Source organism: Brevibacillus brevis (assembly GCF_900637055.1).
Lineage (GTDB): Bacteria > Bacillota > Bacilli > Brevibacillales > Brevibacillaceae > Brevibacillus > Brevibacillus brevis.
In genome coordinates this window covers 3,942,355-3,987,500 of sequence record NZ_LR134338.1, presented here as the reverse complement: position 1 = coordinate 3,987,500, position 45,146 = coordinate 3,942,355, and the positions used below count along the sequence as shown (strand labels likewise).

41 protein-coding genes, 2 tRNA genes and 1 pseudogene (1 of these 44 running past the window's edge) are annotated in these 45,146 nt (G+C 47.4%); 27 read left to right on the top strand and 17 right to left on the bottom strand.

All coding sequences use genetic code 11. From position 1 onward, the window contains the following. Positions 1-324: 324 nt before the first annotated feature. From EL268_RS19030 to EL268_RS19020, 3 genes and pseudogenes are all read left to right on the top strand, one after another. A tRNA-Leu gene (locus EL268_RS19030) sits at positions 325-409 on the top strand. Between the two features lie 298 nt (positions 410-707). Continuing rightward, positions 708-1,947: pseudogene (locus EL268_RS19025) on the top strand (glycosyltransferase family 2 protein). A gap of 175 nt (positions 1,948-2,122) precedes the next feature. After that, positions 2,123-3,091: a tRNA modification radical SAM protein MnmL/YtqA gene (locus tag EL268_RS19020; RefSeq protein ID WP_047068639.1), complete on the top strand. Its 969-nt coding sequence runs from the start codon at positions 2,123-2,125 to the stop codon at positions 3,089-3,091. 46 nt (positions 3,092-3,137) lie between these two features. On the opposite strand, the gene EL268_RS19015 is transcribed toward EL268_RS19020, so the two are convergent. Both EL268_RS19015 and EL268_RS33965 read right to left on the bottom strand, forming a co-directional pair. Beyond that, on the bottom strand, positions 3,138-3,866 hold the full coding sequence (locus EL268_RS19015; RefSeq protein ID WP_106652719.1) for a glycerophosphodiester phosphodiesterase: 729 nt from the start codon (positions 3,864-3,866) through the stop codon (positions 3,138-3,140). 95 nt (positions 3,867-3,961) lie between these two features. After that, positions 3,962-4,141, bottom strand: a complete 180-nt coding sequence (locus tag EL268_RS33965) for a YjcZ family sporulation protein (protein ID WP_164724491.1) — start codon at positions 4,139-4,141, stop codon at positions 3,962-3,964. Between the two features lie 82 nt (positions 4,142-4,223). Between EL268_RS33965 and ablB the strand changes: the two genes are divergently transcribed. Continuing rightward, complete coding sequence (gene ablB / locus EL268_RS19005; protein ID WP_106652720.1) at positions 4,224-5,078, top strand: putative beta-lysine N-acetyltransferase; 855 nt, start codon at positions 4,224-4,226, stop codon at positions 5,076-5,078. Positions 5,079-5,082: 4 nt separating this feature from the next. Here ablB and EL268_RS19000 read toward each other — a convergent pair whose 3' ends face one another. Next, complete coding sequence (locus tag EL268_RS19000) at positions 5,083-6,627, bottom strand: PucR family transcriptional regulator (protein WP_106652721.1); 1,545 nt, start codon at positions 6,625-6,627, stop codon at positions 5,083-5,085. A 156-nt stretch (positions 6,628-6,783) separates the two neighbouring features. Here EL268_RS19000 and EL268_RS18995 point away from each other — a divergent pair, with 156 nt between their 5' ends. The 7 genes from EL268_RS18995 to EL268_RS18965 all read left to right on the top strand — a co-directional run bounded on the left by EL268_RS18995 (position 6,784) and on the right by EL268_RS18965 (position 14,215). After that, positions 6,784-8,136 carry an aspartate aminotransferase family protein gene (locus EL268_RS18995; protein WP_106652722.1) on the top strand — a complete coding sequence of 451 codons (1,353 nt, stop codon included), beginning with the start codon at positions 6,784-6,786 and terminating at the stop codon, positions 8,134-8,136. Positions 8,137-8,152: 16 nt separating this feature from the next. Beyond that, complete coding sequence (locus tag EL268_RS18990; protein ID WP_048032315.1) at positions 8,153-8,845, top strand: 3-oxoacid CoA-transferase subunit A; 693 nt, start codon at positions 8,153-8,155, stop codon at positions 8,843-8,845. After that, the gene (locus EL268_RS18985; RefSeq protein WP_106652723.1) at positions 8,827-9,504 is read left to right on the top strand and encodes a 3-oxoacid CoA-transferase subunit B; all 678 of its coding nucleotides are present in this window, start codon (positions 8,827-8,829) and stop codon (positions 9,502-9,504) included. Before EL268_RS18990 ends, EL268_RS18985 begins: the two co-directional genes overlap by 19 nt. Before the next feature lie 32 nt (positions 9,505-9,536). Then, complete coding sequence (locus EL268_RS18980; protein ID WP_106652724.1) at positions 9,537-10,817, top strand: peptidase; 1,281 nt, start codon at positions 9,537-9,539, stop codon at positions 10,815-10,817. A gap of 101 nt (positions 10,818-10,918) precedes the next feature. Next, complete coding sequence (locus tag EL268_RS18975) at positions 10,919-12,337, top strand: aldehyde dehydrogenase family protein (RefSeq protein WP_174769417.1); 1,419 nt, start codon at positions 10,919-10,921, stop codon at positions 12,335-12,337. Between the two features lie 66 nt (positions 12,338-12,403). Beyond that, a tRNA-Ser gene (locus EL268_RS18970) sits at positions 12,404-12,492 on the top strand. 157 nt (positions 12,493-12,649) lie between these two features. After that, on the top strand, positions 12,650-14,215 hold the full coding sequence (locus EL268_RS18965; protein ID WP_106652726.1) for an acyl-CoA synthetase: 1,566 nt from the start codon (positions 12,650-12,652) through the stop codon (positions 14,213-14,215). A 64-nt stretch (positions 14,216-14,279) separates the two neighbouring features. Here EL268_RS18965 and EL268_RS18960 read toward each other — a convergent pair whose 3' ends face one another. Further along, on the bottom strand, positions 14,280-16,319 hold the full coding sequence (locus EL268_RS18960) for an exo-beta-N-acetylmuramidase NamZ domain-containing protein (RefSeq protein ID WP_106653137.1): 2,040 nt from the start codon (positions 16,317-16,319) through the stop codon (positions 14,280-14,282). A gap of 223 nt (positions 16,320-16,542) precedes the next feature. Here EL268_RS18960 and EL268_RS18955 point away from each other — a divergent pair, with 223 nt between their 5' ends. The 7 genes from EL268_RS18955 (at position 16,543) to EL268_RS18925 (ending at position 25,189) form a co-directional block, all read left to right on the top strand. Beyond that, complete coding sequence (locus tag EL268_RS18955; RefSeq protein ID WP_106652727.1) at positions 16,543-17,370, top strand: copper amine oxidase N-terminal domain-containing protein; 828 nt, start codon at positions 16,543-16,545, stop codon at positions 17,368-17,370. Between the two features lie 75 nt (positions 17,371-17,445). Continuing rightward, positions 17,446-18,060: a YhcN/YlaJ family sporulation lipoprotein gene (locus tag EL268_RS18950; RefSeq protein ID WP_232030575.1), complete on the top strand. Its 615-nt coding sequence runs from the start codon at positions 17,446-17,448 to the stop codon at positions 18,058-18,060. Positions 18,061-18,182: 122 nt separating this feature from the next. Continuing rightward, positions 18,183-21,389 (top strand): AfsR/SARP family transcriptional regulator, encoded by a 3,207-nt coding sequence (locus tag EL268_RS18945; protein ID WP_106652729.1) that lies wholly within the window; start codon positions 18,183-18,185, stop codon positions 21,387-21,389. A gap of 129 nt (positions 21,390-21,518) precedes the next feature. Beyond that, positions 21,519-22,097, top strand: a complete 579-nt coding sequence (locus EL268_RS18940) for a TetR/AcrR family transcriptional regulator (RefSeq protein WP_048032323.1) — start codon at positions 21,519-21,521, stop codon at positions 22,095-22,097. Between the two features lie 35 nt (positions 22,098-22,132). Further along, complete coding sequence (locus tag EL268_RS18935; protein ID WP_106652730.1) at positions 22,133-23,323, top strand: HlyD family secretion protein; 1,191 nt, start codon at positions 22,133-22,135, stop codon at positions 23,321-23,323. Continuing rightward, on the top strand, positions 23,313-24,491 hold the full coding sequence (locus EL268_RS18930; RefSeq protein ID WP_106652731.1) for an ABC transporter permease: 1,179 nt from the start codon (positions 23,313-23,315) through the stop codon (positions 24,489-24,491). The genes EL268_RS18935 and EL268_RS18930 overlap by 11 nt, the downstream gene beginning before the upstream one ends. Before the next feature lie 185 nt (positions 24,492-24,676). Next, on the top strand, positions 24,677-25,189 hold the full coding sequence (locus tag EL268_RS18925) for a DUF3907 family protein (RefSeq protein WP_106652732.1): 513 nt from the start codon (positions 24,677-24,679) through the stop codon (positions 25,187-25,189). A gap of 124 nt (positions 25,190-25,313) precedes the next feature. Here the strand turns inward: EL268_RS18925 and EL268_RS18920 are convergent, their stop codons facing one another. The 5 genes from EL268_RS18920 to EL268_RS18900 all read right to left on the bottom strand — a co-directional run bounded on the left by EL268_RS18920 (position 25,314) and on the right by EL268_RS18900 (position 30,859). Continuing rightward, complete coding sequence (locus tag EL268_RS18920) at positions 25,314-26,714, bottom strand: S8 family peptidase (protein WP_106652733.1); 1,401 nt, start codon at positions 26,712-26,714, stop codon at positions 25,314-25,316. Between the two features lie 84 nt (positions 26,715-26,798). Further along, positions 26,799-27,569: a Cof-type HAD-IIB family hydrolase gene (locus tag EL268_RS18915; protein ID WP_106652734.1), complete on the bottom strand. Its 771-nt coding sequence runs from the start codon at positions 27,567-27,569 to the stop codon at positions 26,799-26,801. Positions 27,570-27,681: 112 nt separating this feature from the next. Then, complete coding sequence (locus EL268_RS18910) at positions 27,682-28,797, bottom strand: ABC transporter ATP-binding protein (RefSeq protein WP_106652735.1); 1,116 nt, start codon at positions 28,795-28,797, stop codon at positions 27,682-27,684. 112 nt (positions 28,798-28,909) lie between these two features. Continuing rightward, a complete protein-coding gene (locus EL268_RS18905; RefSeq protein WP_106652736.1) occupies positions 28,910-29,917 on the bottom strand; it encodes a PucR family transcriptional regulator in 1,008 nt (335 codons plus the stop codon). Between the two features lie 42 nt (positions 29,918-29,959). Further along, a complete protein-coding gene (locus EL268_RS18900) occupies positions 29,960-30,859 on the bottom strand; it encodes a metallophosphoesterase (RefSeq protein ID WP_106653138.1) in 900 nt (299 codons plus the stop codon). A gap of 161 nt (positions 30,860-31,020) precedes the next feature. Between EL268_RS18900 and acsA the strand changes: the two genes are divergently transcribed. Further along, on the top strand, positions 31,021-32,736 hold the full coding sequence (gene acsA / locus EL268_RS18895; RefSeq protein WP_106653139.1) for an acetate--CoA ligase: 1,716 nt from the start codon (positions 31,021-31,023) through the stop codon (positions 32,734-32,736). Positions 32,737-32,786: 50 nt separating this feature from the next. Here the strand turns inward: acsA and EL268_RS18890 are convergent, their stop codons facing one another. The 3 genes from EL268_RS18890 to EL268_RS18880 form a co-directional block, all read right to left on the bottom strand. Continuing rightward, positions 32,787-33,806 carry a cation diffusion facilitator family transporter gene (locus EL268_RS18890; protein WP_106652737.1) on the bottom strand — a complete coding sequence of 340 codons (1,020 nt, stop codon included), beginning with the start codon at positions 33,804-33,806 and terminating at the stop codon, positions 32,787-32,789. A gap of 30 nt (positions 33,807-33,836) precedes the next feature. Then, the gene (locus EL268_RS18885; protein ID WP_106652738.1) at positions 33,837-34,877 is read right to left on the bottom strand and encodes a flavin-containing monooxygenase; all 1,041 of its coding nucleotides are present in this window, start codon (positions 34,875-34,877) and stop codon (positions 33,837-33,839) included. Positions 34,878-35,020: 143 nt separating this feature from the next. Then, positions 35,021-35,434 (bottom strand): ArsR/SmtB family transcription factor, encoded by a 414-nt coding sequence (locus EL268_RS18880; RefSeq protein ID WP_106652739.1) that lies wholly within the window; start codon positions 35,432-35,434, stop codon positions 35,021-35,023. Positions 35,435-35,663: 229 nt separating this feature from the next. Between EL268_RS18880 and EL268_RS18875 the strand changes: the two genes are divergently transcribed. The 6 genes from EL268_RS18875 (at position 35,664) to EL268_RS18850 (ending at position 40,018) form a co-directional block, all read left to right on the top strand. Then, on the top strand, positions 35,664-36,590 hold the full coding sequence (locus EL268_RS18875; RefSeq protein WP_429791276.1) for a permease: 927 nt from the start codon (positions 35,664-35,666) through the stop codon (positions 36,588-36,590). A 10-nt stretch (positions 36,591-36,600) separates the two neighbouring features. Continuing rightward, on the top strand, positions 36,601-37,599 hold the full coding sequence (locus EL268_RS18870; RefSeq protein ID WP_106652741.1) for a TIGR03943 family putative permease subunit: 999 nt from the start codon (positions 36,601-36,603) through the stop codon (positions 37,597-37,599). Positions 37,600-37,617: 18 nt separating this feature from the next. Beyond that, on the top strand, positions 37,618-38,067 hold the full coding sequence (locus EL268_RS18865; protein WP_106652742.1) for a GNAT family N-acetyltransferase: 450 nt from the start codon (positions 37,618-37,620) through the stop codon (positions 38,065-38,067). Positions 38,068-38,147: 80 nt separating this feature from the next. Beyond that, a complete protein-coding gene (locus tag EL268_RS18860) occupies positions 38,148-38,588 on the top strand; it encodes an Rrf2 family transcriptional regulator (RefSeq protein ID WP_106652743.1) in 441 nt (146 codons plus the stop codon). An 81-nt stretch (positions 38,589-38,669) separates the two neighbouring features. Then, positions 38,670-39,539: an alpha/beta hydrolase gene (locus EL268_RS18855; RefSeq protein WP_106652744.1), complete on the top strand. Its 870-nt coding sequence runs from the start codon at positions 38,670-38,672 to the stop codon at positions 39,537-39,539. 299 nt (positions 39,540-39,838) lie between these two features. Further along, positions 39,839-40,018, top strand: a complete 180-nt coding sequence (locus EL268_RS18850; RefSeq protein WP_106652745.1) for a hypothetical protein — start codon at positions 39,839-39,841, stop codon at positions 40,016-40,018. A gap of 213 nt (positions 40,019-40,231) precedes the next feature. On the opposite strand, the gene EL268_RS18845 is transcribed toward EL268_RS18850, so the two are convergent. The 3 genes from EL268_RS18845 to EL268_RS18835 form a co-directional block, all read right to left on the bottom strand. After that, the gene (locus EL268_RS18845) at positions 40,232-40,636 is read right to left on the bottom strand and encodes an SET domain-containing protein (RefSeq protein ID WP_012685826.1); all 405 of its coding nucleotides are present in this window, start codon (positions 40,634-40,636) and stop codon (positions 40,232-40,234) included. A gap of 86 nt (positions 40,637-40,722) precedes the next feature. Continuing rightward, entirely contained in the window at positions 40,723-41,370 is a 648-nt protein-coding gene (locus tag EL268_RS18840) for a response regulator (RefSeq protein ID WP_106652746.1), read from the bottom strand. Then, positions 41,367-42,173: a sensor histidine kinase gene (locus tag EL268_RS18835; RefSeq protein WP_106652747.1), complete on the bottom strand. Its 807-nt coding sequence runs from the start codon at positions 42,171-42,173 to the stop codon at positions 41,367-41,369. The genes EL268_RS18840 and EL268_RS18835 overlap by 4 nt, the downstream gene beginning before the upstream one ends. A 108-nt stretch (positions 42,174-42,281) precedes the next feature. Between EL268_RS18835 and thiD the strand changes: the two genes are divergently transcribed. Further along, positions 42,282-43,076 carry a bifunctional hydroxymethylpyrimidine kinase/phosphomethylpyrimidine kinase gene (gene thiD, locus EL268_RS18830; protein WP_106652748.1) on the top strand — a complete coding sequence of 265 codons (795 nt, stop codon included), beginning with the start codon at positions 42,282-42,284 and terminating at the stop codon, positions 43,074-43,076. Positions 43,077-43,141: 65 nt separating this feature from the next. Here the strand turns inward: thiD and EL268_RS18825 are convergent, their stop codons facing one another. Both EL268_RS18825 and EL268_RS18820 read right to left on the bottom strand, forming a co-directional pair. Then, positions 43,142-44,473: a DUF4179 domain-containing protein gene (locus EL268_RS18825; RefSeq protein WP_106652749.1), complete on the bottom strand. Its 1,332-nt coding sequence runs from the start codon at positions 44,471-44,473 to the stop codon at positions 43,142-43,144. Positions 44,474-44,478: 5 nt separating this feature from the next. Further along, positions 44,479-45,024, bottom strand: coding sequence for a sigma-70 family RNA polymerase sigma factor (locus tag EL268_RS18820; protein ID WP_106652750.1), 546 nt, complete (start codon positions 45,022-45,024; stop codon positions 44,479-44,481). A gap of 108 nt (positions 45,025-45,132) precedes the next feature. Here EL268_RS18820 and EL268_RS18815 point away from each other — a divergent pair, with 108 nt between their 5' ends. Continuing rightward, positions 45,133-45,146: the beginning of a hypothetical protein gene (locus EL268_RS18815; protein ID WP_017247807.1), read on the top strand. The gene runs 214 nt beyond the window's last position; 14 of the gene's 228 nt are visible here — the first part of the coding sequence; the start codon lies at positions 45,133-45,135; its stop codon lies beyond the right edge, outside the window.

Below are 45,146 nucleotides of genomic sequence, written 5' to 3'. Positions count from 1 at the left end.
CATAACTGGAAATATTTTGTCTGATTTGTCATAAATTATGTAAAAAAATCACAGAATATGGCTCCCTTTCTATTCGGAATATGTGACGAAACGATGATATTTTTGTAGAGAGACGCTTGCTTTCTTTCAAAATTTTTGCGACATGTAACTTTCTTTTTCGACAAACGTATTTAATTAGAAGACTGAACAAAAAACGATAGTTTGACAGGGAAAATATGGACTCCATTCAGTCAAAAACGATATTGACTTGCGAAAATTGATTGTGTATACTCAAAAACGTACTTCGTGTCAACAAAAAAACACGAGTAAAATCAGCGTTTATAGGCGGTCGTGGTGGAATTGGCAGACACACCATCTTGAGGGGGTGGCGGGGCGACCCGTGCGAGTTCGAGTCTCGCCGACCGCACCAATCCCGGAAACAATCAGGAAGTAATGGAAACGAGTGTTTGTATTTTTCTAAATAAACGGAGCCTTTTTCGACAAGGGCTTTTTTTTCTGCCGACTGCCAAGCACTGTCGAATAGAAAGAGAAAAAGGTGGGAAAGGTGATAGCAGTGCCTTATTTTTTCCCACTTTTGGGTCATTGCTTATGAATCGCATTTGATGTAAACTGCCAATTGAGAGAAAAACAATAGAGAAATGTTGGAAAAACAACACTACCTAAATTCAGATCAGACCCAATCTGGTTTAGGTCGAGGAGAAGAACCCATGAGTATAATTAGAGAGATCATTGAGGGATTATTCATCGGATTTACTTCTGCGGTGGGCGTAATCGGCACATACCAAACACTGGTTTCTTGTGCAGGCCTGTTCCGCAAAAAAGAGCAAGTAACAACTGAGCCGCAAAAGACATTTGCTGTGCTCGTGGCTGCTCACAATGAGAGCGCCGTAATTGCTCCGTTAATTGAAAACCTGAAGAAACTCGACTATCCACGTGAAATGTACGACATCTTCGTCATTTGCGACAACTGTACAGATAACACGGCAGAGATTAGTCGGGCGCATGGTGCAATTGCATGTGAGCGTTTTGACACATCCAAGCGTGGGAAAGGCTACGGCATCGAGTGGATGCTGGAGAACCTCTGGGCAAGACCTAAGCAGTATGATGCTGTCGTCATGTTTGATGCTGACAACCTGGTTGAGAAAAACTTCCTGAAAGTAATGAATGACCGTCTCTGCAAAGGGGCGCGTGTGATTCAAGGTTACCTCGACTCCAAGAACCCGTTTGATTCCTGGATTACGCTGTCCTATGCGGTTACCTACTGGTTTACAAACCGTATGTGGCAACTGGCTCGTCACAAATTTGGGGCTGCCGAACACTTTGGGCGGAACTGGCTTGTGCATTGAGAGCAACCTGCTCAAAGAAATGGGCTGGGGAGCAACCAGTCTCACGGAAGACCTGGAATTTGCAACACGTTGCATTGAACGCGGTATTTACCCGACATGGGCACATGACACCAAGGTCTGGGATGAAAAACCGATTGATTTAAAATCGTCTATGCGCCAGCGTTTGCGTTGGATGCAAGGGCATTACGATGTAGCAGGACGCTACATTCGGGCAGTCTTGTTTAATGGTTTGAAGTCGAGAAAGCTGGGAATGCTTGATGCAGCCTTCTACCTCTTCCAACCGATGTATGTGCTGATGGTGACGATGATGTCGGTATTGTTCCTGGCAAGATTTTTTGATATCGGTACGCTGTCAACGGTATCCACGATCTTGCCTACATGGCTGGTATACGGTTCTACTGCCGTGTTCTACCTGTTGCCGATCTTGGCCCTCTATTTGGATAGAGTTCCGTGGAAGGGGTATTTCGGGCTCCTCTTGCTACCGTTCTTTTTCCTGACCTGGCTTCCGATTATGTTTTACGCGTTCTTTACGAAGAAAAACCAAGTGTGGAGTCATACCTCTCACACACGCGCGATTCGTATCGAGGAGATCCAGCAATAGTGACGTAAACAAGCAAAACCACAGGGGGAATATTCACCTGTGGTTTTCCTATTATCTTAAAGTAGCGAGATCGTTGCCGAATTTGGTATAATGACGTGATCAAGCAAGTAGCGTTCCCCAACGGGATTAAGGCACCAGCTTCAGACGCAGCGGTGCTAATAGGAGGAAAACAGCAATGAAGCTCGCGACAGATATTCACAACAACGACGTCCCATTGTTGTGGGGCGATAAACGATACCATACATGGAATTATCATTTAAGAGGGACTTTTCACGAAAAGATTTTCAAGGTTCCATTGGATGGCGGCTTTAGCTGTCCGAATCGGGATGGGAAAGTAGCGACAGGCGGCTGCACGTTCTGCAGCGCAAGAGGATCTGGAGATTTCGCTGGTGACCGCAGAATGGATCTGGAAAGACAATTTCATGATGTGAAAAACCGCATGCACGAGAAATGGCCGCAAGCCAAGTATTTGGGCTTCTTCCAAGCATACACGAATACGTATGCACCTGTGGAGGAGCTGCGGGAGATGTACGAAGTCATCCTCAAACAAGAAGGTGTAGTCGGACTATCCATTGCAACACGTCCTGACTGCCTGCCAGACGACGTCGTGGAGTATTTGGCTGAATTAAATGAGCGCACTTATTTGTGGGTGGAGCTCGGTCTACAGACAGTCCATGAGCACACGGCCCAGTTAATTAATCGAGCGCACGATTATCAATGCTATGTGGATGCTGTAGAAAGGTTGCGCAAGCATAACATCCGTGTTTGCTCTCATATCATCTACGGATTGCCAGGAGAGAGCCATGAAGAGATGATGCAGACGGCAGATGCTGTGGCACATCTGGATGTGCAGGGGATCAAGATACATCTGTTGCATCTGCTGCGCAAAACGCCGATGGTGAAGCAATATGAAGCAGGACTCTTGGAATTCCTGTCACAGGAAGAGTACACAAAGCTCGTTGTAGATACATTGGAGATTTTGCCTCCAGAAATGATTGTCCATCGAATCACGGGTGACGGACCACCTGATCTCTTGATTGGACCGATGTGGAGTCGCAAAAAGTGGGAAGTTCTGAATGGCATTGATGCAGAACTGAAAGCGCGGAATAGCTGGCAAGGAAAGTTTTTCGTGCCACGCACGTAAATGTCACAGCAACAAAAAGGGGGCCTTTTCAGGGCTCCCTTTCTTTTTATAGATTTCGAATCAGATTTCTCGCACGTTTCGGGTAATTGGTGATCAGACCATCTACCCCACAGTCAATAGCTCGCTGGATTTGCCGACTGCTGTTCACCGTCCAGCTCAAAACCTCAAAATGCTGCTGCTTTGCTTGTTTGACCAAATCCTCAGTCAATTGATCATAAGGGACATGCAATTGATCGGCTCGATAGCTACTGGCTACTTCCCAAGGCTTGGCGAGTGGTCCAATATATAAAAGTCCCGTTGTTTGCGTGGCATCCAATTGCTTGACTCGTAAAAGGCTGTCGAAGTTAAACGTTGAAATGATGGTTCGCTCTGTTAGCTGATAACGCCTGATTTGCTCGATGACGAGCTCCTCTAAGAGGGGTTGATCCAGGAAAAAATTTTTCATCTCGATGATGAAGCGCAGTGGTGTGTCGACAAACGCCTGAAATACCTCCTGCAAGGTTGGAATATGGGCTTTTGGTACGCGTGTAGACGAGTCTTTATCTGCACGTAGCTGACGCAGTTCGCGCAATGTGTAATGTCGCACCAATCCGGAACCATTGGTTGTACGCTCCAAGCTGTGGTCATGGATGACAACCAGCTTATTGTCACTGCTAAGCTGAACATCCAATTCGATCCCATTGGCTTTTCGTCGGACGGCTGCTTGAAACGATTCCATCGTATTTTCCGGAAACAGGCCGGAAGCGCCACGATGGGCATAGACAAGTGGGGGCACGAGGGCTTCCTCCCTTCTCGAGCGTGTAATTACCTATTACCATGATATGTAAAGGGCCCCTCGATACGACCTGACATGAGAGGCACTCCAGAAGTCTATCCGATTACGACGAGTACGATGACCAAAAGAACAAAGAGGACAAGGATCAGGGCAAAATTGTTATTGCAGCTCACCAAAAACACCCTCCTTCTCGCACATGAAGCATCTACTTTTATGGTATGAAGAACGAGTAAATATGACCCAACAGAATGCCCACCTTGCGTTTTTTTGTGCATGAGAAAGGCTTTTTTATACAGATTGGCAGATGACGGCCTTACTTGTTTTGCTACAATGAGAATAGGAGTACTGTAGGGGAGGGTGAAGACCGTGATAAATGTTGTAGGCGCACAGGACGCTGGCGACCTGATCATTGATCGACAAAATCGCCGGGTAAAGCTGCACGTGTATGAACCATCACAAATCGAGCAGTGGGATCGAGTCATGAAGGAACTGGCCGAAGAGTCAGAGGCAACAAAAGTCATTGTGTACGGGAAGAAACAAGATGTTCCGCAATGGAAATCCTTGGGTTATGAGCTGGAGGGAACCATCGATGGGTTTTTTCAAGGGGAAAACGCACAGATGCTCACCTACTATCTGACAAATGAGCGGGCTACCTCTGGCGCAGAAAAACTTGCCGAGGAAATTCTTGCGCTAAGCCTGTCGCGAGCGGGGAGTACGATAGAGAAATCGCTACCCGAGGGATACAACTTGCGCGAAGCAACCGAGGCAGATGCGAAGGAATTGGCGTGTTTGTATGGACTGGTATTCGCGACGTATCCTACACCGATGAACGATCCGTCCTACATTCGCAAAACCATGCAAGAGGGTACCATCTACTACGTCGTTGATTTTGACGGCAAGATTGCATGTGCTGCGTCAGCTGAAGTATCCGAACGATTTGGTTCAGCGGAAATGACGGATTGCGCGACCCATCCAGACCATGCGGGGAAAGGTCTCCTCCAGCCACTGTTTATCGCGTTGGAACAAAGGATGGAGGAGGCGGGGATTTACTTTTTGTACACCTTGACCCGGGCACAATCTGCAGGAATGAATGTGACGGCTGCCAAGATGGGCTATTCATACCGCGGACGGCTGATTAATAACTGTACGATTTTTTCAGGCTATGAAGACATGAATATATGGGTAAAGCCACTTCGCCCGACGAGGGAATAACAGGCTACCTGTTTGTAGGATACAACTGCTGTTGCAGACGACGGGCCATCAAGGCCAACTGAAGCTGCCAGCGTTGATGAGCATCCTCCAGGCGGTAGCCTGTTTTTTCTTCAATTTGGGTTAACCGGTACTTGAGCGTATGTCGATGGATATACAAGGCTTGCGAGGTCTGTAGACCGTTTCCATTCTGGGCCAAATAAACCTCAAGTGTTTCGAGAAGCTGTTGATTGTATTTCGTATCATAGCGGATTAATGGGTCCAGCAATGGGTTCCACAGGCGGAGCAAGCTTTCTTTTTCACGATGATACGGAAACAAAAACTGATAGCCCTGCATATCCCGGTATCGCAAAATTTGCGGGGATTCGGCCAACAGCGGATACGCTTGTAGAGCAAACATCGCTTCTTCGGAGGCACTGACGACGTTTGGCAATTGCTCACAGGGATTGCTCAGTGCGATTTGTAGGTCAAGTGAAGGGTGCAGGCCTCTCCAGCGGGATGTGAGCTGTTCCAACAAGCGTAGGCTCGTCTGATCATCCGGCAAAATAAACAAGAGGCAATGTGGCCGCTCGCGAAGCAAATAAGAGCGCTGATGACGGTCGCTAAGCCTCCGCATCAACGTAATGACACTTTGATGCATGTCTCCGAGCATCGTCTGATCGGCGACCTCTACGCGAACAGCGACACAGAGATGATGTCCAGCAAGCGGGTACCCCAGCATGCGACAACGGCTCTCCAGCTCCGTATGGGTCATCTGCTGCCCGTTCAGCAACTCCTCCACAAAATCCCCTTTTAACCGCCATTCCGTTGCAGCTACGGCCCTTTCCTTTACATATTCAAGTGCACACAAGGTAGAGGCATGCTGTAGAGCGACGTCATCGAGCTCTTTCCAGGCGTGCTCGGGCTTTGTTAAGGTCAACGTGCCAAAATGCTCGCGATTGGCGCGAATCGGCACACGATGTGCGATCTCCTGGGACTGATCATGCGACTGTGCTTCCGAACTGCCATGCTGTGTGACTTCAAAGCCTAATGCATCGATGAGCGATACGACGCCTCCCGTAAGTGCAGCGAGCTCGCCAGCGATGGCGGGAAGGCCTCCTTTGGACAGAGCAGCGTCAATCATTCGGTTATGAATCGCCGAGGAATAGGCCAGCGTCTCAAATTGCCGATTCATGATCGGCTGCAAGATGGCTTTGGTTATGGTCGAAAAGTTAATTTCCGTGGGAATTTCAATCAATGGAAGCTGATAGTGATCCGCCAAAGTCAAAAAGGTCTCGGGAATTTCTCGTAAATAAAAGCCCGTATGAATCGCCACGCCACTCAGCTTTTGCTTCGCCAACGAAGGAATAAAAGAAGCGAGCTTTTCCGTATGTTCAGCCAGCCCAAAGCCGGTTGTAATTAAAAATTCGCCTTCCTGCAAGCGACTCGTATCCTCCAGCACCTCGACAATTGTCACCCAACGAATCGGATTGTCCAGTCCGCCTGCTCCTGCGATCAGCCTGGTGTGAACCATGTCCGGCAGTTGCAGCGCTTCTCTTATCGTGATGGTCATCAGGTATCTCCTCCAAAAGCCTCGGTAAAGGTTCTCTTATACAAAATGTACAAAAGATTTTGTCTCTTTTCCATGTTTTTTTGCCAGCACGTAGGATGGCTCTTGCGTGCTGGTCAGCTAGGATAGAGGTAGAGAATAAGCGAGGTGGCGAGGAAAATGACGAAAAGCTATGTAATCAAGCCTGAATTGGGCAAAGAGTATCCAGTTATTTCTCACGGAAAAGGCATCTATCTTTACGATAAAGAGGGGAATCGTTACATCGACGGTTCCAGTGGAGCGGTGACGGCAAGCATTGGTCACGGTGTAGAAGAAGTGGCTGAGGCGATGTATGCGCAAGCCAAGGAGGTTTCCTTTGTATACCGGTCGCATTTTAGCAGCGATGCTGTGGAGAAGCTGGCTGCGAAGCTGGCTGAGTGGGCACCAGGCTCATTGAACTGGACGTTCTTTGTCAGCAGCGGCTCGGAAGCAACGGAGACTGCACAAAAAATCGCGATTCAGTACTGGCAGGAAAAAGGAAGACCAACGAAAAACCGGATTATCTCCCGCTGGATGAGCTATCACGGGATTACGATGGGTGCACTTTCGATGTCTGGACACGTCTTGCGCAGAAAGCGGTTCACTCCATTATTGGCTGACTATCCGGCAATCACAGGCCCATATCCGTATCGCAAGCCAGAAGACATGTCCCTCGAATCGTATGCGCTTGCGTGTGCAAACGAGCTGGAGACCGCGATTTTGCGCGTCGGACCAGAGCAGGTAGCGGCATTCATCGCAGAGCCTGTCATTGGCGCTTCTGGGGGAGCGGTTGTTCCGCCAGACGGTTACTTCCAACGCATTCGCGAGATTTGCGACAAGTATGAGGTTTTGTTTATCGCAGACGAAGTGATGACAGGGGTAGGCCGCACGGGGAAAGCGTTTGGAATCGACCATTGGGGCGTCGTACCTGACCTGATGGCATTGGGCAAAGGGATGAGTGCCGGTTACACGCCTATGGCTGCTACGATTGTTTCGGACGCAATTATTGAGACCATTACAAAAGGCAGCGGCTCGATTATGGCAGGACATACGTATAGCGCCAATCCACAATCTGCTGCTGTTTCTCTGGCTGTCCTCGACTATGTGGAGAAGCATCAGCTAGTCGACAAAGCAGCAAAACAAGGTGTCTATTTGCTTGCCCGCCTAAAAGAACTGGCCGACGAGCTCCCGTTGATTGGAGATGCACGTGGTCTTGGCATGCTGTGCGCGCTGGAATTTGTGAAAAACAAGCAGACAAAAGAACCGTTTGCTCTTTCTCAAGGTGTAGGCGTGAAGGTCATTGAAAAAGCATTTGAAAAAGGCTTGCTTATTTATCCGGCAATGGGCGGAATCGAAGGGATGGCAGGAGACGCTGTCATCATCTCACCTCCACTGACTATTACTATGGAGCAAATCGATGAGCTGATATCTCTGCTGAAAGAAGCGGTGATAGCTGTTCAGCAAGAGCTCCAAGACAAGGCACTGATCGGATAGAGAAGGAGGAACGAGAATGACAAACCGATTTGAAAAGGTCGTCTCCCTGTCCGAAGCGCTCACCCATTTTCGCGATGGGATGACGCTGTTGGCAGGGGGATTCGGTGGGGTAGGCAACCCGCCTACATTGATTCAGGGGATTTTGGATAGGGGCGTGCGTGATCTGACGCTGATCAGTAACGATACTGCTTTCCCGCATATTGGAATTGGCAAGCTGGTGACCGAAAAGCGCGTCAAAAAAGTGATAGCTTCCCATATTGGCTCAAATCCGAACGCAGGGGCCCAAATGACGGCTGGAGAGCTGGAAGTAGAGTTCTGCCCGCAGGGGATACTTGCAGAGCGTGTACGGGCAGGTGGAGTCGGTCTGGGAGGCATTCTATCGGATGTAGGCATCGGGACGATCGCGGAAAAAGGGAAGCAGAAGGTCGTCCTGGATGGAAAGGAATATCTATTGGAGACACCGCTCACTGCCGAAGTGGCTATCGTGCATGCGAAAAAAGCGGATCGTTTTGGCAATTTGGTGTTTGATACTAGTGCACGCAATTTCAATCCGTTAGTGGCGATGGCCGGAGACATTACGATCGTGGAAGCGGATGAGATTGTCGAGGTAGGCATGATCGACCCGGAAGAAATCGTCACCCCGGGCGTTTTCGTGAACTTTATCGTCCAAAGTGAAGGGGTGAACTGGCAATGGGCATGGGAGAAATAAAAGAAACCGAGAGCTATCGTGAACGTATTGCCCGCCGCGCAGCAATGGAAGTAGAAGACGGCATGATCATTAACCTGGGAATCGGCATTCCAACGTTGGTTGCGGATTTTATCCCAGCTGACAAACGGGTCATGTTTCACGCGGAGAACGGCATTCTCGGTACAGGACCGAGCCCTGCGAAAGGGGAGGAGAACGCCATGCTTTGCAATGCGGGTGGTTTTCCTGTCACGCTCGCCACAGGGGCATCCTTTTTTGACAGTGCGACTGCTTTTGCCATCATTCGCCGTGGACTATTGGACATGACGATTTTAGGAGTCCTGGAAGTAAGCCAAAATGGTGACATTGCCAACTGGATCGTCCCAGGCAAACGTGTCCCTGGCATGGGAGGAGCCATGGAGCTGGCACAAAAGGCTAAGAAGGTCATGGTTGTGACTACGCATCTGGATAAAAACGGACGTTCGAAAATCGTTCGGGAATGCTCGCTGCCGTTAACCGCGACAAAAGCTGCGGACTTGATTATCACCGACATGGCAGTCATGGAGGTCATGCCAGACGGTTTGTATCTACGAGAGGTCATGTATCCATACAGTGTCGCTGACGTGATTGGAGCAACGGAAGCCGAACTCAAGATGGACGGAGAGGTTGGCGTTTTCCGCTAAGCAAAGACAAAACCATGGAACGGGGGATAAACATGGCAAACTGGCAGGCGCTTATACGGGAGCAATTGGAAAAAGATCGTGAGGCTGCGGTTCAACTGCTGCAGCAATGGGTAAAAAGCCCGAGCGTACAAGGGGAAGAGCAATCCATCCAGCAAAGTATTGCGGAGCTTTTGGGGCAGATGGGGCTGGACGTTGACTTGTGGGTCATGGAAGGCGAAGAGTTGGTGTCACATCCGTATTTTGTCTCCCCGCGTACGACGTTTGAAGGCAGCCCGAATGTCGTCGGTGTGTGGAAGGGGCAAGGAGATGGGCGTTCCATCATTCTAAACGGACATGTGGATGTAGTGCCCGCAGGCGATCTGGCACAGTGGAGCGATGATCCGTTTAGCGGGAAGGTTGAAGACGGCAAGCTTTACGGACGTGGAGCAACGGACATGAAGGGTGGAAACTTATCTTCGCTGTTGGCAATCCAGGTTCTACAGAAGTTGGGTGTGCAACTGAAAGGCGACGTCATTTTTCAGAGCGTTGTAGAAGAAGAAAGCGGTGGTGCAGGAACATTGGCGACGATCATTCGCGGTTACAAGGCGGATGCTGCCCTGATTCCAGAGCCGACCAACATGAAAATTTTCCCGAAGCAGCAAGGCTCCATGTGGTTTAGATTGACCGTCAAAGGGCGTTCTGCTCACGGAGGGACCCGCTACGAGGGAGTCAGTGCCATCGAAAAAAGCATGCTCGTCGTTCAAGCCATTGGCCAATTGGAAAAAGAGCGTAACGATCGACTCGACGATCCGCTCTACGCCAAGCTGCCCATTCCAATCCCGATTAATCTCGGGGTGATTGAGGGGGGCAAGTGGCCATCGTCTGTAGCTGATCTCGTCAAGCTGGAAGGAAGGATGGGGGTTGCCCCAGGAGAGCAGATGGACGATGCCAAAGCGGAAATGGCAGCAGCACTCAAAAAGCTGGCAGAGGTCGACCCGTGGTTTGCTGAACAGCCTGTCGAGCTGGAGTGGTTCGGCGCTCGCTGGGTTCCGGGAGCAGTGGAGCTCGATCATCCGTTGATGGACATTCTGCAAGCGCAGTTTGAAGCTGTGACGGGAGATCGAGCCATTGTGGAAGCATCGCCTTGGGGAACAGATGGCGGTTTGTTGACTGCTTTGGCCAATACGCCAGCGATTGTTGTCGGACCTGGAGTCACACAGGTTGCACACTACCCGAATGAATACATCGTTTTGGATGAGGTATTCCGTTGTGCTGAGATCTTTGCGCTTACGTTACTGGAATGGTGCGGTGTGGCTGAAAGTGTGAAAGAGTAAAGAGATATCCAAATATTTCAAAATCAAGACAGGAAGGTACGCGTAGGAGGGAGAATGATTGGAAGGTGAACGCCAATCATTGAGAGAGTGGGGATATGCCGATGAAAAAAACGTGCTTTATCGGGGGAGAATGGGTGCCAGCCACTGCTCATGCACCGCTACTCTCTCCATGTACGGGTCTAGAAATTGCACAAATTTCGCAAGCAGACTCATCATTGGTTGAAAAAGCAATTGATGCGGCCCACGAAGCGACAGCCGTCATGCGGCGCCTTCCTGCCTATCAACGCGCCTTCCTGCTTGAAAAAATCTCGATTCTGATGAATGAACGTTTGGAGGAAGCGGCACGGATCATCGCAATAGAAGCGGGGAAACCCATTAGAACTGCCCGCGGTGAAGTGATTCGAACCATTCAGACGTATAAGTTTGCAGCAGAGGAAGCCAAACGCCTCCACGGAGAAACCGTACCACTCGATGCAGCTATCGGCGGAGAAGGACGCTTGGCTTATACCGTGCGTGAACCATTGGGAGTCATTGGGGCCATTACACCCTTTAACTTTCCCATGAATCTCGTTGCCCATAAGGTCGGACCTGCTCTCGCTGCTGGCAATACTGTTGTTCTCAAGCCTGCATCACAGACACCGCTTAGCGCATTGTTTCTGGCAGAGCTCGCAGAGCAAGCTGGTGTGCCCGCTGGCGCCCTAAATGTGATCACGGGCAGTGGGGCGAGTGTTGGCGATAAAATCGTGACTGACCCGAGAGTCAGGGCGGTGACGTTTACAGGGAGCCCTAGTGTTGGGCTGGACATACGCAATCGAGCGGGCATGAAAAGAGTCACGCTCGAGCTGGGATCGAATTCGGCCGTGATCGTTGATCGTGATGTGCAGCTGAATGAAGTGATTCCCCGATGCGTTTTTGGTGCCTTCGCTTACTCTGGGCAGGTATGTATCTCTGTGCAAAGAATTTATGTGGCCAAAGAAATCTATCAAGATTTCGTCCAACGTTTTGTTGAACAAACACGAGCACTTCGCGGTGGTGATTCACTCTCTGAGGACGCGGACTATTCCGCCATGATCAATCCGCGTGAAACAGAACGTGCGATGGAGTGGATTCATGAGGCGCTCCAACAGGGGGCACATCTGGAGTGTGGGGGACAGGTCGTGGATCGGATGCTCCAACCTACCGTGTTGACGGGTGTTCCGGCAGATGCAAAAGTATCATGTCAGGAAGTATTCGGCCCTGTTGTTCTGATTAATCCAGTGGAATCCGTTCGGCAAGGCATTACGATGGTCAACGATTCCCGCTATGGATTACAGGCTGGTGTCTATACCAATAATCTGTCGTTGGCTCTGGAAGCGGCAGAAGAGCTGCGCGTGGGCGGTGTGATGGTGAATGATATTCCGACTTTTCGCGTGGACCATATGCCCTATGGTGGCGTAAAGGAAAGCGGACTTGGTCGGGAAGGTGTCAGATACGCGATAGAAGAAATGACGGAATTGAAATTCGTTGCCATTAAGCGATAAAGGAAAAGGATATAGGCTCTTGCAAAGGATAGTAGAGCTGTGATATAGTATATATTGTTGAAATACGGAGGGATACCGAAGTGGTCATAACGGGGCGGTCTTGAAAACCGTTAGAGTGCAAGCTCACGCGGGTTCGAATCCTGCTCCCTCCGCCATAACTACAAATGAACCGACTCCAGTTGAGAAGCTGGGGTCTTTTTTATGGTTGAGAGCTTTGAGAGTAAGTTGTCGTTTCTTTTTTGTAAAAATATCAGAAAATAAAGAAAACTATTATATAATGGAGATGAGACTATAAGTGATGGGGGAGTTTGCATGCTCGAAGCGCAAAGGGTTCGTAGAAATGCACTTGGCGATATTTTGCGAAGAAGTCGTGGGCGAAATCCTGATAAGCCTGCCCTGTACTTTGAGGAAGAAGTATTGACCTACACGCAGCTTGATCAGCTTGCAAATAAGACGGCTCATACGCTTCTTTCAATAGGCTTGCAAAAAGGGGAGCGGGTAGCAGTCCTGTCACGCAACTCGATGGATTTTGCGATTCTGAACTTTGGACTAGCGAAAGCAGGAGTCATCATGGTACCGATCAACTTCATGTTGAATAAGGAAGATGTCGCCTATATTTTCGGGCATGCGGAAGTGAGTGCGTGCTTCGTTGCTCCCGAATTCCTGCAGCTCGCTCAAGATGGACTCCAATTAGCTGGAATTTCCCCCAAGCTGCTTTCCCTCATGTCCAAACCAGCAGTACAAGCAGGGGAATGGTTGCCTTTTCGCACGCTGATTGAAGCGGCAGACAATCATGAGCCTGAAGTAGACATAGTGGACGAAGATGTTGTGCAAATTTTGTATACGAGTGGAACAGAATCAAAGCCAAAGGGCGTTATGCTCACTCATAAAAGCATCATCTCCGAATATGTCAGCACGATTATCGAAGGCGGGATGACGCAGGATGATGTGGCTGTTCACGCACTTCCCTTGTTCCATAGTGCGCAGCTTCATTGCTTTTTGGGACCGTACGTGTACCTAGGTGGGAGCGGAATTATTTTGGAACAGGCAACACCTGCGTTGATGCTGCAAACGGTAGAGGCGTACAAGGCTACTCAGTTGTTTTGTCCGCCAACTGTGTGGATTGCTTTACTGCGTTCTCCTGATTTTGCCGTGCGTAATTTGAGTTCTTTGCAAAAGTGCTACTATGGTGCGGCAATCATGCCAGTAGAAGTGTTAAAAGAGCTCGGTCAACGCCTTCCGAACGCACAGTTTTACAATTTTTACGGGCAGACGGAAGTGGCGCCATTAGCAACTGTTTTGCCACCGAAGGATCAGATGAGAAAAGCAGGCTCTGCAGGCAAGCCAGCGTTAAATGTGGAAACAAAAATCGTCGATGATGATGGAAATGAAGTCCCTCGTGGAAGTGTTGGTGAGATTGTACACAGGACCAGTCATGCGATGCTGGGGTATTTCCGAGATGAGGAAAAGACACAGGCTGCCTTCCAGGGAGGGTGGTTTCACAGCGGGGATTTGGGCATTATGGATGAAGAAGGCTATATCACGGTCGTTGATCGGAAAAAGGATATGATTAAATCGGGGGGAGAGAACGTAGCAAGCAGGGAGGTTGAGGAGCTTATTTATCAACATCCGAAAGTGTCTGAGGTCGCAGTGATCGGAGTTCCCCATCCGTATTGGATCGAAGCAGTAACGGCTGTGGTTGTGCCAAAAGCAGGTGAGTTACTGACTGCTGACGAGATGCTTGCTTTTTGCAAAGACCGTCTTTCCTCCTTCAAAGCACCTAAGTATGTAGTGATTGCCGACAATCTTCCAAGAAACCCTAGCGGAAAAATTTTGAAAAGAGAGCTGCGCCTCCGCTACGAAACACTGACGACTTAGCTAGTCACAAGGTTCAAGCACAGAAAACCCGCTCTGTTAAGGAGCGGGTTTTTTGCTGCTGCAATTATTTTACATTGGAAACAGTCGGACGATCGGCTTGAATGACTTCAAAACGATAGCCTTTTTCTTTCAAGTACGAAATGATTTCGGGGAGAGCCTCAGCCGTTGGCGACTTGGTGCTGGAATCATGCATCAAGACGACGATTTCTTTTTGTGACTTTACTTGCTGCTTTATATTGGCTAGTGTTTGAGCGGCTGTATATTTGTTGCTTCTTGCATCGCCGTTTGTTACATTCCAGTCGATAAACGTATAGCCACGTTGTTTCGCCTCTGCTTTGATCGCCTGCATGACTGTATGCTGCTTGTTATAACGTTTGGGATCTTGATATTTCAAGCTGACGGTATTCGTACTGCCACCTGGATAGCGGAAAACGGCTGGTTTTACGCCGGTTGCTTTTTCGATCATTTGACTGCCTTTTTCCAGGTCTGCAAAAAAGCTCTCCATATTTTTGTAAACCAGCTGATAATTATGGGAATACGAATGTCCTCCCAACGCGTGCCCTTCAGCTACAATCCTTTTGAGAATGGCCTCATGACCAGCTACCTCACGGCCTACAATAAAGAAGGTGGCTTTGACTTGATGCGCTTTCAGCGTATCCAAAACGCGTGGAGTTACAGAAGATGGTCCATCGTCAAAGGTTAAATAAGCGATCTTTTCAGAAGACTTCGGTGTCTGAGGGATCGGTTTTGTAGCTGGTTCAGGGTTCTTCGTTTGATTGGTCGTTCCATTATTATTGCCAGGCTTCGGTGGAGTCGGTGTCTCTGGCTTTCCTGGTTTGGATGGTTTTGGTTGTACTGGTTGCTTTGGTTGTTCTGGGTGTTTCTGTTGAATAGGCTGCATCGGGATAAACGGTTCATCGCCATAGATCAAATATTTTTGCCGCAGCTCTACAAATTTCTTAAGATCCGCTTGATAGGAGGAAACAATCTCCTGCGGGGATTTGCCTTGTTCGAGAAGCAGGCCGATTTTGTTGGTACCCATCACCTTGTCGAACATGGCGATTTGCTTACTCGTACTTTTTGGCACAGGGAATGGCTGCAATTGCTTGGCATAAGCCAGCGCGTAAATACCTGTTTTTGCCGGGTTAAACTGATGTAGATCGTTGATCTGAAGGCGTACGCCCCCAGCAGTTCCTTTATTCTCAGGAATAAAGATGACGCCAGGTAGAAGACTTCCATTTAACAGATCGGCATACTTGTGCGAATCTAGACCTTCTGCCCCGATCCAGGTGAAATGGTCGCCTTGACGAATGGGTGTACCCTCACCCAAACCAGTTGCCATATACCCAAAAACCGAGGTCAAGCTAGGGATGTGCGGTGAACTCGGAATCCAGGCCAAGCCCGTCTGTTGATAAATCATATTGCGTGTATACCCTTGCATCGGAACGACGGTAAGATCTACACCAATGGTACGGTTGAAAAACAATGCCAGCTCTCCGATGGTCATGCCATGTGCAAGCGGGAGGGTATCCACTCCGAAAAAGGAGCGGTAAGGCAGTTCAACTACAGGCCCCTCGACAATTGCTCCGCCGAGTGGATTCGGTCGATCCAGTACTATTACTTCTTTTCCTTGTTCCTTTGCAGCTGTCATGGCGTATTGCAAGGTAGATATGTATGTGTAGGTTCTCGATCCGATATCCTGCAAATCGACGAGAAGAATATCAATGTCTTTCAGCATTTCTGGTGTCGGCTTGCGAGTTGATCCAGACAAGCCGTAGACCGGTATTGCGTAGACGGGATGAACAAAGCTCGTTACTTGTTTTCCGGCGACCGTTTTTCCGTCGAGGCCGTGTTCAGGTGCATAGAGAGCGGTTAAATGGACGGAGCGATCACGTCGTAACATGTCGATCGTGCTAACCATTTGACTGTTCAGACCTGTTTGATTCGTAATCAACCCGACTTTTTTTCCTTCAATGAGATGGTGGAACTGATTGAACAGTACATCACTTCCCAATTGGATGGCAGTCGTATTGGCGGAGCTACCTACTGGGGGAATTAAGGTTAAGATAAGTGCCAGGATGAGGAAAGGGAGAAATTTGTTCATCATTCATTGCCTCTTTCAAGATAAAATACTGTCGCTTCTTGTCTATTGTAACGGTTTTGGAAAGCAAGATGGTTGCATTTTTGTAACAATTTGAAATTAGGTCAAAAGTAGGAGGAAAAAATAACGAGAAAGAGGAGAGGTACTAGGAAAGAACGATCTTTTGAAAGGGAGATTGCAGGAAATTCTTGAAACAGCCTTCAGCCTATAGTAGATTAAGAATCGTGTGAACCTTTTTGGAAATGGAGTGAATGTTTTGCTAAAAAAAGTAACCTCATTACTGCTAGCGATCGCCCTGGTACCAATGGCAGCATTTTCTGCAGCGGCAGCGCCTGCAACTGTAGCGCCTAAAGCAGCACAGACTGCTGTTAAAGTGGAGTACAATAAAAAACAAATTGCGTTTCCTGACCAAGCACCTATTATCAGCCAGGGGCGTACACTGGTTCCGATTCGTCCGATTGCAGAGAGTCTTGGTTTTGAAGTGCAGTGGAACGAACTTACTCGTACCGTAACGATTAATAAAGGGAAAGATAACATCAGACTGGTCGTTACACAAAAAATTGCCAAGAAAAATGGACAAACGATCAACCTGGACGTGCCTGCACAGATTGTGAACAAGCGTACTGTAGTACCTGTTCGTTTTATTGCGGAAGCGCTGAGCTACAAAGTAGATTGGGATCCAAAAACTCAAACGGTTTTGATTGCAGATGTGAACCCTAATCAAGTTGGACAACAGGAAAAACCAAAAGATCCGACGAAACCAGCAACAGACGAGAAAAAGCCTGAGCAGGTTGCATATATTGACAAGGAAAGTGTTGAAGGTAAGACCTTTTCTTTAGCCAATTTGGGAGTGTACCAAATCGTCGGTAAAGTAGAACCTGGAACAGAAGTTACCGTTACGTTGGAAGACAAAACATACGAAGTTGAAGTAACGGCTGAAGGTACTTTTGAATTTTACCAATCCACGAATGATGGAATCAGAAGCTACACTCTCCATGCTGAAAAAGACGGCAAAAAAGATACATTTGAAGGTGACTTCAATAAGACGAATTAAGGCAGCTACTTCCTGAGTAAGAACACCTCCTGCACATCACACTAAGTGCAAGGAGGTGTTTTTGTTGTGAGACGAATGAGTGGGAGTATCGTTGCTGTGCTCCTGTTTGCCGGCTTGCTGACAGGGTGTTCGCCTAACAAAGAACAGGGCACCGAAGATCAGAACGGAAATCAGGCCAAATTTGAATCTCTCGGGATTAACTTCCAGAACGATAACGTCGCTAGGGACAAAGGACCGGCAGCCATGATTAGCCAAAAGATGGTCCATCAGCGAGAGCCGCAGCTTGTGACGCACTTGGAAGGGCATGCGGAAAAGCTGCCAGGTGTAGCCGATATCAAGGTGTTAGCGTACAAGGATAACTTGATCGTAGGTGTGCTTCCAGTCGATACACCAAAGCCTGACGAAGTCAATCCACGGACATCGATCCCGTATACGCCTGGTAAAATTGTGCGAGTCGATAATGGACATCCGGATTCGCTGCATAGACGTGTTGTGGATCGGATGAGGTCGCGCTTGCAGGCGGAAACACGCTTCAACATTTTGTACGTGACTACCAATCGGGCTGTTTATGACCGAGTTGCAGATTTGCATTCTCGAATTACGAACGGAGAGCACATCAGTGACGAAGAATTCCAAGTCCTGTTAAATGATATTGGCTATACAGTCATTGGCTATAATTTAGTGGATTGACAGAGCGCCACCTGGACTCCCGGGTGGGCTTTTTGTCGATAAAGGGTTAAATGGCAGGAGAATAGTTAGAAATGGGGAAATAGTCAAAGAAGAGCAGGAGAACGGCAAGGAGTGCACATGCTATGATTCCAATCCACATCCCTATATCCAAAATAACTCCTCCAGGACAGAAGCCATATGTCTTGCGGCGACCTGCATTGGCGAAAAAATTGCGTCTGTTGAAATATACGCAGCTTTGTCTCATTCATGCAGGGACAGGCTATGGAAAAACGACTTCTCTGGCTACATTTCTACATGATGAAGCACTGGGTGCGTCTTGGTATACCATCCAGGATGGAGACGATGCCCTTCTTGCGTTCGTCATCTGTCTCGTCGAAAGCGTTCGTCAGGCTCATTCCGATTTTGGACAGGTATTGCGAGAGCAGCTTATACGTATCACAGAGCAAAGTCCAGTGCCCCCCATAGACAACAAGGTACTGGTCGACTGGTTCGTCGGGGAATGCGTACAGCTTCAGGCGGACCACATACTTGTTTTGGATCATTACCAACGAATTGGTAACGGGAGTGACGTCGATCGATTTGTTCAACGGTTAGCCGAGGCTCTTCCACAAAAGGTCAAGCTGGTCATCTTAACACGCTCTCGACCGAAATGGTCCAATCTCGACTTGTTGTCCGCAAGAGGAGAGTGTCTGGAACTTACAACAAATGACCTTTCTTTTACGCTGGAGGAGAGTGAAGCCTTTTATTCCGATCAATACGACATCACACTGTCCGACGACGATTGGGGTCGTGTCGAAGAGGTGGCACAAGGCTGGGTAATGGCGCTGCGCACCTTTGGTGAAATGGTAACGAGGGGGCAGACGGTTTCTGACAGTCTGCGTGAGCTATCGCGATTGCTGCATTTGCTGGAAGTGGAAGTCTGGACACAGCTGGATGCAGGTATGCAGCGCTTTTTGATGGAGGCAGCGGTTCTGGAACAATTCGATCTGGAGGATTGCAAGCAAATACTCGGGGAAGGATGCATGGACTATCTGCTGGAAGCACAGCGCTGTAATCTTTTTCTTCACGTCCATGCAGGATCTCATTATTCCTTTCACCCGCTTTTCCAGCGTCTCCTGTCTAGCAAGCTGGCTGCGAATCAAGCGACATACGTGCATGTCAATCAAAAGGCCGCAGGATGGTACAGACGTAAAGGAGACGAGGCAAAAGCATTTGGACGGTTGCGTCTCGTCGAGCAGTGGGAGGTGCTGGGTGAATGGCTGTGCCAAGCATCGGAAAGGTTGCTGCAAGCAGGGAAGCTGGACTTTTTATATGAGTGGATAACGCTGTTACCGGAGCACATCAAGAGCGAACAGCATTGGCTGTTGTTTTATCAGGGCGAAGTGGAACGCTATCGCTGTCTATATGCGAAGGCCTTTTCTTCTTATGAGCAATTTTTGAAACAATGTGAACACAAGCAAGATCAAATCGGGTTGTGCCGCGGGTTGGAAGGGCAAGCACGCGTTCATCTCGACAGCGTACAAGGCGTCCGGGCAGAAGAACTGCTCAAGAGGGCGATTCAACTTTTGCCCCCATTTGAGCAAGAGAATGAAATGGCGCCGAGGCTGTACCGCTTGCTGGCAGAAATTTATACGAATCGCGGAGATGCCAAACAGGCGGCAGCTTGGTACGAACGGAGTCAGGAATTAGAGCAGCAGACGGAGGTTGAGCTGGAATCACGCTTGTTGTTTCGTACTGGCCGATTGCAGTCCTCCATTCAGCTCTTGGAGAGCAAGTGGCAGGTAGAGCAGATGAAGCATCCTCCGCTGACCAGATCGTATCGGGAAACCTCATTGCTGCTATCTTTTGTGTATGCATTGAATGGCGAATGGGAGCGAGGGTGGGAATCCGCAGAAACTGCCATACAACTCGGACGAGCAGCGCATTCCCCTTTTGTAGAGGCAAATGGCTATGTTAGAAAAGCCCATGCGGCCCTCATCAGTCAAACATTATCTACGGACGAGATTCGCCAGCTTTATGAAAAAGGTTTGCAAATCATGGAGGAGCTCCAGTCGACACGCGGAAAGTCAGAAACGCTTCTGGGACTAACCCTGCTACACGCAAGAGAAAAGGCACTCGACCAAGCCCTTTTATATGGCAACAGGGGGATACAAGAGACTGGGGCAATGCGCGACGACTGGTTAGGCAGTCTGGTACGCATGGCGATTGGGATTGCTTATGCCAAATACGGGAAAGAAGAGGAAGCGTGGGCTACCTTTATCGATTGTGCCGACCGACTTAGTCACTGCGGGGATAGCTACAGTGTCGTTATTTGCCAATTATGGCTGAGCTTCTTGGCTTATCGTAAAAAACAATGGGATTTGTTCGTTCCTGCGGTGACACAAGCTCTGTCCTTGATGAAGTCCGGTGAATATCAATTCCTTCTGCAGCGACCAACCCTGCTTACACCACATGATGTCCAGCAGCTTATGCCGATTCTGATTGAGGCAGAGCGCCGAAAGGTATCGCCGGATTACGTCTCCCAGCTGTTAAATGATTTGGGCTTGCAAAACGTGACATTCCACCCCGGCTATACCCTTCGTATTCAGACGCTGGGCGCATTCCGTGTATGGCTGGGAGAGCGGGAGCTGAGCGAAAAGGCATGGCAGCGTGGGACGGCCAAGCTGTTGTTTCAGCTTTTATTGACGAAGAGACATCATTTGTTAGCCCGGGAAGAAATCATGAACCGACTTTGGCCAGACAGTGTCGAGGAAGCGGCAATCCGCGATTTTAAAGTGTCACTGAATGCGTTGAACAAAGCCCTTGAGCCAGATCGTGCTGCCAGAACAGATACATTCTTCATTCAACGCCATGGCAGCTCTTACGGTTTTAACCTGGCATCGGGCTACCATATGGACGTCGAGGAGTTCGAGAAGCTCGTAACCCTGGGCTTGGCAGAATCAGATCAGCGTCAGGGCGCCATTCTTTTGGAAAAAGGGCTTGCGTATTACTTGGGCGATTACATGCCGGAATGCCGTTATGAGGATTGGTGTGTAGAAGAGCGTGAGAGAGTGCAGTCGCTGTTTTTACGCGGAGCAGAGAGGTTAGCCAAAATCATGCTAGAGAATGGGCAATTGGAAAAAACAATCCGCTGGTGTGAAGCCATTCTGCGGATGGACGATTGCTGGGAGGAGTCGTACCGTTTACTTATGACTGCGTATTATCAGCAAAATAATCGGACACAGGCCATTCGCTGGTACGAAAAATGTGTAGCAAAACTGAGCGAGAACCTCGGGGTCGCACCAATGCCTGCAACCATAGAGACTTACCTTCAAATTATAGAGAAGTAAAAGATCGCCCACAAAGCGATCTTTTTTTTGTACATAGAAGGAATGGCCGCTTGACAAAACTAGGAAGTATTCGTAATATAATCTTTGTACTGACCAGTCAGTTCAAAAAATCGAAAGGGGACAGGAGTGATGGCACCATCAAAAAAAGATCAAATTGCGAATGGAGCTTTAACCGCATTTGCCCAATTGGGATATAGCGAAACGACCATGGATGCAATCGCGGAAATGGCGCAGGTGGCAAAAGGAACACTCTATTATCACTTTTCCACAAAGGAAGAGCTGTTTTTGTACGTGATAGAAAAAGGCGTGAAGATGCTGATTTACCATGTAGATAATGTAATGCAAAATGAAGAGCTTTCCTTGGAGGATCGCATTCTGAATGTGCTGGATGAGCATCTTCGCTTCTTTTCCGAGAATCAAGATTTGTGTTTCCTCTTGCTGAGTGCGTTCTCAGGAGATGGACAGCGCGACAGGATGGTTGGCAATCTGTTAGGCGGCTATTTCAGCACGATGGAGTCACACATGCTGGAACTGCAGCAGCAAGGGTATATCCGGGCGGATATCGATATTCGCACACTTGCTTCCGCCCTGTTTGGCATGGTTGGTTTTACTGTGCTTCGCAAGCAATTTCGCAAAGAGCCAGTGAACAGTGCCGCAGATAAACAGACGCTTCGTTATATGCTTTCAGGAATGTTTCAAACCAAATAACGTCTAGAGAAACGTAAAACAAGAGGAGAAGACAGATGAATAAACGTGCATGGATCGGTGTAGGTAGCTTTGTAGTCAGCATTGCAGTACTTGGAACCGTATTGTTTGGTTCAAATGTAAGTAGCATGGCTGGTCAGAATACAACAAAATTAGCAGGTGTAATCGAGGGAACAGAGGTAGACCTCTCTTTTAAAATGGGCGGTTCCATCGAACAGCTCTCACTAAAAGAAGGAGACGAAGTAAAAGCAGGGCAAGTAGTTGCCACGCTAAACAGCGCGGAAATCCTTGCGAAGAAAGAACAGGCTGAAGCTGCTTACAGGCTCTCACTCGTCAAACTTGATCAGGCGAAAAAAGGAGTATCAGTGACGGATAACTCCAGCAATGCCCAAGTCGACCAAGCAAAAGCAGCAGTCAACTCGGCGCAAGCCCAGCTTGACGCGAACAAAAATGGAGCGCGTTCAGAAGAAATTACGCAGCTCAAAGCGAAATTACAAGCAGCACAAACTTCGAATCAAATTGCTGCGACGAATTTGGAACGCATGAAAAAATTAATGGCAGAAGGTGCCGTTCCACAAGTGAAAGTGGAAGAGGCGCAGATGCAAGCAGATAAGGCGCAAGCGGAGTTTAAAGCAGCAGAAGAGCAGTTGAAAATGGCTCAAACTGGATCGCGCAAAGAGCAGGTCGATGCCGCACAAGCACAATTGGATCAAGCAAAAGCTGCATACAACCAAGCTGTCGCAGGGAGAGGTCAAGTAGGCTTGAAGGAGTTGGATGTTAAATCCGCAGAAGCGAACGTCATGCAGGCAAAAGGTGCGCTGGCAGAAATGGAAGCCTATGTGAACAACACCAAGCTGACAGCTCCAGTAGACGGTATTGTAAAATCAGTTGCCGTTCAAAAGGGCGAGCTGGTTTCGCAAGGCTTTACCGTTTTGACGATCCAAACGAAATCAGACAACTATGTCAAATTTTATGTGAATGAATACATGCTTGCGAATGTGAAAACAGGCGATCAAGTGAAATTGTTTGTCCCAGCCCTGAACAGAGAAGTAGACGCCAAAGTGGTTACCGTAGCTCCTGCTGCTGACTTTGCCGTAAAAAAAGCGACACAAGAACTCGGTGATCGTGACATTCGATCCTTCCAGGTGAAGCTGCTGGTGTCCGATCCGGAATTGCGTCCAGGCCTGACGGTTGAGTGGCAACTTGAAGGAGCTGGTAATGGTGAATAGTTTCTCTCACCTGTTCTGGAGCGAATGGAAAAATCTTTTTGCAAACAAGACCATTCGTAATATTCTCTTCCTGGTTCCGTTGATTTATTTGACGATGTTCGGCTTTCTGTACAGTGAGAAAAAAGTGATGGAGATCCCTACTGTGATGGTGGATGCCGATCAAACCGAATTGAGTCGTGAGCTCTATCGCGCCTTTGAGGTCGATCATACATTTCGGATCACGTCTATTGTAGGAACAGAAGAAGAAGCAATGAAACTGGTTGACAAGGGCGAAGCGAATATCGCCCTGATCATTCCTGCTGGCTTAGAAAAGGATGTGAAGGCTGGGAGAGAGGCAGAGGTACTGACTGTTATCGACGGCAGTAACATCATGATTTCGAATACGGCAGTACGAGCAGCGAATACAGCCATTAAGTCTGTTTCGGCAGGAACTACGCTGAAGAAGATGGAAGCACTTGGCGGCTGGGGAGAAGAAGGGAAAAACATGTTTACGGGTATCGACTATCGATACAGAGTGTTGTATAACCCGACCTTCAGCTATCTGTCCTTCATGGTATTCGGACTTGCAGGTACAGTGCTTCAGCAAGTGCTGTTCCTCGGAATCGTATTGTCGGTTGCCCAACAAAAAGAAGAGGGTACCTGGAGGGATACACTCTCTCGCCATAGCTTCTTCGCGATTACGGCGAGCAAATTATTGCCGTACTTTCTGGCAGGAACCCTCAACATGTTCCTGGCGTTTACACTGATGTTAAAAGGTTTTGCTATCCCTTATTACGGAAGCACGTTTGACCTGATGCTACTGGCTACTATGTTTAACTTGGCGGTGTTGGCTATCGGTTATGCCATCTCCTTTGTGTCCAGCAGCCAGCTCCAGGCTACTCAGATCGGGATGATGATTGCAGTACCTTCGTTCATGTTATCTGGCTATACTTGGCCACTCATGTCGATGCCGACCGGGATTGTCGCGATTGCAAAATCTTTGCCGCTGACGTATTTCTTGAATGGTGTCAGAGAAATCTTGACGAAGGGACATGGTCTGTCAGCTGTCAGGAACGACTTTGTCGTTCTCGGCTTCATGACACTCATCGGGTTGTTCGCAGCCTATCTCATTTATTTGTTGCAGATAAGGAAAATGAAGGGGAAAGTTAGTGAGCAAACGGCGGTATAAATAGCGATGGCATCGGATAACTGGGCTGCGCCAAAGCTTTGGCGTAGCCTTATTTGCGCTTATACGATGTTCCCTATCATCTTGTCATGCAATTTGGTTGTATAAAAATAACCCTTGTGTAATAAATAATCTTTCCTTTATACTTATTATAAAAAAGGCAGATTCTTCAACATTAGGGGGACTTTATGTCAGCGACTCATCTAAAGCAATTGTGCGAAGAGACGTACACCAAGTTGAAAAAGATCAGCATGGAAGTGGAACGTTTTTTGAATCAGGTTACCCTAGCTGGTCTTGTATCCGCGTCAGGTGATCCTGAAGAATTTGAAACGTATTACCGTAAATATCTTTCCGACTTGCGCCACCTTTTGGTCTACTGCGAAAATGCATACGAAAGGCTGGGAGTATCCCTCCGGCGTGCACGATTTCATGAGGAGTTTGCCGAGGAAGTATTGTATCAGGTATACCATACCTGTATAAATAACTTCTATTATCCCAAAGGTGAGGTTTACGAAGAAGATGGGCGGTTGGCCTATACAGGTCAGGACTGTATCATTTTCCGCAAGCAGGTCATCCCTGAATTGCAGCAGTTGACCTTGTCCCTGTCCAGAGTGTTCGAACCGATGCGTAATGATTTGCAGTATTACGAGACAGACTATATTGCGAAAAAACAGATGCAACAAGAAAAAACACGAGCTTAAAAGATTCGTGCTCCTATATAAAGCGAAAAAAAGGTGGAATCGACCACCTTTTTTCTTTTTGTGCTTTTTTCTCGATTAGCGTACGAACCCAGAATCAGTTCGTACGCCTTTTAGTTCACTGAACTCATTGCCCACCGAAGCGAAGCCGTTGAAAGAACTTATTGAGCAAACCGCCTATTGTTTGTGGCGGTTGTTCCGTTTTAAGTTGCTCGGCCGGCTTGGCTTGGCGAAGGGCCTGGTTCACATTGATTATACCGTACCCATATAACCGATCGTGACCAGGAGCACCGAGGTCAGTCGAGGATTGTCTAATAAGATTCATCACGTCTTTGGTATTCATATTGGGATGAATGGAACGGATGAGCGAAGCGAGTGCAGCGACATGAGGGCATGCCATTGAAGTGCCTGATAGAGAGGCGTAGTCGCTATAAATGTACGTGCTCGGAATATCGACCCCGGGAGCAGATACATCCACATAATCACCAAAGTTGGAAAAATCGGCGCGTTCCTTACGGTGATCAACAGCAGCAACAGCAATGACTTCATCATAGGCAGCAGGATAGCTAGGCTGATCACTCGCATCGTTTCCGGAAGCCGCGACTAAGACGACATTTTTATCAAAGGCATAGCGACAAGCTTCCCGCAGAGCAGCAGAGGAGGTATAATTGCCCACACTCAAGTTGATGACATCCGCTCCGTTATCTGTCGCCCAATAAATGCCTTGTGCAATGTCCACGGCTGATCCTGAACCGTCTGCGCCAATGGCTTTGATCGGCATGAGCTTGCTATTCCAGGACATCCCGGCAATGCCATCAGCGTTGTTCGTTTTCGCGGCAATGACACCCGATACGTGCGTTCCATGACCATTATCATCCTGAGGGGTGTTACTGCCATCTAAAACGTTGTAGCCTTTGACCAGCTTACCAGCAAATTCTGGATGCTTCATATCAATACCTGTATCGACGACGGCAACGGTAACATCACTGCTGCCTTCACTGACGTCCCAGCTTTGTTCCATGCCGATCAGAGAAAGATTCCACTGGTAATCATTATAGTACGTATCGTTAGGCTTCACATTGGGGAGTAGGAGATAATTCGGTTCGGCATATACCGAGTCAGGGTGTTCAGCCAGTTTTTTCATGAGCTGCTTGGTGGTTAAGCTCTTTGATTTGATAATGAGAAATTTGTCAAAATCACGTTTAATCTTGGCATCTAACGAAGAAACGAGTTGATTAATTTTTTCTTGCTTGGGGCGTGGTGAAAAGCGCACGACGACTTCATTTTCTACATAATGACTGCGGTCACGCTGGTTATGATGAAGCGTTTGAATATGGCTTTTTTTCTCCAAGTCACGACGAATGTCTTTCACCTGTTCAATGTAGTTAATCCGGGGAATTCTCGCCTGAAGCGATGTCACGTGGGGATGAGGTTCGCGCATTTCCTGCTCTGCATTCTGATTCATCCGATACGGGACAGCTACGAGACCGACCAAGGCAATCGCGGCAACAAAAGGCCAGACGCGCAAAAAACTCACTCCCTCCAGTGCTGTTATCTATATCGTGCACATGAAGGGAGTGATTATGAAGGAAATAGCTTACAGTTAACGTGACTAGATTAAACCAAGCGTAGCTAAGCCATGTTGGATGCCACTGTCGTTTACGTGGCGCGTAATCATGTTGGCGAACGGCTTTAATTCTTCATGAGCATTACCCATCGCTACCCCCATGCCAACATAGGAAAGCATCTCTTTGTCGTTCAATCCGTCTCCAAAGGCAACAGCATCCGCAGGAGATAGTCCAAAATGTTTCAAGACGGCTTCAATTCCTTTTGCCTTGGAGCCGTTTGGGGGCAAAATATCCATGCAGTGTTCATGCCAACGAATGTAAGAGACGTCATGGAATTCACCCGTGTATCTCGATTCATCAGCGCCACAGTAGAGAAATGCTTGATAAATCGGCGTTTCCTCCCAGTAGCGATGGCGATACGCTGGGTATTCCAGTCCCAACCAATCAAAAGACTCGATGATATGGGGGTGGTCCATCGCATTGGCATAGAAGTGATCTGCACTCAAAAATACCATGGGATGGGAATGACCCTCAGCCATTTGTTCGAGCTTTGCCAATGTATCTGTAGCAATTGGCGTGTGATGGATGATCTTCCCTTCGCTCTTCACATACGACCCGTTAAAGCCCACGAATGTCTCAATGCCCAGTTGCTCAGCGATTGGCATCAAATGATAAGGAGCTCGGCCGGTTGCGATCGCGACATGGACACCGTTTTGTTTTAATGTTTGTACGGCGTCCACCGTTGTTTGTGGAATGATGTGATCGGTGTTCAGTAAGGTTCCGTCAATGTCAAAAAAGACGATTTGATAAGCCACTTCATATCCGCTCCTCTCCACGCTATCTCTCTAGGTGTTCTCTCTATAAAGGTTTTGGCACAAAAAAATAGGAAAAGGAATGCCGGATGGGACACTCCTTCTCACGTCGCTATTAGAATACAGCTACATCTGTCTCGCTGTCAAATACATGACATTTGGCAAGATCCATCGCTAGTTTTACCTTCATCTTTGGTTTTAGGGCTTCACGAGAATCTACACGCGCTACCATCTGGGTATCCCCGATATTGTGGAAATAGACGTACAATTCGGAGCCCATATTTTCTACGACTTCCACTTCTGCTTCCAGCAAGCTCTCAAATGGATTTGCTTCCATAAAAGAGGCGTCACTGTAAATATCCTCAGGGCGAATACCAAAAATAACCTGCTTATTTATATAACCTTTTTCCCGTAAAGTCTTGGCTTTATCTTCTGGGAAGCGTACATGAATATTTTGCGCATCAAAATAGAGTGCCCCGTCTTTCTCGGAAAGATTCCCTTTTACAAAGTTCATCGCGGGGGAGCCAATGAAGCTCGCTACAAACAGATTGACTGGATGATTGTAGATTTCAGTCGGGGTTGCCACCTGTTGGATGAGGCCGTCCTTCATGACGACGATCCGATCTCCCATGGTCATGGCTTCCGTTTGATCGTGCGTCACATAAATGATCGTCGTATTCAAGCGTTGATGCAGTTTCAAAATTTCCGTACGCATTTGTACACGCAGCTTCGCATCGAGGTTGGACAACGGTTCATCCATCAAAAATACTTGGGGCTCACGAACAATCGCACGACCCAATGCGACACGCTGTCTTTGTCCCCCCGACAGCGCTTTTGGCTTGCGGTCTAGCAAATGCGAAATATCGAGGATTCGAGCTGCATCTTGAATTCGCTTATCAATATCGGATTTGGAGAATTTGCGCAATTTCAGGCCGAAAGCCATATTTTCGTACACATTCATGTGCGGATAGAGAGCATAGCTTTGAAAAACCATGGCGATGTCGCGATCTTTGGGAGCCACATCGTTGACACGGCGATCGCCTATGTATAAATCACCCTCCGAAATCTCTTCCAGACCTGCAATCATGCGCAGCGTGGTAGATTTTCCACAACCAGATGGTCCGACTAGAACGAGGAATTCGCGATCTTGAATTTCCAAGTGAAAATCGTCAACTGCCGTAACGTTGTTTCCATATCGTTTATAAATGTGGGAAAGACTTACCTTTGCCATGAAAAAGGCACCTCCTCGGGTTTGTGAAGAGAGCATAATCTTGGATGACTGTAATGGTAGGGTACCAATTCACTTGCAAGATGGATACGGACAGTATATACGAAATGTTTTGTTAATTTTGACGAAAGAGAAGGTATAGCTGCAGCATGACGGCATCAGGAAACAATCGCGGGTCTAATCCAGTTTGTTCCGTCAGCTTGTCCAATCGATACAACAGTGTATTCCGGTGAAGGAAAAGCTGCCGGGCTGTATCACTTACATTCAATTGTCTGGCGAACAACGTATCTAATGTTTCCAGCTGTTCCTCTGTCATGTGCGGAACGGTTATGACAGCGGCCAGCTCGTTGGCGATTGCAGCTGCTATTTCTTTGGGGAGAGAAGCTGCCCATCGTTCTAATGGATAAGACCAATCTCCAGCGACCATCATCTGTGGCCGATAAGATTGAAGGGCACGAGTGAGTGATAATTGACGTACAAGAGTGTCACCCAACGCAAGTGGACTCGTGATTGGCGACCCGACAATAAGGCGAACGGGTTCCATCCATTCCATCGAAATCAGATCATGCAGGCCAGATGCCCACTCCAAAAGCTCAGAAGCCGTTTTTTGGTGATCGAGCATGGAGACAGGGACGATGAGAAGGGCATGTGTTTGTGTCAACGGAATGAAATCGGGTACTCCTTCAAAAAAATCTTGCAACAAGGGCTGCAAGGAATCCCATTCTCCCGGGCGATCTGATCTGCATCGCTCCAATAAAAAGGAGACGCGCGCTTCTTTCCACGGCCATTTTGCTTCCAGCTGAGCAGGGATCGCTACAGGGGAGCCAGAGACAATGCCCGAAAGCCAATTGGATATCTGTTTGGGGAGAGGAAGCGTTGCTGGATCATCCACATGAGGAAAAATCAGATCCAACAACGCTCGGGCTGAAGAATGCCACGATGCCGTTTCGATAAGGATCAATGTCATCACACTGTTGCTCGAATGGAGGGCAACTTGCTCCCAGCCTTTTTCTACCCAATCCTGCAGGGCTTGTGCTGCTTTTGTTTGTGAGACTTGTACATATTCGATAGGTAAATTTGTCGCTTGTCGGATGTGCTCGACATCTCTCTTCCATTTTTCCACAAGGTGACCCCCATCTCGACACGAAAGTAAGGCCATTATACCTTAGTCGAGGGCGAGCGTGGCAGCTGTTTCTTGTAGAGCCGGGGCTGGAACGGCCATCTCGTTACATGGAGCATCACTGCCCAGTACATGCAAAGTTATCTCAGGACGGGAACGCAGACGGATGTTTACTCCTGTTTGTCCCAGACCCTCACTGATATAAAAGAGACGACCATCCATCTCGTGAAGACCTTTTACCATGTTCAGCTTCGGCAGTTTCCCCATCGTTGCAAGATGAAAGGGGCGAGGCCAATGGATCTGCCCTCCGTGAAAATGTCCTGACAGCAAATAATCGTAAGCATACTCTTTCATATGCAAAACTATATTAGGATCATGAGTCAAGACGAGCCTTGCTCCCGTTTCGGGTACACCTGAAAACGACTTGGTCAAGTGGCTGTGACGGGTACTGAAATCATCCACACCAATAATGTGCAACGGTTGTCCCTTGTGATAGACCGTTTCATTTTGGTTGATCAAAACACGACAGCCAATTCGCTCAAGCTCAGATTTTAGCTGCGCGAGCTTTTGAGGCGAGAGGACATAATCATGGTTGCCAAAAACAACAAAAGTTCCTAGTGCTGGATTTAGCTGCTGAACGGTTTGCACAAAAGAAACAGCCTTCGGAATGTTTTTTTGTCGATCAAGCAAATCTCCAGTAATTGCTATCAGGTCCACCTGACGATCCGAGAAATCAGCGACAACTTGTTCGGGTTTTACCGACAAATTTTCCATGTGCAAATCAGACAAATGCAGTATCGAAATCGGCTCAAAATCATGAGGATTTTGAATGCGCAAAGACTTTTGCAAAGCGACGGTTACATCCTTTATTTGAACATCAAATGTATTGCGATAGGCTCGAAAAAGCAACAAGGCGATAGCCCCAAGCAAAATAAGCCAGATCATCATGGTAAGCCATCTCCTTCGCGATAAGAATACAATCATTATACAAGAAAATGTTCGCAATCGAATAAGTAGGTTCTGGCAGGAGGAATTATGCAAAAAATGTAGAAATATTATGAATGTTGCGTAGTGAGAAAAATGATCTAGAGTGGGAGAGTGAAGACATGAACGTGGAGAAAATTCCAGCAACGGAAGGCCCTTTTAATTTGGAAAATTATGACGAAGCATATGCGAATTTTGATTGGGCAGATGTAGAGAAACAGTTTTCTTGGTATGAGACCGGGAAAGTAAACATGGTATATGAAGCCATTGATCGACATCTCGCTACTGATCGGAAAGACAAAATCGCTTTGATGTACAGCAATGCGACGAGAGACGAGACCTATACCTTCGCGCAATTAAGCGAGCTATCCAATAAATTCGGAAATGTTTTGCGGAATTTGGGTATTGGAAAAGGGGACCGCGTTTTCGTCTTTATGCCGCGTTCGCCGGAGCTTTATGTAAGCGTTTTAGGAACGATCAAGGTTGGCGCAATCGTAGGACCTCTGTTCGAAGCGTTCATGGAAGCGGCAGTGCGTGATCGCTTGGAAAATAGCGAAGCAATTGCGATCGTAACGACACCAGCACTCTTGCCACGCATTCCCGTAAATGACCTGCCTGCGCTAAAACACGTAATTGTTGTAGGAGCAGAAGAGGAGCTAAAAGAAGGTCACATCAGCTTTGAAAAAGCGATGGAAGAAGCCTCCTCCGAGCTGGAAATCGAATGGGTTGATCGTGAGGATGGAATGATCCTCCATTACACCTCAGGCTCGACGGGCAAGCCAAAGGGTGTTCTGCATGTTCACAATGCCATGATCCAGCATTACCAGACTGGGAAGTGGATTCTCGATTTGAAAGAGGATGACGTTTATTGGTGCACAGCAGACCCAGGCTGGGTAACAGGTACTTCTTATGGCATTTTTTCACCGTGGTTGAATGGAGCGACTATCGTCGTACGTGGTGGACGTTTCACTCCCGAAGACTGGTATAAAGTCATTGAGAAAAACAAAGTATCGATATGGTTCAGTGCTCCAACTACGTTCCGCATGTTCATGGGGGCAGGGGATGAACTCGTCAAGCAGTTTGACTTATCCAGTCTGCGTCATGTCCTGAGCGTTGGCGAACCACTCAATCCAGAAGTCGTTCACTGGGGCATGCGCGTGTTTAATCAACGCATTCACGACAACTGGTGGATGACGGAAACAGGCGCTCAGCTGATTTCTAACTATCGCTGTATGGCAATCAAGCCTGGATCGATGGGCAAGCCGTTCCCAGGTATTTATGCAGCGATTATCGATGACCGTGGTAACGAACTGCCGCCGAATCGTATGGGGAACCTGGCAATTCGTAAGGGCTGGCCGGCCATGATGAGACAGATCTGGAACAACCCAGCGAAGTACGAAGAATATTTCAGCATCCCAGGCTGGTACGTATCCGGAGATTCAGCATACAAGGATGAAGAAGGCTACTTCTGGTTCCAAGGCCGTATTGATGATGTGATCAATACTTCCGGTGAGCGAGTCGGTCCGTTTGAAGTAGAGAGCAAGCTCGTGGAGCATCCAGCAGTAGCAGAAGCGGGTGTCATCGGCAAACCAGATCCGGTTCGTGGTGAAATTATCAAGGCATTCATCTCACTGCGAGCAGGTTATGAGCCAAGTGAGGCGTTGATGGAGGAAATCCGCAAGTATGTAAAGGAAGGACTGGCTGCACATGCTGCTCCTCGCGAAATCGAATTCCGCGACAAGCTGCCAAAAACACGTTCCGGAAAAATCATGCGCCGCGTCTTGAAAGCGTGGGAATTAGGTCTTCCGACTGGTGACCTGTCTACCATGGAAGATTAATCACAAAGTAAAACCATCTCTCGAAAATATCGGGAGATGGTTTTCTTTTGTTAGGAATGGCTATGTTGCTTATGATCATGCGGATGGGCGTGGTCATGGTCATGGTCATGATCGTGGTCATGATCGTGGTCATGGGAATCGGATGTTGCCTGGCAATGTAAGTCACTGTGTGTAGTAGACGAGTTCTCAATTTGGATGGTAGCGTGTGTAATGCCGAATTCTTTTTCCAAAAGGGCCAGCGCGTCATTTAACACAGGGTAGCTGGGCAAATCGTCCTCAACAACGAGGTGGCATGTCAGAGAATCAAATCCGGAAGTAACCGTCCAAATGTGGAGGTCATGCACTTTGATAACTCCTGATAGCTGACTGAGTCGCTCTTCCACTTTTGTTGTATCCAGCCGTGAAGGAGCGCCTTCCAGCAAAATATTGACGGATTCTTTCGTTACGCGCCATGCGCTCAGCATGATCAGGATCGCTACGACGATACTGATGATCGGGTCGGCAATGTACCAGCCAAATGCCCACATCAAGATACCGCCCGCGATTGCACCTACGGAACCGAGAAGATCGCCGAGAACGTGAAGATAGGCACTGCGTACATTAACGTTATTTTTGGTATCACCACGCATGAGTACAAAGGCTGCAGCAATATTTGCCAAGAGACCTACACTGGCGATGAGGATCATGGAGCCACTGGCAACCTCAGGCGGATTCCACATGCGTTGGAATCCTTCCCAGAAAATGAACAAGGAAATCAAAACAAGTGTCACACCATTGGTCAGTGCAGCCAATATTTCAAAGCGTTTCATCCCGAATGTTCTCTTTGCCGAAGGTGGCCGTGCAGCGAAATGAACAGCGATCAAGCTCAACAGTAGCGCTAATGCATCGCTTAACATATGCCCAGCATCAGAGAGCAATGCCAAACTATTGGTGAGGAAGCCCCCGATGGTTTCTACAACCAAAAATACAGCAATAATGAGGAAAGAAATGAGAAGAGCTCGTTTGCTGGCTCCTTTTCCATGGTGATGATGATCGTGACCATCTCCATGATCGTGATGGTGAAAGCCCATGATTGTGTCCTCCTAATAAAAGAATCATATTTATAGATGCTCTGCTAAATAAAGCGCGTCATTCCCTACACCGCCCATAAGTGCTGATCCTCGTGTATGCTGCCAGGGCAGCCCGAGAAAGGATAGGCCAGAAACTTTTGTTATCCCTCGATGATGAATCGGTCGGCCATGGGAATCGAGCACATTAGGAACATTTAGCCAATCGTAGTTCGGTCGAAAGCCGGTAGCCCACAATATGTTGTTGACCGTTGCTTGTGTTCCATCCGCAAAAGTAGCGGTATTTCCGTTCACTTGTACTGCTCGGGAAACCAATCGCAATGCTCCGGTTCTGGACAGTTCGCGGACCTGTTTTTTGTAACCGAATATCGGATCAGGTGCTTGACTCATTTTTTGTCCAAGCCAGCTGGAGCGGGGGGCATCGAGTAACCCGAGTGCCTTCATGTAATCAAATATAGGTTTTCCAAAAATAAAGAGCGGCAAGTAAGAACGTGATTCTCCTTGTGAAAAAACAACGGGGCGATGAGCGGCGAGCTCTACTGCAATTTGTGCCCCAGAATTGCCGCTGCCCACGACGAGGACAGGACCGTCAATGAGTTGGCTTTCATTTTTATACTGTTCGGTGTGCCATTGACGAATGGTACGGTCCAAGCTGTTTGCGATAGCCGGGATATAGGGTGTATGAAAGGGACCCGTAGCTATCACTACCTGGTTCGCAAAGAGCATGCTGTCTGGTGTCCGAACCTGAAATCTAGATCCGGTATGGCTTAGTTCCAAAACGGTTGTACCCAGCATGACTGGCAATTCGAAATGTTTCGCGTACAATTCCAGATAGTCTGCTGCATCGTCTTTGTTTGGGAGTGTATGCGGCTCTCCTGGGAAAGCGAGACCAGGTAGATGATTATATTTGCGTGGTGTAAAAAGTACGAGTGAATCGTACCGCTGCCGCCAACTATCACCGATCCGTTTGTTTTGCTCCAAGATGACAAAGCGGCGATTTTTACGCTTGAGTGCATATCCGAGAGCAAGTCCTGCCTGTCCTCCGCCAATTATGATGACGTCATAGTCGTTCATGATTTGGGCCTTCTTTCCAGTAAGGGTTAACTAAATCATACCACATTCATTATTATATTCAAGTAATTATTTGAATGTTTGTTGAGCATCAGCAAAAAAAGGCCGTCACTCATAGTGACGGACCAGTATAAAATCCAGTGGATTTACGGTTTTGATTGCTTCAATTCGGCAGCATGCTCAATACCACACATGATTAAATGACGGACATGATCATCATCGAGTGAGTAATAGACGAGCTTGCCGTTTTTGCGGTACCGGGCGAGGCCCATGTTTTTTAGCAAGCGCAGATGGTGAGAGGTATTGGGGATCGAACTATTGATGGTTGCTGCGACATCACAAACGCATAGCTCTCCTTCAAGTGCAAGCGCGTAAATGATTTTTGCTCGCGTATCGTCTGCGAGAGCCTTGAAGAGAGGGGCGACACCTTCCGTTTCCATCATTCTGGGGCGAAGCCTGTTTACTTTATCTTCATCGATCGTTTGTACTTCACAAACCTCTAGATCAGTGGGAATGCGCTGAATGTCTTCACTCACTTCATTCACCCCGAACCGTTCCATTTTTCACCATTATAAGACGGAAAAAGGGGGAAGGGAAGGCTGTACAACCTGTTCATCTTGAAAAAAAGTATAAGGACAAGAAGGAAATTTAAATGTCTGTATATAAATAGGAATGATACCTATTTGTAAAAAGAGAGGAGAGAACTCCCACTTGATTCTGAAGATTCGCCAATTCCTGTTTGAAATAATCGGGGCGCTCCTGCTTGGACTAAGTGTCGTTTGGTTATCAATGGGCAGAGACAGCAGCTGGTTTTCCGGTTGGAGAATAGAGTGGTCCCCTTTGTGGCTTGATGTGAAAACCTTTTTCCTGAGTATTTGGCTGGAAGCAATCCCGTTTGTCCTCTTGGGTGTATTCTTTTCTGCGTTTATCCAGACGTTTGTGACAGAAGAGCAGGTGAGGCGCTGGACACCGAAGCATCCACTCGTGGCCCTGCCGTTTGCCGGATTGCTCGGGTTTTTGTTCCCCGTATGTGAATGTGCGATTATCCCAGTGGTTCGTCGCTTGATTCAAAAAGGGATGCCGCTGTCAGTCGGGATTGTTTTCTTATTGGCTGGACCGATTGTGAATCCCGTTGTTTTGTCATCGACCTATGTCGCTTTCGCCCGTCAGCCGGAAATGGCTCTCTACCGGGGCATTGCGGGATTCGTTGTTGCGCTTATTGTAGGCATGCTTGTCTTCCTGTTTGTCAAAAAAAATCCGATACGGCATGGCATGGAATCGCAAATCAGTCATGAAGCCGACCATGTGAAAGGGACGAGTGGAAAGCTGTCCTCGACATTTGCCCACGCGGTGGACGAATTTTTTGACATGGGAAAATATTTGTTGTTTGGTGCATTTATCAGCGCGCTTCTACAGGTATATATCAGCCGGGATACGCTCATGGACATTGGTCAAACACCACTCACCTCCAATTTGGTCATGATGGGGATGGCGTATTTGTTTTCGCTATGTTCAGAGGCAGATGCGTTTATCGCTGCTTCCTTTGCCAATACGTTTTCAAGCAGCTCGTTGCTTGCCTTTCTGGTGTTCGGTCCCATGCTCGATTTGAAAACGACGTTGATGCTATTTGGAACGTTTCGCTTTGGTTTTGTTGTCAAACTGGTCGTGGCTATTACGCTTTTGGTCATTTGCGTCACCATGCTTATACCGATGTAAGGAGGAAAATATGGATCAGAACAAATTGAAGCGTCATCATGTCATGCGCAGTCTGATATTGGCGGGCATTACAGCATTGTTGGCCTATTTGATCCTGTCGGAAACGCTCAGTCACTATCTCGCACCGCGTTTGCACATGTTCAGTTATGTCACGCTCGTCATTCTAGCCCTGTTGACAATTGTCAGCATACGTCAAATTTTTGTAGGCAGTAGCGTTTACGATTGCGATTGTGAGGAGCAGCACAAAGTACCGCGTACACCTATGGGCTCCCTTTTGGTTTATGGCTTGTTTGTGCTCCCCATTGTGATGGGATTTGTCATGCCGGATAAAATTCTTGGCAGCGATGTAGCCGAGAAGCGGGGGATCACGCTACTCAGCAATGATGTACGAAAGCTGGCGGATGTTACGGCGAACGCGAATGCAAATGCAAATGCAACAGAGAATGAGAAGCAGACAGCAGAGGTAAAAGAAGATGCCGAGCCAAACGTAGAAACACAGCCAGAGGCTACCAAGCAAGTAGCAACACCTCCGGTACAAGCGACAAACGACGAACAATTGCGGCAGCGATTCTCGAACGGGGGATTTGGTGACTTTTACACGGATATCGCCGTCTTTTTACATAAACAGCCAGTGATTAAGCTGGATGACAAAGTGTTCCTGGACGGTCTCACCACGATGGAGCTATATGCAAAAGAATTTGCTGGAAAAGAACTTGAGACGATGGGATTTGTATATCGGCAGCCTGATTTTACGAAGCAGCAGTTTGTCGTAGCGCGTTTTTCCGTCACCTGCTGTACAGCAGATTCCAGTGTTTATGGCGTACTGGTGGAAAAGGAGGACGCGAACAAATGGGCAAAAGACAGCTGGGTAAAAGTTCGCGGAAAGCTCGAGCTGCGTCAGGTAGACGGATACGACATGCTCGTTCTCAAAGCCTCTCAGGTTGAAGCTGTCTCCGCCCCGAAAGATCCTTATGTGTACTATAGCTTTGAAGCAGCACCAGACAGTTAAAATACGGGGGAAAACGAAATGATCGTACGACTAGATTTACAGGATGAACAAACGGTACAAAAACTTTGGAACATGCAGCAAAGAGCATATCGTGTAGAGGCGGAGCTAATTGGAACGGAAGATATTCCTCCCCTGCGAGAATCAGTAGAACAACTGAGAACATGTGGAGAAACGTTTTTTGGCTACTTAGCGGAAGGTGAGCTTGCAGGGGCTGTTTCTTTTGTGATAGAAGGAGAAACGTTAGATATACATCGGATGATCGTGGACCCTGTTCATTTTCGAAAGGGGATCGCGAGTCAATTGCTTGCCTCTGTCCACGAGCATGGCTGCAGCAAGATAGTCGTCGCGACTGGTTCCTTGAATGAACCGGCCGTTCGATTGTATGGAAGACATGGATTCACTCTGGCGGATCAAAAAGAAGTGAAGCCCGGTCTGTGGCTATCTTTTTTCGAGAAAGGGATGAAGTAAGTCTCCGCACATCCACTGCTATCGATTGCTTGACACCAACTTCCGTTGTTAGTATATTGGTTACAACGAGGGGTGGTACAATGAAAATCAGTAACAGATTCACCATCGCAGTACATATCCTGTCGCTTATCAGCGTCCGTACCGATCATATGACCTCAGAGCAAATAGCAGATAGCGTGAATATTAATGCGGGATATATTCGGCAAATCAGTGGGCTTTTGAAAAAAGCCGGATTAATCGGAGTGAAGCGTGGATCGGGTGGAGCTTACTTGTTAAAAGAACCAGGTTCTATTTCTTTATACGACGTGTATCAAGCCGTCGATGTTGTCATCGAGGGTGAACTCTTCCATTGGCATGAAAATCCCAATCCAAATTGTTGGGTTGGATCAAATATCCATGATGTTTTGGAAATCTATTTATTGAAGGCACAGCAAGCTATGGAAGAGGTCTTGCGAGCAGTCTCCATCCATGAAATTACTGAGATCATGATTAGAAAAAAAAATGCTTCTTCGGGAGCATAATTTTTTCGACTTCGTTGTAAGTGTTTTACTAACAACGAGCCCACCTTCTCAAAAAAATGATTACACAAGGAGGATTTAGGAATGGTTAGTTATGAAACTGAGATTAAAGAACTTCACTGGGATCAAGATGTAAATTCATTTGTTCAACTCATTCCAAACATCATTTATTCCGACAAAGGGAACAACCCTTTAAAGCTAAACTTATTGGTATATAGAAATCCGATGGATGCCTTATTTCATCGAGAGGGTAACAAAGAGGTTTATCCATTGATTATTTATTTGCAAGGTTGTGGATGGGGATGGAGCGACCAAGATTTGTTCGCCTTTATCCCGCAGCTATCCGAATTTGCCAAACGCGGGTTTGTCGTTGCAAGCGTGCAATACCGCCTTAGTTCAGAGGCTATTTTTCCGGCTCAACTCGATGATGTGAAGGACGCGATACAATTTCTAAAATCAAATGCTGCGATGTACAACATAGATCCAAGCAAAGTAGGTCTATGGGGAGATTCCTCTGGTGCACACTTAGCTTTACTAGCAGGGTTAGATGCTTTGGGATCAGAGGAAAATCAATGTGTGGTTCAAGCAGTTGTGGATTGGTTTGGGCCAACCGAATTACTGTCCATGAGCAAATACCCTTCTGTTTTTGACCATGATTCTCCACATTCTCCTGAGTCCAAGCTAGTGGGAGGAGCCATTCAAGAAAATCAGGCGAGAGCAAGAGAAGCGAGTCCCATCGAGTATGTTCGTCCAGATGCTCCGCCCATATTGATTATGCATGGTGACGCAGATGATGTAGTGCCCTATGAACAAAGCGTTGAATTTTTTAATGCATTACGCAGAGCTGGAAACAATGCATATATGTATAAGATTAAGGGAGCAGGGCACAACGGTTTCACACAACAGCAAACAATGGATGTTGTTAAAGCTTTTTTCGACGAACATTTAAAATAAACGCTAGTGACCTAATAGAGTAGCATCTCATAAAAAAGGAAGTCCCGTCTAAAATTAACGTGCACCCCTTAAAGTAGACATTGGAAAAACACTCTGGTGTTAAAACCGATGAATATTTTAGGGGGAGTTTTTTTCGTGGCTAAAAAGGGGCCAAAATTCCAGTCATTTCGTTTTGGCGGAGTTGATGAGGTAGTATTGTTTTAAGAAAAATGAAACGATCAGGTAGGGGTCAACGTAAAAGGTATCATGAAGGATTTCTTGTTTTACAGCCAAAGATCTTGTACACGGAGGATTAAAATGTGAGAAAACAATGGGTTGGCAAAATCGCTATTGTATTAGGGATGGTGCTGTTTGTTCTGCAATATTATTTTCAGACCTTTGAATATAACTATATTTTAATAGGGCTAGGGGTGATTCTCTGCCTGTTGGGAGGGTTCCTGGTTTCGGGCGATTCTCCCAAAAAGGAAACAAAGATGTGATCCTGTCAACATTTTCCGGACTCATTCCGTAGACAGTTTTTAAAGGTTAAGATGGTGATTGGACTGGATAAAGATTACTGTGATACCTTTCCACGATAAGGCGAAAGCCCGCCCAAAGTGCTTGGGACGGATAGAGTTGCACAAAACAACCCGGAGGACGGGCACTTTTTCAAGTGTCTGTTTCCGGGTTTTCTTTCTTTTTACAGCATACGCTTATTTGGTATCATCTGTTTCTTTCTGTTGGTCTTCATAAAACCAGAGAGGATCATCGCAATCCTCATCACCATTGTAGTTGATTAAGATTTCTTCACCCGCTTGAATATCCGTATACGCATAAAAATCAAACGTGTGGTTGTCGAAGTTAATCTCATACGTGGCATTTGGCGTGTAGGAATGATTAAATAGCATGCCATAGCCTAACAAGAAGGCTGTGTGATTAGCACCGTACTCAAATGCATAATCCGCGAGTAAGGTTTTCTCAATATGCTCATGCTCTTCGTTCAAATAGGGCAGCACGGGCGCTTCATGAATCAGGTCGCCTTTTCGGATATCTTGCGTTGCAAATACACCTCTATTTAATTCTCCATTGCTTAGTTTGGAGGTCTTGACTTCGATCATGCGGATCACCTGCATTTCTTATGTCTGTGGAAAACGTATCTTTCTAAGGATGACAGTTGATCGAGCAGAAAGCAATGCTTTTTGTTTTATTTTTTGACCAAATGATGGCGAACCGCATAAGCAGCGAGCTGGACGCGATTAGCCAATTGCAGCTTTTCAAGAATGTTTTTTAGGTGGTTTTTCACAGTGTTTTCTGCGATGATCAGCGCCTCGCTTATTTCTCGATTCGTTTTTCCAGCTCCCACATACATGACAATCTCTCGTTCTCGTGGGGTTAGAACATCTGGAACCATTTCATCCGTCGCCTCTTCTTGGCGGAACCGGTACATGAGCCGGGTTGCCATTTCGCGAGTCAACTCACTGTCCTCGCCGAGCAAGGCATGCAAGTAGTTTATCCAGTCGTCAGGCTCTAAATTTTTCAGCAAGTAACCTTGGGCGCCGAACTGAATGGCCGTGATCAGGTCAGCAACGTCATCGGAGACGCTGAGAATGACGACCTTGATGTGCGGGTATGCTTTCTTGACCTCGCGGGTCGCTTCGAGTCCGCTCCATTTCGGCATGTTGATGTCCATGAGCACAAGATCCGGTTGTATTTGTCCGCATAAGAGAAAGGCTTCCTCGCCATTTTGCGCTTCTCCGATGACTTCAAAAGAGGGATCGGGATCAAGCAGGCTGCGAATGGCCATACGAGCCATCGGGTGGTCGTCGGCGATCAATACACGGTAAGCGTTCATTGTATTTTTCCTCCTGAATGAGAAGATAAGCGGATGATCGTACCGCCTGCCGGTCGCAACTGAATATCGATGGATGCGTTCAACTGGCGTGCTCGCTCGCGCATCATGGACAAACCGTATTTTTTCGTATCGGGAGAAGGGTTGGAAATCCCAATGCCATCGTCCTCAACGGCGAGAACCCAGCCAGTTGTTTCATCTGTCGTCAGGTGAATCCAAGAATGCTTGGCTTGAGAATGCTTGCGAATGTTTGCAAAAGCTTCTTGGATGATCCCAAACAGTTGTACTTCTGCGGTAGGAGTAAAAAAGCCGTCTTTGACATGCAATTCACTTACGACATCAATTCCAGATAAAGCGCTCCATTGCGCCAGCCATTTCTCAAGGCGTTGATCCAGACTGCCTTCTTCTGGCAATGAGCGCAAGTTAAAGATGGCTTGGCGTACATGATTGTCGATAGTAGAAACAGCGACCCGCGCATCGTCCAAGTGCCCCTGCTTCAGCTTTACGTTGAGGAAGAACAGAGACTGCGCAATTCCATCGTGTAATTCGCGGGCAAGGCGTTCCCGTTCTTCATAAACAGCGCGACGAGCTTGTTCCTCGACAATTCGTGCATTCATTTGTTTCAGGGTGTGAAACATCCACGTAGCGAATAAAAAAGAGAGAAAGAGCGTCAAGAGGGTAATGTACACATTTCCGGCTTCCATAGACATATAAGGCAGCAGAAAGTCGTGACGGATGAATTCAAAACCCCCGATGATGATGGTTGGAATCAAAAAGGTCAACCAATAAAAGATCCGATAGGACATGCAGATGCCTCCTTGCATGACTGTTGGCAAACATTCCTTTAGTATACCGAATGGGACGAGCGGATGGTATACTCAGGTGAGAAAAGGTGGAAAGCAGGAGGGAATGTCATGAGCACGATTGCGAAAGCATTGACGATAGCGGGTTCAGATAGCGGTGGGGGAGCTGGGATTCAGGCAGATCTGAAAACCTTTCATCAACTCGGTGTGTACGGGATGAGTGCAATCACCGCAATCACTGCACAAAATACATTGGGCGTAGCAGGCGTTTATCCGTTGCCGATAGAGGCGGTTGCCCAGCAAATGCATGAGGTGCTGCGCGATCTTGGCGCTGACGCGGCGAAAACGGGAATGCTGTTTAACGCTGATATTATTCATGCTGTTGCGGAAGAGGTCAAAGCATTTGGCCTGAAAAAGCTGGTGGTAGACCCGGTGATGATTGCCAAGGGAGGATCAAAGCTACTTCTGGATGAGGCGATCGTTGCCCTGAAAAAAGAGTTGTTGCCTTTGGCGGAAGTCGTCACACCTAACTTGCCGGAAGCAGAATGCTTGACTGGCATGAGAATCGAGACGACAGACGATATGCGCGAAGGGGCAAAAGCGATGCATGCGTTAGGCGCCCGCAATGTCCTGATGAAGGGTGGACATATGCAAGGGGACGTTGTCGTTGATATTTTGTTCGATGGTACCGCATTCCATGAAATATCCCATGAGCGTATCCATACACGCCATACGCACGGAACAGGTTGTACGTTTTCAGCGGCTCTTACAGCAGAGTTAGCAAAAAATACACCGCTCATCACTGCAGTTGAAAAAGCAAATCGCTTTATTTTCGAAGCGATTAAGACAGCTCCGCAATTGGGTGGCGGGCATGGGCCGACCAATCACTGGGCGGTTATAGATTAATTCGACGAACAAAAAATGAATGCCCCACAGTGATGCAGGTCACGCAATCACTGTTGGGGCATTTTTTATTTGACTTCAATAGAAAAAGTACCTTGAAGTCGTTCAGGATAGCTGGACAGAGGAAAGGAATAGGAAGTAGGCGTACCTTTGTTTGTTTTTCGCTTGAATAGCATGGAATAGTTTTGAATAGATGCATCCTCTGTGGAAGAGGAGGTCCCTTGGACATAATCATATTCATTTCCCAGATCGTCTGTCAGGTCATACCCTAAGGAGATATGAGAGTGGTTATCTTGTGGCGGAACCTTCAAGGAAAAGTCCATGCCAACGACATCATCGACTTGACGCAGCGCCGTTAATTTTAGGCGATCATTCGGCACTTTTGTTAATGTGCCTGTCTTCGCGTCGATTACGATTTGCAATTTATCTTTGTCTATGGCACGAATGCCATTGGCTTTGAGAATAAGCTTTTTGGGTTCTACAAAATAAACACTCTCCAGATGGTATACCCTCCCATTCTCACCATTGTCCCGAACAGGAACGCCATTTCCCCAAAAAGCGAAAGTTTCTCCTTTTTCATCTTCGAGCCTTAACTTATCAAAATCAAATACGTGCTTTTTGTTAGCTGGATCAAAGCGAATGCTAACTTCAGTCTGAGTAGGAAAGACTGCGATTTGTTCAATCGTGAAGCGCTGACCGTCGATCGTTACTTCCTTCATCACGGGGTACACTTTTTTCTCAAAGGTCTTGAATTTGTTTTTATCTACAGCAAAGTCGATCAAGAGAGGAGTCTTTTGTTCGAGATTATCGATCTTTAGCGTGACCTTTGCAGTCATCGCTTCAGGTATTTCAGTGGCTTCTTCGATGACAATATCAATACGATTCTGAATCACAGGGTCTTCGCTCCCCATGCTTGACCAAGACACACCGTGTTTCCATTCTCTTCCTGTTTGGTCTAACAACTCGATCTTATGCAAGCCTACTTTTTTATCGGTAAAAGAATGCTTTAGTGTATAGAAGAGGACCATCCGTTTTTCGTCGGCCAAAACTTGATCGATGGTAAAAGTCACATCTTCTACCGAACCACTGGCTCCAATATTTTGAACGAGGTTATGTTCCACAGCCAATTGCAAGCCTTTATCATCCCGAAGAAACTCAACGATCCTTTCCATTCCAGGAATCGAGCTGACATAAGCAGCAACAGCAGGCGAAAGGCGAACGGAAAAAATAAACACGAAAATGAACAAACAAGCAACCAGACTAGAACCAACGCGTATCCACCGATTGCGGTTCCGATTTTTACGCAGCTCTTTTGCTTGTTCCATCCCTCTTCGAATGTATTGGTCAATCTCAGCGGGAACCATGAATGGACTCGCATTCTTCTTTTCATTTTCACTCATAAAGCTCACCAGCCTTTCCCGAGATCTTTGCGGAGTGCACCCAAAGCCTTATGCAGCCAAGTTTTGATGGTACCTTCCGGATGACCGAGTACTTCTGCAATATCGCGTATCGTCCGATCTTCAAAATATTTCAAAATAATGATGTGGCGATAATTCGGACTGAGACGAGCGAGAGCCTCTTCGATTTGAATACGCTCGACATTCTGGTCGTCCATAGGAATACTTGCGCGACTTTCAACGTCATCCTCCATGGGATCCAAGATGATCCGTTTTCGCCGCTTTTGTTCATCCAGACAAATATGAATAAGGATGCGCGTCAGCCAAGTACGAAAATACGCAGGCTGTTTCAATCGTGCCAGCTTGAGATAGGAACGGCACGTCGCTTCCTGAATGGCTTCCAATGCATCCGTCTCGTTACGAAGAAAGGCGAAGGCGATTTTATATAATTGTTCTTTATGAAGGCTGACGAGTTGAAAAAAGGCATCATCATCTCCATCTTTTGCGCGTGAAACGAGCTGTTCCAGATTCACTTTTTCCCCCTCCTCTAGCATTAGACGGCGCAGGTGCCAAAACGGTTTTCATAAAATGTCTGCCAAGGCGCTTTTTTTTGAACCAATCGCCCGTCCACTGCTTACTGTAAAAGAAAGAAGTGTGTAAGGATGGGGTGCAGGTG

Excerpts from the sequence above, each read along its gene's own strand:
- EL268_RS18910 (WP_106652735.1), bottom strand. The coding sequence starts at position 28,797 with ATGGCAAAGGTAAGTCTTTCCCACATTTATAAACGATATGGAAACAAC.
- EL268_RS18880 (WP_106652739.1), bottom strand. The coding sequence starts at position 35,434 with ATGGAACGGTTCGGGGTGAATGAAGTGAGTGAAGACATTCAGCGCATT.
- EL268_RS19000 (WP_106652721.1), bottom strand. The coding sequence starts at position 6,627 with ATGACCATCACGATAAGAGAAGCGCTGCAACTGCCGGACATGGTTCAC.
- EL268_RS33965 (WP_164724491.1), bottom strand. The coding sequence starts at position 4,141 with ATGCACAAAAAAACGCAAGGTGGGCATTCTGTTGGGTCATATTTACTC.
- EL268_RS18925 (WP_106652732.1), top strand. The coding sequence starts at position 24,677 with ATGTCAGCGACTCATCTAAAGCAATTGTGCGAAGAGACGTACACCAAG.
- EL268_RS18930 (WP_106652731.1), top strand. The coding sequence starts at position 23,313 with ATGGTGAATAGTTTCTCTCACCTGTTCTGGAGCGAATGGAAAAATCTT.
- EL268_RS18975 (WP_174769417.1), top strand. The coding sequence starts at position 10,919 with ATGAAAAAAACGTGCTTTATCGGGGGAGAATGGGTGCCAGCCACTGCT.
- EL268_RS18945 (WP_106652729.1), top strand. The coding sequence starts at position 18,183 with ATGATTCCAATCCACATCCCTATATCCAAAATAACTCCTCCAGGACAG.
- thiD (WP_106652748.1), top strand. The coding sequence starts at position 42,282 with ATGAGCACGATTGCGAAAGCATTGACGATAGCGGGTTCAGATAGCGGT.
- EL268_RS18935 (WP_106652730.1), top strand. The coding sequence starts at position 22,133 with ATGAATAAACGTGCATGGATCGGTGTAGGTAGCTTTGTAGTCAGCATT.
- EL268_RS18960 (WP_106653137.1), bottom strand. The coding sequence starts at position 16,319 with ATGAACAAATTTCTCCCTTTCCTCATCCTGGCACTTATCTTAACCTTA.
- EL268_RS18940 (WP_048032323.1), top strand. The coding sequence starts at position 21,519 with ATGGCACCATCAAAAAAAGATCAAATTGCGAATGGAGCTTTAACCGCA.
- EL268_RS18825 (WP_106652749.1), bottom strand. The coding sequence starts at position 44,473 with ATGAGTGAAAATGAAAAGAAGAATGCGAGTCCATTCATGGTTCCCGCT.
- EL268_RS18980 (WP_106652724.1), top strand. The coding sequence starts at position 9,537 with ATGGCAAACTGGCAGGCGCTTATACGGGAGCAATTGGAAAAAGATCGT.
- EL268_RS18820 (WP_106652750.1), bottom strand. The coding sequence starts at position 45,024 with ATGCTAGAGGAGGGGGAAAAAGTGAATCTGGAACAGCTCGTTTCACGC.
- EL268_RS18855 (WP_106652744.1), top strand. The coding sequence starts at position 38,670 with ATGGTTAGTTATGAAACTGAGATTAAAGAACTTCACTGGGATCAAGAT.
- EL268_RS18965 (WP_106652726.1), top strand. The coding sequence starts at position 12,650 with ATGCTCGAAGCGCAAAGGGTTCGTAGAAATGCACTTGGCGATATTTTG.
- EL268_RS18845 (WP_012685826.1), bottom strand. The coding sequence starts at position 40,636 with ATGATCGAAGTCAAGACCTCCAAACTAAGCAATGGAGAATTAAATAGA.
- EL268_RS18990 (WP_048032315.1), top strand. The coding sequence starts at position 8,153 with ATGACAAACCGATTTGAAAAGGTCGTCTCCCTGTCCGAAGCGCTCACC.
- acsA (WP_106653139.1), top strand. The coding sequence starts at position 31,021 with ATGAACGTGGAGAAAATTCCAGCAACGGAAGGCCCTTTTAATTTGGAA.
- EL268_RS19020 (WP_047068639.1), top strand. The coding sequence starts at position 2,123 with ATGAAGCTCGCGACAGATATTCACAACAACGACGTCCCATTGTTGTGG.
- EL268_RS18835 (WP_106652747.1), bottom strand. The coding sequence starts at position 42,173 with ATGTCCTATCGGATCTTTTATTGGTTGACCTTTTTGATTCCAACCATC.
- EL268_RS18890 (WP_106652737.1), bottom strand. The coding sequence starts at position 33,806 with ATGGGCTTTCACCATCACGATCATGGAGATGGTCACGATCATCATCAC.
- EL268_RS18900 (WP_106653138.1), bottom strand. The coding sequence starts at position 30,859 with ATGATCTGGCTTATTTTGCTTGGGGCTATCGCCTTGTTGCTTTTTCGA.
- EL268_RS18950 (WP_232030575.1), top strand. The coding sequence starts at position 17,446 with ATGAGTGGGAGTATCGTTGCTGTGCTCCTGTTTGCCGGCTTGCTGACA.
- EL268_RS18865 (WP_106652742.1), top strand. The coding sequence starts at position 37,618 with ATGATCGTACGACTAGATTTACAGGATGAACAAACGGTACAAAAACTT.
- EL268_RS18840 (WP_106652746.1), bottom strand. The coding sequence starts at position 41,370 with ATGAACGCTTACCGTGTATTGATCGCCGACGACCACCCGATGGCTCGT.
- EL268_RS18995 (WP_106652722.1), top strand. The coding sequence starts at position 6,784 with ATGACGAAAAGCTATGTAATCAAGCCTGAATTGGGCAAAGAGTATCCA.
- EL268_RS18985 (WP_106652723.1), top strand. The coding sequence starts at position 8,827 with ATGGGCATGGGAGAAATAAAAGAAACCGAGAGCTATCGTGAACGTATT.
- EL268_RS18870 (WP_106652741.1), top strand. The coding sequence starts at position 36,601 with ATGGATCAGAACAAATTGAAGCGTCATCATGTCATGCGCAGTCTGATA.
- EL268_RS18860 (WP_106652743.1), top strand. The coding sequence starts at position 38,148 with ATGAAAATCAGTAACAGATTCACCATCGCAGTACATATCCTGTCGCTT.
- EL268_RS18875 (WP_429791276.1), top strand. The coding sequence starts at position 35,664 with ATGGGCAGAGACAGCAGCTGGTTTTCCGGTTGGAGAATAGAGTGGTCC.
- EL268_RS18885 (WP_106652738.1), bottom strand. The coding sequence starts at position 34,877 with ATGAACGACTATGACGTCATCATAATTGGCGGAGGACAGGCAGGACTT.